Here is a 56689-nt window from a genome sequence, read left to right on the forward strand (position 1 = left end):
TGTTCGAGGAAGGCGGCGAAAGCCGCTTCATGCGTTTGGTCAGGCACGAGCTCGCGCAAGGCCAGCGAAACCGCTTCGGGGCGTACTTCCAGCACCACCCGCATCTGCTGTTCGGGCCGATAGAGACCCAAGGCCTCGCTGGTGATCTGGAGGACGAGCCTGTCGCCGACACCCGTCCTGATCGCCGCTATCGCCGCCCGGTAGGCCTCGGCATCGAGCAGGTGGCGTCCGTCGCGGTCGCGGACATGGACATGGATCATGGCGGCGCCCGCATCGAGCGAGGCGGCCGCCACATGCGCCAACTCGTCCGGGCTGATCGGCAGGGCAGGATGGTCGGCCTTCGTGCGTCGTCCGCCGTTCGGCGCCACGGCGATCGCGACCCGATTTTGATCCGGCATCGATTGCTCCATTTGTTGCAAAGATTCAATATATGCCACATATATTGCATGATCCTGCATGTGCGTCTATGGTTGCGGCATGATCCGCGCGCCGCTCACCGATGCCATTGTCGAGGTCTTCGAAAGCTTGCCCTCGCAGTTGCAGGGCGCTGCCCGCTATCTTCTCGACAATCCCGAGGACGTCGCGCTGTTGTCGATGCGCGAGCAGGCGCGCCGCGCCGGCCTGCAGCCCTGGACGATGGTGCGCCTGGCCAAGCGGCTGGGCTTCGACGGCTACGAGCCGCTGCGCTCGCTTTACGCCAATGCCATGCGGCAGGGCGAGCTTGGCTTCGCCGGCAAGGCGGGCACACAGCTCGCGCACCAGCAGGAAGTTGGCGACCGGGCGTTGGCCGGCGAGATGGTGCGGTCGCTGGCGGAGCAGATCGCAAGGCTTGGCGAACCCGAACAACTCGACACGCTTGCGGCGGCGGCAGAGCGGCTCCACGCGGCGCGTCGGATATTCTGCCTCGGGCTGCGCTCCAGCCACCCGGTCGTCGCGCATTTTTCCTACGTCATGTCCTTCCTCGGCGAGAAGGCGGTGATGCTGGACGGTGCATCGGGAGCCGGCACCGACGCCATTCGCCTCGCGACCGCCGAAGACGTCCTGTTCGTTGTCAGCGTCGCACCCTACACCAGGCTGACCGTCGATCTTGCCCGCCGCGCGGCGGCTGGTGGTGTGCCGGTGATCGCGCTGACCGACAGCGCCGTGTCACCGCTCGTCGGCTTGGCTGCCCTGTCGGTACTCGTGCCCACGGAAAGCCCGTCCTTCTTCCATGCCATGGCGCCGGCCTTTGTCGTCGGCGAGATCCTGGCGGCGCTGATCGCCGGCAAGGGCGGGGACAAGGCGCTTGCCGCCATTCGCCGCACCGAGGATCAGCTCTCCCAACTCGACATCCACATCTTGCCGCCGCGCGGCCGGAGGAAATCATGACCCATATCCTGCATCGCCAGATTAACGCCGTGCTCCCCGTCGCCAGCGGCGGCAAGGGCATCGAGCTCTTCGACGGCAATGGGCGCGCCTATATCGACGCCTCCGGCGGCGCCGCCGTTTCCTGCCTCGGCCACGGCCATCCCGATGTCATCGCCGCCATGCACCGGCAGGCCGACACGCTGGCCTACGCCCATACCAGCTTCTTCACCAGCGACGTCGCCGAAGCCTTGGCCGACCGGCTCGTCGCCGACGCACCGGCCGGCATCAGCCATGCCTATTTCGTTTCCGGCGGCTCGGAGGCGGTCGAGGCGGCGCTCAAGATGGCGCGGCAGTGTTTCGTCGAGGTCGGCCAGCCGCAGCGTCGCAACGTCATCGCGCGCAAGCAGAGCTATCACGGCAACACGCTCGGCGCGCTCGCGACCGGCGGCAACGAATGGCGCCGCGCCCAGTTCCGGCCGCTGCTCATCGAAACCCATCACGTCGACCCATGTTTCGCCTATCGCTTCCAGGAAGCCGGGGAGACCGATGAAGATTATGCGGCTCGCGCGGCGCAGGCGCTGGAAGACAAGATCATTGAGCTCGGACCGGAGACGGTCATGGCCTTTGTCGCCGAGACGGTGGTCGGCGCGACGGCGGGCGCCGTGCCGCCGGTGGCGGATTACTTGCGCCGCATCCGCGACATCTGCGATCGTTACGGCGTGCTCCTGATCCTCGACGAGGTGATGTGCGGCATGGGCCGCACCGGAACGCTGCATGCCTGCGAGCAGGATGGCGTCGCTCCCGACCTGATGACGATCGCCAAGGGCCTGGGCGGCGGCTATCAGCCGATCGGCGCGGTGCTGCTCAGCCGGAAAATCTTCGACGCCTTCGCCAATGGCTCAGGCCTCTTCCAGCACGGCCACACCTATATCTGCCATCCGATGGCCTGCGCTGCGGCGCTCGCCGTTCAGGAAGTCATTGCCCGCGACAGGCTGCTCGACAATGTGAGAGCCATGGGCGCGCATCTGGCGCGCCGGCTTGGCGAGCGCTTCGGCAACCATCCCCATATCGGCGACATTCGCGGCCGCGGCCTGTTCATGGGCGTCGAATTGGTCGAGGACCGTTCGACGAAGCAGCCTTTCGATCCGAAACGGAAGCTGCATGCGCGCATCAAGAAGGCCGCCATGGCGAACGGTCTTCTCGTCTATCCCATGGGCGGCACGATCGACGGAGCCAACGGCGATCACGTGCTGCTCGCGCCGCCCTTCATCTGCGACGTCGCGGCCATCGACGCGATCGTCGAACGCCTCGACGACGCCGTCAGCGAGGCTTTGCGCAGCTAAAGTATCAGCGTGGCCAGGCAATCAGAGGGCAGGGCGCTTGGCTATGGCGAGACCAATGCCAAGCGCGATCAACGCGCCGCCTGACGCCTCCCGCAGGCGGCGGATCGCGCCTGAGCGCCCGGTCGCGCTTTCCCGGATTCGGCTCGCCGCAAAAGCGACCACGACATCGGCCAGCGTGTTGAGCGTCACCGATATGAAGCCGAGAACCATGAACTGCAGGGCAACGTGGCCGGCGCCGAGATTCACGAACTGCGGAATGAAGGCCAGGAAGAAGGCGGCCGTCTTGGGGTTCAGTGCCTCGACCAGCACGCCTTCGCGAAACGCGCGTCGCGCACCGACGGCGGGCGTCGGCGTCCCGCCTTCCAGCATCGTCTTCGCCTCGCGGCGCGCGGCCTGGAACGTGCGAAAGCCCAGCCAGACGAGGTAGACGGCGCCGATCAGCTTCAGCGCCGTGAACAGCTCCGCGCTGGCAAGCACGATTGCCGAAACGCCCAGGCTGCCGGCCAGCACATGGACCATGCCGCCCAGGCCGGTCCCGAAACTCGAGGCAATGCCTTCGGCGCGACCTCCGGCCAGCGTGCGTGCCGCGACATAAAAGATGCCCGGGCCGGGCGTGATCGCGAGCAGGAATGCCGCGGCGAAGTACAAGGCGAACTGGCTAAAATCCGGCATGACGAACTCGTCAGGGAATAGGGTTTCACAACGGAATGAGCGGCGCGACCTCGCGGTCCGACGGACGGTCGCTCGATGACAGGCCGGACACGACACCGGCGCGATCGGCCTCGTTGCGGTTCTGGCTCATCTTGCGCTTGCCTTCGAGCCGCGTGATCGGCATGCGCAGGCCGACAATGCCCTTCAGCTGCGACTGGATGAAATCCGCCGGCGCATCCGACACGGCCCAGGGCGCGGCGCGCTCGCCTTCATGCAGGTTGGTCAGGCGCGTGACGACCTCGAGCAGCCTGTCGGCATCGTCGAAGAACTCGATCGGCCCGTGGGCATGGACGGCGACATAGTTCCAGGTCGGGACGACCTTCCCGGTCTCCTGCTTGGTCTGGTACCAGGCTGGCGTCACATAGGCATCCGGCCCCATGAACATCGCAAGGGCCTCGCCCACCGGGGGCACCCGCCAATGCGGGTTCGCCTTGGCGACATGGCCGTAGATCACGCCATGCTCGCCCTCGTTCTCATCCAGCAAAAGCGGCAAATTCGTCGCCAGCGGCCCTTCCGCCGTGGCCGTAACCAGAATTGCCAGCCGTGCCGCGCGGATTGTGGCCCTGAGACTCCGGTGATCGTCGTCGCGAAAGGCGGGCGGTGTGTACATTGGCGAAACTCCTTGCGTTGCAGGAAAAGATGCCGGATGTCTGGCTTGCTTGGAATATCCAGTTTTGAAGGTTTTGTGTGGTCCAGTTGGAGCAGGATGGCGTCGCGCGGCGGATCATCGCGGCGATCAAGGAGCAAATCCACAGCGGCACCTATCGGCCCGGCGATCGGCTGCCGTCGACACGGGCCTTTGCCGCCGAATGGGGCGCCTCGCGCACCACGGTCACGGCCGCCTACAATCAGCTCGACGCCGAAGGCTATCTGATCATCCGGCATGGCCAGCGCGCCGTCGTTGCCCCGGGGCTGGAGCGGAAGTCTGGAAAGGCGCCCGTCGCGACCATTTCGCCGCGCAACCTCTCGGCCTTCGCACAACGGTTGCTGACCCTGCCTCCAACGGCGTTGGCGCAGCCGGCCAGGATTGCGGATTTCCGCTACGGCGACTTGTCCGGGGCGGACTTCCCGGTGCTGGCCTGGCGGCGGGCGTCGAGCAAGGCCATCCTGCGGCGCCCCGCGCGGCTGCGCTATGGCGATCCTCAGGGGTCTTCCGTTCTGCGCAACGCGCTCCAGGCCTATCTCTGGCGGGCGCGCGGCATCAATTGCACGACCGACCAGATCGTCATCGTCAACGGCTCGCAGCAGGGGCTGGACCTCTGCGCGCGACTGCTGCTCGATCCCGGCGACCCCTTCGTGATCGAGAACCCGGGTTATCTGCTGGCACGCCACGCCTTTGTGGCGGCGGGAGGCATTGCCGTCCCCGTTCCTGTCGACGCGGATGGGCTAAGGACGGACGCGCTGCCGCCGGCCCGTCTCGCCTATGTGACGCCTTCGCATCAGTTTCCGCTCGGCGGCGTGCTTTCGGCAACGCGGCGGCGGGCGCTGCTGGCCTGGGCAGCCGGCGCGGGGGCCTATGTGGTGGAGGACGACTATGACGGCGAATACCGTCACGACATCAGTCCCATCCCGCCGCTGCAGGCGCTCGACGCGGATAGCGTCATCTATGTCGGTACGCTGTCCAAGACGCTCTCGCCGACCTTGAGGCTCGGCTATCTCGTCGTCCCCGCCAGCCTGCGCCGGGCGTTCGCCGAGGCCAAGCGCCTGACCGACCGGCACGCGCCGATGCTGGAACAGGACGTGCTGGCCGAGTTGCTGGCGAGCGGCGCCTACGAGCGCCACGTGCGCAGCATCCGCAGGAAGAACGCCGAGCGCAGACAGGTCTTGCTGCAGGCTTTGACTGAACATCTGGGGCCAGGGGTCACTGTCGCGGGAGCCGATACCGGCCTGCATGTCGTCGCCTGGATGAACGGTATCGATGCCGGACGTGAACCGGCTATCATCGCCGCGGCGCGCGCGGCGGGGATAGGCCTCTATCCCGTGTCGCCGCTTTACGATCCGAGCGGGCCGCGACCGGAAACGGCCGGCTTCATTCTTGGCTATGCCGGGCTGGACTCGGATGCGTTGCGCCGCGGCGTTGCAGTGCTGGCCGCCATATTGGCCGAGCACCGCTGACGAAACCGACAGGTTCAGAAAATCTCGTTGGTGAGCCGCTTCACCGGACCGAGCAGAATCGAGCCGGTTGGCACGCCATTGTCGATCGGGATCGCCTTGCGCTCCGGCATGTCCTCTTCCGGCGCGCCGACATTGGCTGTCACGATGACCGGCGTCTTGGTCGGCACGCGGTCGTAGAGGTCGATGATGTCCTGGTTGATCAGGCGCACGCAGCCCGAGGAGACCGACTTGCCGATCGACCACCATTCGGGCGAACCGTGCAGGCGGTAGAGCGTGTCCTGGTTGCCCTGGAAGAGATAGAGCGCGCGGGCGCCGAGCGGGTTCTTCAGGCCGCCTGGCATGCCGCCATTCTTGGCGCTGTATTGCGTCAGTTCCGGTTGGCGCGCCACCATCTCGTCCGGCGGTGTCCATTTCGGCCACTTCTGCTTCCACTGCACGACCGCGTCGCCCGACCATTCGAAGCCGGCGCGGCCGAGGCCGACGCCGTAGCGGATCGCCTGGCCGCCCTCGCGCACCAGATAGAGGAAATGGCCGGTGGTATCGACGACGATGGTGCCTGGACGCTGTCCGGTCGGATCGGGGACGATCTGACGCAAGAATTTGTGATCGATCTTGTTCACCGGGATGGCCGGCAGGTCGAAGCCATTGTCCGACATCGCGCCATACATCGTCTCGTAGTCGCCGAGCGGCGGCTCGACATAGGCGGGCGGTGGCGGCTGGACGGGGGCTGGGGCGGGACCGGTGGTGGCGCACGCGGATACGGCGGCCGAAGCAGCACCGAGGGCTGTGAAATTGAGGAAGCCACGGCGGCTGATGCGGAAGGAAGCGTCTGACATGGTTGCCTTTTCTAGGTCTTAATTCGCAAGAAAGCATGAATCCGAAGGCTCATCGCCGGCGGCATCCATAACAGTCGGCGGCGATAGGCGGTTCCAATTCTGGCCTGAGGGTGGACAGAAAAAGGCGAAGCTGTGACCGCGCCACAGCTGTTGCGCTGCAGCAACAGCAGGCTCAGACGCCCGCCAGGAGACCTTCGAGCGAAGGCAGGATCAGCCCCGGCTGGAGGTCGCGGTATTCATCCGGCTGGTTGGTCCGGTTGATCCAGACCGTACGGAAACCGAACTTTGTGGCGCCGGCGATGTCCCAGCGGTTCGACGACTGGAACGACACCGCGCCCGGATAGAGCCGCCAGCCGGTGACCACCATGTCGTAGACCGACGGGTCGGTCTTGAAGCGTTTGACCTGGTCGACCGAGAACACGTCGTCGAGGATCTGGTCGAGCGCCGCGGACTTGACCGCCGCATCGAGCATTTCAGGCGAGCCGTTGGATAAGATAGCGAGCTTCGCGCCCGAGGCCTTGAGCGCCTTCAGCACGGCGGGCACCTCGGGGTAGCAGTCGAGCCGCCAATAGGCTTCGAGCAGTTTCGTTCGCAGCGCCGGATCGGCCGATGGAACCTTGCGCAACGCAAAATCGAGCGCCTGCTCGGTCAATTGCCAGAAATCGGCGTAAGCACCCCCCATCAGCGTCCGCACCCAGGAATATTCGAGCTGCTTGGCGCGCCAGATCTCGGAGAGAAGCTGGCCGTCCGGGCCGATCTCGCCGGCGTGGCGGCGCACGGCGGCGTGCACGTCGAACAACGTGCCGTAGGCGTCGAAGACATAGGCCGCATGATGCATATCTCAAGTTTTGCGGCGACAAGGCGCGCCGTGCAAGCGCTGATTGTGCCTAAGTATCGCTGGCCTCAACGATTTTCTGGCCATGTCGGTTGACGCCAACCGTCAAAGCGTCGTCCTATGGCAGTCCGAAATCACTCATTTGGACGGCGAACATGACACTGGCGGCGGCGGCGCAAACCGCGACTTGGACCTATGTGGACGGCGACTGGTACGAGGGCAACGTCGCTATTCTCGGGCCGCGCAGCCACGCCATGTGGCTGGGCACCAGCGTCTTCGACGGTGGCCGTTGGTTCGAAGGCGTGGCGCCCGACCTCGATCTTCACTCCGCCCGCGTCAACGCCTCGGCGACGGCGCTTGGCCTGAAGCCCTCCATGACCGCCGAGGAGATCGTCGGCCTGACCCGGGACGGCCTGAAGAAATTCGACGGCAAGACGGCGGTCTATATCAGGCCGATGTATTGGGCCGAGCATGGCGGCTATATGGGCGTGCCGGCCGATCCCGCCTCGACGCGCTTCTGCCTCTGCCTCTATGAATCGCCAATGATCCCGCCATCCGGCTTTTCGGTCGGCGTTTCGCCGTTCCGGCGCCCGACCATCGAGACCATGCCGACCAACGCCAAGGCCGGCTGCCTCTATCCCAACAACGGCCGCGCCATCCTGGAGGCCAAGAACCGCGGCTTCGACAATGCGCTGGTGCTCGACATGCTGGGCAATGTCGCCGAGACCGGAACCTCCAACATCTTCCTGGTCAAGGACGGCCATGTGATGACGCCGGCCCCGAACGGAACGTTCCTCTCCGGCATCACCCGCTCGCGCACCATCAACCTGCTCGGCGACTACGGTTTCAGGACCACCGAAAAGACCCTGTCGATTCGCGATTTCCTCGAAGCCGACGAGATCTTCTCGACCGGCAACCACTCGAAGGTGGTTCCCATCACCCGCATCGAAAACCGCGACCTGCAGCCCGGACCGGTGGCCAAGAAGGCGCGCGAGCTCTATTGGGAATGGGCGCATTCGACGTCCGCCGCCTGATCCATTCGAGCGTTTCACCATTTCACGCAAACGGTGAACGGCTCCGCCTCGTTATTTTTGCGCAATTTTGGGCGGAAAACCGTTTCGCACTTTTCCCGGAATTGCTCTAAAAAGTCGCTCGGCGCTCCGTTGTGGAGTTGCCCTGACCCATTCCAGACCTATCTTAGCTCGGTAATATCACCGGACTTTTTCCTCGAGGGAGTACCATCCATGGCTTTTGAGTTGCCCGCCTTGCCTTATGACTACGAGGCCCTGCAGCCTTACATGTCTAAGGAGACGCTGGAGTATCACCACGACAAGCACCACAAGGCCTATGTCGACAACGGAAACAAGCTGGCGGCCGAGGCCGGAATGGGCGACCTGTCGGTCGAAGAGGTCGTGAAGCAGTCCTTCGGCAAGAATGCCGGGCTCTTCAACAACGCGGCCCAGCATTACAACCACATCCATTTCTGGAAGTGGATGAAGAAGGGCGGCGGCGGCAACAAGCTGCCGGGTGCGCTGCAGAAGGCGGTCGACAGCGATCTCGGCGGCTACGACAAGTTCAAGGCGGATTTCATCGCCGCCGGCACCACCCAGTTCGGCTCAGGCTGGGCCTGGGTCTCGGTCAAGAACGGCAAGCTGGAAATCTCCAAGACGCCGAACGGCGAGAACCCGCTGGTCCACGGCGGCTCGCCGATCCTCGGCGTCGACGTCTGGGAGCACTCCTATTACATCGACTACCGCAATGCGCGGCCGAAATATCTCGAAGCCTTCGTCGACAGCCTGATCAACTGGGACCACGTCCTGGAAATGTATGAAAAGGCCAAAGCCTAAGCGATTTTGATGAAAAGCCCCGGCACGCCGGGGCTTTTCTTTTTCGGGCGGGAGAAACCACAAGGCAGCCAGCATAATCGTCACGGCGAAAGGGAATAATCCCGCTGCCGCGCCCGTTAACGTTCAGTCGCGTACTCTCTTCCTTCACCATGGAGCCAATTGAATGAGAAAGCTTGTCCTCGCCATCTCTATCCTCGCTCTTGCCGGTTCGGCCGCCTTCGCCGATCCGATCCAGGATCGCCAGGCCCTGATGAAGGAGCGCGGCAAGCTGGCCGGCCAGTTGTCGAAGGTCGTCAAAGGCGAGGAGGATTTCGACGCGGCCGCCGTGCTGACGACGCTGAAGGCCCTGCAGGCCAATGCCGAGAAGTTCGATACCGAAAAGCTTTTCCCGGCCGGCTCGGACCAGGGCGACACGACGGCCGCGCCGAAGATCTGGGAAGATATGGCCGGCTTCAAGGCTGCTGAGGACAAGTTCCTGACCAACGCCAAGGAAGCGGTAGCCTCCCCGCCGGGCGATGTCGATGGTCTGAAGGCGCAGCTCAACACCCTTGGCGGCGATTGCGGCGCCTGCCATCAAAGCTACAGGGTCAAGAAGGGCTGATCGCCCGAGATGGCCTGGCTGAAGAAGCTCGTCGGCGCCGTCATCGTGCTTGGCGGCGCCGCGGCGACGGCCGGCTGGGTCCTGTCGGCGCCGGCCAGGCTTGACGCTGCGGCCGTCGCCCAGCTCGGCCCCGGCGACGCCGCCAAAGGCAAGCGCATCTTCTACGCCGGGGGCTGCACCTCCTGCCATGCCAAGCCGGGCGCCCAGGGCGACGCCCGCCTTGAACTCGTCGGCGGCCTGGAGCTCAAGACGCCGTTCGGCACCTTCGTGCCGCCCAACATCTCGCAGGACCGGAAGGACGGCATCGGCGCCTGGAGCGAGGAGGACTTCGCCAACGCCATGCTGAAAGGCGTTTCGCCTTCCGGCGAGCATTTCTATCCGGCCTTCCCGTACGCGTCCTACGCGCGCATGAAGCCGACCGACATCGCCGACCTCTACGCCTTCATGAAGACGCTGCCGGCGGTTGCCGGCAAGGCGCCGGATCACAGGCTTTCCTTTCCCTTCACCATCCGCCGCGGGATCGGCCTGTGGAAGCGTCTCTATCTCAGCCCCGAGCCGGTGATAGCGCTGCCCGACGGCACGCCGGACAAGCTGCTGGCCGGGCGTTATCTGGTCGAGGGGCCCGGCCATTGCGGCGAATGCCACACGCCGCGCGATTTCGCCGGCGGTATCAAGAAGGGCGAGTGGCTGGCGGGCGCCGTGGCCGCCGAAGGCTCGGGCGTCGTGCCCAACGTCACCCCGGACGGGAAGAGCATCAAGGACTGGTCCGAGGCCGACATCGCCAACTATCTCGAGACCGGCTTCACGCCCGAGTTCGATTCCGTCGGCGGCGCCATGGTCGATGTGCAGAAAAACATGGCGCAGCTGACGGCCGACGACCGCGCCGCGATCGCCGCCTATCTCAAGGCCGTCCCGCCGCATCCGAATGGCTACCCGGCGCGCAAGCCGGCGAGTTGACCTCGCTTACGCTGCCGCTACCCCATTTTTACAGGTGGCGGTCGCCCAGGAAATCGAAGCCGTCTTCGAAGAAGTGGTTGTAGTTGCAGGTCAGTTCCTCGCCTGGCGCGATGTCGCGCAGCGCGTAGGTCTCCTCGGGCGAGGAGACGTCGCAGTTCGGATCGTCGTCGTGGTTCATGTAGCGCGCGTCGTCGGCCTCGAAGACGATGAAGCTCGGATCGTGCCGGTCCGGGTAGGAATAGCGGTCGAGATAGGATTTCACCGGGCCGATCTGGGCCTCGTAGGTGTCGACCGGGATCCGGCGGTCGAACCTTGGGTCGAGCTTCCAGACCAGCGTGCCCTTGGCGATGTGGCCCCTGGCGAAGACGCCGATGCCCTGGATGGCGGATTTGTCGAGATACGTGTCGACGAGCAGCATGAGGATCCTTGCGAGTGAATGGTCGCGGCCGGGAGAAGCCATGTCGAAAAAGGGCGGCATTGGGTAGCGCGCGCCCTTGCCGATTGCGAGTGGAAAATCAGGCCTTGCCGGTCACTTTCAAGGCATAGGCGTAAATGTAGGCGATCTCCTCCAGCCGCGAGAAGCGGCCCGACGCGCCGGCATGGCCGGACTCCATGTTGATCTTGAACAGCACCGGATTGCCGCCTGCCTTGCGTTCACGCAGCCGCGCCACCCATTTCGCCGGCTCCCAATAGGTGACGCGCGGATCGGTCAGGCCCGCCAGCGCCAGGATGGGCGGGTAGACGTGCCCCGCGACATTGTCATAGGGCGAATAGGCCGCGATCGTCTCGTAGTCGGCGGCTGACGCGATAGGGTTGCCCCATTCCGGCCATTCCGGCGGCGTCAGCGGCAGGCTGGCGTCGAGCATGGTGGTGAGCACGTCGACGAACGGCACCTCCGCGACGATGGCGCCGAAATGTTCCGGCGCCATGTTGGCGACCGCTCCCATCAGCATGCCGCCGGCGGAGCCGCCCTGCGCCACGATGCGGTCGTGTTTTGTGTAGCGCTCGGCGACGAGATGGCGGGCGCAGGCGATGAAATCGGTGAAGGTGTTCATCTTTTTCGCCCGCTTGCCGTCGTCGTACCAGCCATAGCCCTTGTCCTTGCCGCCGCGCACATGCGCGATGGCATAGACGAAGCCGCGGTCGACCAGCGACAGGCAGTTGGTGTTGAAGGCGGAAGGAACGGTGATGCCGTAGGAGCCGTAGCCGTAAAGAAGGCAGGGCGCCGAACCGTCCAGCGGCGTGTCGCGATGATAGAGCAGCGAGATCGGCACCAGCTCGCCATCGGCGGCGGGCGCCATCAGCCGGCGCGTGACATAGTGCTCGGGATCGTGGCCGGAGGGCACTTCCTGCGTCTTCAGGAGCACGCGCTCGCGGCTGCGCATGTTGTAGTCGAACACCTGCGCCGGGGTCGTCATCGACGAATAGGTGAAGCGCATCACGTCGGTGTCGTATTCGTAGGAGCCGGAAAGGCCGAGCGAGAAAGCCTCCTCGTCGAAGGAGATGAAATGCTCCTCGCCGCTGGCGCGCTCGCGCACGACGATGCGCGGCAGGCCGTCCTTGCGCTCGAGCCGCACCATATGATGCTTGAAGCCGAGCACCGAGAGGATCAGCCGTCCCGGCTCGTGCGGCACCAGTTCCTGCCAGTTGGCGCGCACCGGGTTGCCGACCGGCGCGGTCATGATCTTGAAGTCCTTGGCGCCGTCGGCATTGGTCAGGATGAAGAAGATGTCGCCGCCTTCTTCCAGGTCGTATTGCAGGCCGGTCTCGCGCACCGCCACCAGCTTCGGCTCGGCCGATGGATCATTGGCGGGCAGCAGGCGGTATTCCGACGTCTCATGGTCGTTGATGCCGATCATGATCCAGTCGTTGGCGCGCGTGCCGCCGACATCCATGAAGAAGCCCGGATCGGTCTCCTCGTAGATCAGGCGGTCGTTCTCGGGTCTGTCGCCGAGCGCGTGGAAGAACACTTTCGACGGGCGATGGTTGTTGTCGAGACGGGTATAGAAGAAGCCGCCATCGCCGGCGTCCCATACCCCGCCGCCGCCCGTATCCGGGATCTGGTCGGCAAGTTCCGTGGCGCTGGCAAGATCGCGCACGCGCAGCGTAAAGAACTCCGAACCCTTGTCGTCGAAGGCCCACAGCAGCTTCCTGTGGTCGGCCGAATGGTCGACGCCGCCGAGCCTGAAATAGGCTTTGCCCTCGGCTTCCGCGTCGCCGTCGAGCAGGATCTCCTCGGCGCCGCCGTCGCGCGGCGTGCGGAAATAGCGCGGCTGCTCGCCGCCGAGCTTGAATGACGAGCCATAGGCATAGGGGCCATCCTTCATGGGCACCGTCGAGTCATCCTCCTTGATGCGCCCCTTCATCTCGGCAAACAGCTTGCCGCGCAGGTCCGCGGTGCCGGCCATCAGCGCGGCCTGATAGGCGTTCTCGGCCTCGAGATGGGCGCGGATGCGGCCGTCGAGCAGGGAAGGGTCCCGGAACACGGCCTGCCAGTTGTCGGCCCGCATCCAGGCATAGTCGTCGCTGCGGGTGATGCCGTGATGCGTGTCGGAAACCGGGTGTTTCTCAGGGGTCGGTGGGTTGGCGGCCGGGAAGGCGGAAGTCAAGGCGGAAGCTCTGGTCATTACGTCTCGCTGCGGAATTTGCTTGAATGACGAATGAACACGCCGCTCGGCGGCGGTTCAAGGGGCGCGGTTCAAGGTGGTCTACAGAAGCTAAGTTGAAGGGGGAAAGATGAAATCCTGTGTTTCTACCGCAATGTCTGTTGCCGTCGTCGCGGCAGGTCTGGCTTTTTCCAGCCAGTCTCATGCAACCGTCTTTGCCGCCTGGCAAGTGGCGGGCGTGCCGTTCGGCGATACGCTCACTGCGCGAAAGTATCCGTCCAACGCATCGCAGAAACAGGCGGCGTATCCGAAAGGCACCGTGCTGCAGATGACCGGTCGCTGCACCGGCGGCGTAAACCTGCTCGATATCGCCCGCCAGCCGCAATGGAAGCAGCGCCAGGCGATCCGCTATCGCTGGTGCGAGATCTGGCACGACCCGGCGCAGAATGGCCATTTCGCCACTGGCTGGGTCTACGGCAAATATATCGCGCCTTACTGAGAGACCGGTAGCGCCGCCTTGTCGGGGCCTGGCCGGCAAGGCTGCGTCCTTGGGCGCTGTGGCGCACAGGATTCATCGTGCCGGCGCAACAGGCATCCAAGCATTGGCCAAGCATTGAGTGCCGTGTCGAGTGGCCATCGGATGTCTAACATATGGATGACCCAACGTCACGCTATGCTGGTCCGGTCAGAAAAATCTCGCGAAGTTACACGGTGCACGAATTTTTGAAGCTGAATCAGCAATATTTGATGAATATCGGCGAATATAAGTCAACATTCGAATTGACTTACTTGCAATGCGGCGTCATTAAGATAAGGCGATGCGAATCGCAGGCTTTCCTGCATGAAATTCGCGCGATGCCCGATCCCAGAAAAAAAGGGCGCAGTTTTAGAAACAACTCTCGTTGGGGCCTTAGCACTATGGAAATCGTCGAAACACCTTCGAAAAACGGTGATGCACTGATCGAGCTGACCGCCGATGTCGTCGCCGCCTATGTCAGCAACAACCCGGTGCCGGTTGGGGAACTGCCGAACCTCATCGCCGACGTCCATGCAGCGTTGGGCCGCGTCGGCGGCTCGCCGGAGCAGCCGTCGGCCGAGAAGCAGAAGCCGGCCGTCAATCCGAAGCGCTCCGTCCATGACGACTACATCGTCTGCCTTGAGGACGGCAAGAAGTTCAAGTCGCTGAAGCGGCACCTGATGACCCACTACAATCTCACGCCGGAAGAGTACCGCGAGAAGTGGGGCCTGGACGCCAACTATCCGATGGTCGCCCCCAATTACGCGGCCGCCCGCTCACAGCTCGCCAAGAAAATGGGCTTGGGGCGCAAGCGCAAGGGCCGTTGACAGGTCTCAGCTCGTCAAGCAGTTCGACGGCGCCCTCGCGGCGCCGTTTTGCTTTTTGGTGGGAGCGATATCGGCCGGATCAGGCCGTCTGCTTCAACGCCGCTTCGGCGTCGCGCTTGATGCGCTTGACCATCGAGCGCAGGCCGTTGGCGCGCTGTGGCGACAGATGCTCGTCGAGGCCGAGTTCCTTCAGCGTCGCTTCGGCGTCGGTGTTCTGGATTTCGCTTGCATGCCTGCCGGAAAACAGCGCCAGCATGATGGCGACGAGGCCGCGCACGATATGGGCATCCGAATCGCCCTGGAAGCTGATCACCGGGTCGGCGCCCGCTCCCTGCTCGGTGGTGAGCCACACCTGGCTCACGCAGCCAGGCACCTTGTTCGCGGCCGTGCGCTCCTCCTCCGGGAAAGGCGGCAAGCCCTCGCCGAGCTCGATCACATAGCGATAGCGGTCCTCCCACTCGTCGAGCAGGGAAAAGTCGTCGCGGATGGTCTGCATCGGGGTGGTCATTGCCCCGCATATAGTGACCCGGCCCGGCCGCGTCACGGAAAAAGAAAGACGCCGCGGGCGTCGAGAGGTCGGACGGGCCCGCGGCGTTAGAGCAATTCCAGGAAAAGTGCGTAGCGGTTTTCCGTTCGGAATTGCGTCGAAACCAAACACGGCAATTCCAGGAAAAGTGCGTAAGCGGTTTTCCGCCCGGAATTGCGCCAAAACGAAAAGAGAGCAATTCCAGGAAAAGTGCGTAGCGGTTTTCCGTCGTTGGGAATTGCGCCAAAACTGAACAGTCGAGCGAACGGCTGAAGAAGGTCTCAGTTCTTGGCGGTCAACATCACCGGAATGTTGACCTTGGCGGGCAGCACGATGTCCTCGGCGACGCTGCCGGTGGTCGTGACGGAGCCATCCGCGACCTTCGCCTCGGCCGCGCCTGCCTGCCCGGACTGCTGGTCGTCGATCATGGCCGCGGCGATCTTGGCCGTTTCCTTGGCGCGAACGGTAATGGTGTACATGGCCGATTTGCCGGTTTCGCAGACATCGGGCTTGCGCTCGCAGAGCCCCGCAATGTCGCCGACTGCCTCGCGCGCCGCAAACAGCGCCTGGATCGGTCCGACGCTCTGCTGGCCGTCCTCGCCCGGGCCGACGCCGAGCGGCAGCGCCAGGAGCACCAGCGAGAACCAGAAAGCCATCCTGATCAGAAAGCCCATCTTACTTACCTCTCATCCGGGATGGATGATGCATCCATCCGTGACGGATCATGCATCCATCGGCATGACCTCTTTTATGAGCACGATAATGGCACGGCCACACAAAGGACGGCTTGCATCGAAGCCGCGAATTTTCCTCAAATTTTAGGCAAGTTCGAAAGGAATTGGTTTTGAAACGGACTTGTCTCGAATCTCATCGACTTCATTAACTTTACGATAACCATATATCTCATTGTTATTAAACGGTTTTATTCATGGTAGATGTTAGCCGGATCGGATTTCGGTCCGTTTTGGCACAGGCCTCACAGCTAACCCGCCGTTTACCATGGCGCCAACTCGGCATGCTTTGCCGGCCCGGCGTCACAATATTTGCCCTGAGGCGGTCGCCGGCTTCGCCAGCCTTATCCATTCCTTAAACGCTGGATGCGAGTTTCAAGCCAATTGATGAGTCACCTGCCAGGCAGGGCGTTTTTTACCACCGGGTACGCGTGCGTTGAGTTCTATTTCAGCCAGATACGTTCAATTGCCTGGCGCGGTTGCCGCCGGCTGCGAGCGCATGGTTCACCCGACCGTGACGGGTGAGGCCGAACGCCTGCGCCAGCGTCGCTTCATCGGCGTCATGCTCGCCGCGCCCTTTCTTGCCGCGGGTGCCGCGGTCACGCTCGTCACCGCGAGTCTTGGCGCCGCCGTCACGGTAGCGGCGATCTTTGCCGCTTTCGGCCTGTGCTGGTTCGCAGCGCTCCTGGTGGCGGCCACCGGCCACATGGCGCTCGCCGGCCGCATGGCGGTCGCGCTCGGCGGCCTCGCCCTTGCCGGTGCCATCGCGGCGGCGGGCGGATTGGCCTCGCCGGTCACGCTGCTTGCCGTCGCATTGCCGGTCGAAGCCTGGTGGGTCTCGGGGTCGCGGCGCGGCGCGCTGTCGGGAGCAGTGGCGGCGCTTGCCGCCATCGTGCTGCAGCCTTTTGCCGGGCAGTTCCTGCCGCTTGGCGAAATCGCCGCGTGGCATTGGCTGCTGCCGTTGGCCTGGGCGCTGATGCTGGTGCCGCGGGCCGCCGCCTTCGCCAACCCGGCCGGCTTGCGGCTGGCGGAGCCTGCCGGCGATCGTCTCGAGGACGTCATCGACGCTGTCGTGCTGCGCGCCGGCCACCAGGGCGAAGTGCTCGACGCGTCCGCCAGGGCGCGGGCGACCCTCAAATTGGCGCCGGAGCTGCTGCTCGGCACCGGCCTTTTCGATCGCGTCCACCTTTCCGACCGCGTCGCCTATCTCACTGCTTTGGCCGATATGCGCGAGGGCGCGCCGAAGCGCCGGCTTGATCTGCGCATCCGCTTGCCGCGCGAGGGGTCTGGCGCGGCCGACAATTTCCGCCCGTTCAGCCTCGATCTGCTGCGCGGCGAGGTCGATCGCGACGTCTTCACCCTGGTCCTGCGCGAAAACGACGATGTCGCGGCGCTGCGCGAGGAGCTTGCGGAAGCGCGGGACGCGGCCGCGGCCGCCGAAGTGGCCAAGGGCCGCTTCCTGGCGGTGGTTAGCCACGAGCTGCGCACGCCGCTCAACGCCATCATCGGCTTCTCCGACATGCTGCTGCATGAGATGTTCGGCGCCTTCAGGGATCCGCGCCAGAAGGAATATGTCGGCCTGGTGAGGGAATCCGGCCAGCATCTCCTGTCCGTCGTCACCTCGATCCTCGATGTCTCGCGCATCGAGGCTGGAGCCTACGCGACCGAGCTGGAGCCGTTCCGCTTCGTCGAGGCCGTCGACATGTGCCGTTCGATGATGCGGCCGCTGGCCGACGCCAAGAGCATAGTTCTTGCCACGCAGATCGCCCCGGATGCGGGCGAGATCAATGCCGACCGCCGCGCCATACAGCAAATCCTGATCAATCTCGCCTCGAACGCGGTGAAGTTCACGCCGGATGGCGGCTCAGTGGTGATCGGCGCCAAGCGCGTCGGCTCGCGCCTGCATTTCTGGGTGAGCGACACCGGCATCGGCATCGCCGAGGAGGACATGGCCAATCTCGGCAAGCCGTTCATGCAGATCCAGAACGACTACACGCGCCGTTTCGAGGGAACCGGGCTCGGCTTGTCGCTGGTCAAGGGTCTCGTGGCGCTGCACGAAGGCACGATGTCGATCGAGAGCGCGCCGGGTGAGGGCACCACGGTGACGATCGGCCTGCCGGTGAACGGGCCGAAGCGGCGTTCCGGCGCGCCATCCGGCGTGCTGGCCATGCCGGCGGCCAAGCCGAAGGGGGATGCAGATGGGGAGAGGAATGGCTCGCTCCGCAAAACGGCCTAAGGTGGTCGAACCCGAGCGCGGGGTCCTTGCCGAGGGCGCGGTGGCCGTCGGTCAGCTGATCGCGAGCAATCCGGTTCTGGTCGGCGGTTCGACCGCCTTCCTGGTGACGCTGTTCTATGTCTCGGCCAACGCGCTCTGGTATCAGCCTTTTCCGCACACCAGCGCTTTCTTCGCCACCCGAAGCATCGTGAATTTCCCGCATACCGTCTCCGACGAACCGGAAACCACCATCAACATCGTGCGTCAGGCGCCTGTGCAGCCTGCGCCCAAGCCGGATCCGGTCGTCCAGCAGGTGCAGGGCATTCTGAAGGATCTCAGCTTCTACGACGGCACGGTCGATGGTCTCACCGGGCCGGCCACGCGCAAGGCCATCCAGGCCTATCAGTTGAAAGTCGGGCTGCCGGGCTCGGGCGAGATCGACACGGCGCTGCTCGACCAGCTTGGCGCCCGCCAGACCACGGCTGCCATCCCGCACCCGGCGCCGCGCCCGACCGACACGGCGGCCGCAACGCCGTCGGCCAAGCCATCGGTCATTCCGGTCTCGGCGCCGGCCGGCGACCCCACATTGTCTCCCGACGCCCGCATCGTCAGGATCCAGGCCGGCCTGAAGGCTTTCGGCAACAATGACATGCAGCTCGACGGCAAGGTCGGCGCCCGCACCAAGTCCGCGATCAAGGAATTCCAGGCTCTCTTCGGTCTTCCCGAAACCGGCGAGCCGGACGAGGCCGTCTATGTCAAGATGCGCGAGATCGGCCTGACGAACTGAGCGTCGGCGTCTGAAAACTGGGTTACTCGAGCCAATGCTCGGGATCTCGCATCCCATGAACAATTGCTACTGCTAAGAGGCCGTAGTCCATGGGCTCGTAGATAACGACGTATCGACCCTCTAAGAGGACACGTGCAGTGGCGCTCAACTCTGGCCGGGCAACACCCATCTTTGGATGATTGCAGGCGAGTTCCAGCTTGTCGAAAATTCGCCCGATGAGGCTGTCCGCCGCCCGTTCGTTGTCGGTCGCAATACGGCGCCAGATGTTCTTGAGGTCTTGTTCCGCGCGAGGTGTAAGTCGGTAGCTAGCCACGTTCCGTGCGCTCGGCTTTCAGAGCGCGGAGGAAGGCGCGGCGATCGACTTCCTGGCCTTCGCCACTCGCCATTCCTTCGTCGTAGGCCTGCTTCATTTGTGCGAGTTCTAGCACGCGAAGCTCCTCGCGGTGCTCCCACAGCCTGAGGGCCTCTCTGACGATTTCGCTGTTCGAGGCATAGTCGCCACTCTCGACCGCATTCTGCAAACGGGCGGCCTGCTTCGGCGTTAGCGATATCGTGAGCGTGCGCATTGCTTGGCTTTTCATCACTCATTTATAGCGTTTCTCACAAATCCTAACAAGATTTGTTAAAAAAGCCTTCTCTCGCACCAAGCGCTCGCGTGCATAGCTGAATCTCGCTAGACAACCTGAATGCCATCCGGAACCTTGCCATGCGCGTGACCACCGATCTCTGGGTCTCGGCCCTTGTCCGCCGCGTCTTCGGCGCCGGCGGCTTTGCCGCTATCGTCAAGCGCGGCGCGACCGAAGCGGGCGCCGTCTTCGTGCTGTCGCGCGGGCGTCTGGGGGAGGTGACCTTCTACGGGCCAGCACCGCAGACCAGCTACGATTCGGCCAAGCCCGACGATCGCTTCTTCGCCGTGCTCGGTACGAGCGATGACAGCTCGGCCTTCGATGCGCGGCTGGAGCGGGAGAAGAAATTCGATCCCGACATCTGGGTGGTCGAGATCGAGTGCGGGACCGTTCCCGCCGAGGAGCTGCTTTCCGTGAAGGCGGAGTAACCGCGTCAGGACGCCTTGAGGCCGGCGCTCGCCCCGTCGCCGTTCGAGGCTTCGCGGCTCTCCATGTCCACCGCATCGGCAGCATTGCCGCGGATCGCCCGTGAAAGCGCCTCGGCCTTCCAGGCGCGCACCTTGTCGAGCGCCGCCTCACGATGCAGCAGCCGATAGCGGTCGAGGAACAGGCGGATCGCCTGCGGATGCGGGAACTCGCCGGGATAGACCGCGACCGCGATCAGGAATGCCCTGTCTTCGCTGAGGTCGAGGGCCCGCAACGCCGCAAGCAATGCGGCATAGCTCGACTGCGCGGTCACCGAGCGGGCCGTCGCGAAGTCGATCTCCAGAGCGTCGGCCAACGCGGTCTGGAAGAAGGCCGCGTTCCCTGTCAGCGCCGTCTCACGCAACTTCACATAGGCCGGCTGGCCGAGGAAGGTGTTGATGTCTGCGGTGTCACCGGTCGGGCGCATCATCGAACGCAGGCGGCGCCGCGCGTTCTCCGTAGCTTCGCCGGGCGCTGGGCGGTCGGCGTCCGCCTTGGCTATGGGCTCCGGTTTCGGCGCAAGCCTGGTGACCGTCTCCGGCGGCCGCGTCTTGACCAGCGTCGGTCTTTCCAGCGCGCGGATCAGGTCGGCGATCGTCGGGTTGAGCTCCTTGCGGCGCGCAATGGCGCGTGCGTGCGGCAGCCCATGCCGGCCGATCAGCGCGATCAGATCGATGTCGCTCAGCGCGTCGGAGCGGGCGAGCAGGGGCGCTGCGATCTCGACCGGCTCTTCAGCCAGCCGCCGCACCAGGGCTGTCGGCGCGTAGTCGCATTCGGAAAGGGCGGCGGCGACATAGCGGCGCGACTCGACCGAGACCTCGTCGAACAGCGGCAGCGTCAGGTCCTCGAGCTGGGCGATCTCGCGGCGCGAAGGGCGCGTCAGCGAGCAGAAGGCGGACACGGCGGCGCGGAACAGCCTTTCGGCCTTTCCCGCTTCGGTCCGGATAGCGATTTGCCTGAAATCCGAAGATGACACGGAGGATACGCCCGATACTCGACACCATCCCGAACCCACGCAATCCGGCCCGGCCGGTTTCGCAACTCCAGGAAAAACAAACATCAAATTAGCCGCGATCCGTTAGCGCTCCGTTAACCCTCTAGCCCCCTTAATCAACTTTGGAGGCGTTGCGTTGTTGCTCCGGTCAAACCGAGAGGGAATGCGCGAACCATGGGCATGGTCCTGTCTTTTGTGCCGCGAGCGGCACCTGTAAATCGAGCAAGTCACGACACCAATACGGCGGCGGCGGTCATCATTTTCCCCGGCGTCCGTTATGAGTTGCATCCGCAGGCCGATGAGGCGCGGCGCGGTGAGGGCGGTTCCGACAGGCCGGGCTCTCCGCCACCTGCCAAGCCACATCACTGATTGGCTCGCCTTCCTCAGTAGTCCTGTAATTCGCAGGCGCTCTGCTCGAGGAAGCGTGACACGATTGGCTTCCAGCTCTCGTCCGGCACGAAGGCGCGGACGACGAAGATGCCTTCCTCGATCGGCGCCTCGACGAAGATCGCGCCCTGCAGATCCTCCGGAAGGTCGCGCCGCACGTCGATCATCTGCGCCGGCGTCAGCACCACGGCATCGAGCTTCTCGCCATTGGCGTTGTGATCGTTGAAGGAATAGATGTTGTGGCCGTTGCGGTCATAGACCGAGGCCGACCAGAACGGCACGTCGCCAGGCGCCCTGATCCGGACCAGCCCGTCCGTGAGATCGAATCGGCAGGCGGCGGCATAAAACAGGGGGTCGACCGATTTCACCACCGGCGCGCCGCCGGCCTCGGCGTCGAGCCGCGTCATCTTGTAGAGGTCCGAAGCCATCGCCAGCCGCGACCAGGCATCGCGTTCGGAAAATTCCGGCACCAGGAACAGCACGACGATGTGCACGATGCCGGCGCCGAGCAGGCCAAGGATCAGGGCGTGCAGCAGGCTACGCATTGCAGCCCGCCTTCAGGATGCGCGGCAGCGTGACGTCCGAGAGGCCGGTGCTCGAGGCGATCGGCGTGTCATAGAAGGTCAGCACGAAATACATCTTGCCGGAGCCGCCGGTCAGCAGCCAATTGCCGGGAGCCGGGCGATTGCCGACGGAGATGACGACGGAATTGTCGGGCCGGCGCAGCACTTCGTAGGATTGCAGCGCCGACCGCCTCGCCTTGCCCGTGTCGATCACGCCAAGCGACTGGTCGGCGGCATACAGCGTCCAGAAGCGGGCGGTGGGATAACCGCCTTCGATCGTGTAGGCGCATTCGCGCTTCAGCGGCTCGCCGGCATCGTCGCGCTCGGCGACGAAGGCAAGCCCCTCGGCCTGGCCGAGCGCCAGCACGCCCTCGCGTGCCACGCGCGCCTTGGAGTAGGGGTCGGCGGCTAAAGTCCCGACTTCGGGGAAAGCGGTCCATTGGCCGATGCGGATCGCGCCGACGCCGTCCTGCGCGTTGAGCGCATACCAGACGCTGTAGCCGCCGAGCCCGATGGCCATGGCAAGCGAAAGCAGCGTCAGGATGGCGTTCTTGAGCATGAGAGCCGCAAACAGAGGAGGTTGCCCGGGATATCGCGACGCGGGGTGCCGTGGCAAGCCGGCTTCACGACACGGCGGTCTTAAAGCGCCGAAAGCGTCTCCGGCAGAGCGGGCGCATTGAGCACCGGCGCGGCCTGGAAAGTCTTGGTCATGTCGCGCAGCGTCTGGCTGGTGCGGCTGGAAAGCACTGGCGGGCGTTCGGCTTCGGCCTGCGCCGCCGCCGCGTCGGCTTCCTTCTTGGCCGCTTCCTCGGCCTTGGCCGCGACCTCCGGATCGATGAATGGATGATCGAGGCCGGGGATCGGCTTCAGGTCGATATTCTGGTGCGCGTAGACCATCAGCCGCTGCCAGACCATCGCCGGCAGCGAACCGCCGGTCATCTTGTTGGTCGCGGTGAAGTCGTCATTGCCCAGCCAGACAGCGGCCGTGTAATTGCCGGTGAAGCCGACGAACCAGGCGTCACGATAGGATTGCGTCGTGCCGGTCTTGCCGGCAACGACGATGTTGGGCAACTGCGCGCGCCGCGCCGTGCCGATCACCGGCACCGCCGCCAGCATCGTATTCATGTATTTCAGCGCCTTTTCCGACAGCACGCGGTGCGGCGGCGGCGCGTCCTTGGCCCAGTCATAGACCACCTCGCCGGTGCGGGTGACAAGCTGGGTGATGCCGTGGCGTGAGCCTACGAAGCCGTTCTGGGCAAAGACGCTGTAGCCCGTCGCCTGGTCCATCACCGTCATGCCCGATGTGCCGAGCACCATGGTCTTATGCGCTTCCAATGGTGATTCCACGCCCATCGATTCCGCCATCGCCTTGATCGGACCGATGCCCAGGTAATCCTTGGCGAGCCGCACCGGCACGGTGTTGATCGACTTGGCGATCGCCGTGAGCAGCGTGACATTGCCGGCTGACCCGCCGCTGTAATTGTGCGGCGACCAATTGCCCCAGCTGACCGCGCCGCCCGAGACCACCGAATCCGGGGTGAAGCCGTGCTCCATGGCGGTGGCGTAGACATAGGGCTTGAACGACGACCCGGTCTGGCGCAGCGCCTTGGTGGCGCGGTTGAACTGGCTGGCGCCGTAATCGCGGCCGCCGACAATGGCCCGCACCGCGCCGTTGGTCTCGATCACCACCACCGCGCCTTCGGTGACGTTGTATTCCTTGCCGAACTGGCGAAGATGGAACTCGACCGACTCTTCCGCCGCCTTCTGGATGTTGGCGTCGAAAGTGGTGTGGGCGACCAGCGAGTGCTGGCCTGGCTTGGCGATCTTCTTGACCTCGTCGAAGGCCCAGTCGAGGAAATAATCCGGGCTCTTCAGCTCGCCGCGGTCGACGACGTCGGCCGGATGCAGCCGCGCCTGCAGCACCTGGCCCTCGGTCATGAAACCGGCGTCGACAAGGTTGGACAGCACGACATTGGCGCGGGCGCGGGCCGCCGGCAGGTTGATATGCGGGGCGTATTTGGTCGGCGCCTTGAACAGGCCGGCCAGCATCGCCGCCTCGGCAAGGCTCAGGTCCTTGACGCTCTTGCCGAAATAGAAATCCGCCGCCGCCTCGATGCCGAAGGTACCGCCGCCCATATAGGCGCGGTCGAGATAGAGCTGCAGGATCTCTTTCTTGGAAAGGTTCGCTTCCAGCCATAGCGACAGGAAAGCTTCCTTGATCTTGCGCTCGAAGGTGCGCTCGTTGGACAGGAACAGGTTCTTGGCAAGCTGCTGCGTGATGCTGGAGCCGCCCTGGACCACGGAATTGGCGCGCACATTCTCGAAGATCGCGCGCGACAGGCCAAGCACATCGATGCCGTAATGCTCGAAGAAGCGCCGGTCCTCGGTCGCCAGCACCGCCTTGATGACGATGTCCGGCATCTCGTCGACCGGCACGGAATCGCGCTGGATGATGCCGCGCTGGCCGATTTCGTTGCCGTAGCGGTCGAGGAAGGTCACGGCGAAGTCGCCCTGGCTGCGCCAGTCGCCGGCGGTGATATCGAAGGCGGGCATGGCGAGCGCGAGCAGCACCACGAAGCCGCCGGCGCCCATGGTGAAGCCTTCGCTCAGCACCTCGATGATGGCGCGGCGCCAGCCATGCACGCGGAAACGACGGGAAAAGATGGTCGCCGCTTCCCAGAATTCGCGCGCCTTGAAACCGATCTCGTACAGCGAGGAATCGAGCCAGGCGTCCACGGCGAGCAGCGCCGACGCGATCCGGCCTCTTCTCTTGCTTGGTTTCGAAGGACTCGCCATTCCAGACTTCCGCCCCAATGCACTTTCGCCCGGAAACTGCATGGGCAGTTCCGAGCGCCACCCCTGCAAGACTAATCGACCATTTTAGCACTGCTCACAAGGGCAGCGAAGCAACAGCACAAGCTTTGTTGATTGGTGGCGCCCTCGCCGCCGCGAACGGCCGACTATATCACCGCGCCGCGATGAAGCGCATGAAATGCGCCACATCCGCCTCGCTCGGCTCCTGGCCGGTGAAGGAGCGCAGATAGGCGGCAAGATGGCTGACGCGCGCCTCGACCGGTTCCTTGAGGTCGAGCACGTAGTAGCCGATCTGCATGTAATAGAGGACGCGGGCGCGGATGAAGGCATCCTCGCCGTCATAGCCGTGCCGGCGGTACATATCGCGGATGGCGCTGAGGCGCTCGTCGTCGGCCCGGTCGATCATGCGCCGCACGTCGTCCGAGCGCCTTGCCCATTCGCGTACGGCGAAATCGAGCCGCGGGTCGAACAGGCGCTCGTCGGCCCAGCATTCGAAGACGTTCATCACGCCCATGATGATGGTATCGGCCGGGCGGCGGGCACGCTCGACGATCGCGGTGGTGTTGGTTTCGTGCCAACGCGCAAGCAACTGGTCGAGCAGGTCCTGCCGGCTTTCGAAATACCAGTAGAAGCTCGAACGCGAGACGCCGAGCTTCTGTCCCAGCGTCAGCACGCGCACGCTCTCGATGCCGTCGGAAATCAGCGTCTGCAGCGCGAGATTGATCCAGTCGGCTCGGGTCACCTTGATATTGCCGGACGCCGGCTCGTCCCGGGGAACGGTCATGGTCATGACCGAACAAGTGGCACGGCGCGGAGCGGTGCGCAAGCTCTGGACAGAAGTGTCTAGACACATGTGTACGGGGCATGTATCTTGAGAGCCTCCAACGAGAGGGAGAGGCTCGTGAAATCGCATTACCGGGCAGTCGTCATCGGGGGAGGCGTGGTCGGCGCCTCAGTGCTCTACCATCTCACGCGGTTCGGCTGGAGCGATGTGGCGCTGATCGAGCGCGCCGAGCTGACGGCGGGCTCGACCTGGCATGCGGCGGCCGGGTTCCACGCGCTCAATGCCGATCCCAATGTCGCGGCGTTGCAGGACTACACGATCAAGCTCTACCGCGAGATCGAGGCCGAGTCCGGCCAGAATGCCGGGCTGCACATGACCGGCGGCGTCAACATGGCGAGCGACCCGCAGCGTTGGGAATGGCTGAAATCGGCCTGGGCGGTGTTCCAGTCGGTCGGCATCGAGACGGCCAGGCTGGTGACGCCCGAGGAGATCAAGGAGATCTGCCCGATCGTCGATGTCAGCGACGTGCTGGGCGGCCTCTATGATTCCAACGAGGGCCATCTCGACCCTTACGGCACCACGCACGCCTATGCCGGTGCTGCGAAGAAGCGCGGTGCCGAAATCATCCTGCGCAACCGCGTCGTCGAGCTGAAGCAACGCGCCGATGGCGCCTGGGACGTGGTAACCGAGAAGGGCACGATCGTCGCCGAGCATGTCGTCAATGCCGGCGGCCTCTGGGCCAAGCAGGTCGGGCTGATGGCCGGCGTCGACCTGCCGGTGACGCCGATGGAGCACCACTATTTCGTCACCGAGGAGATTCCCGAAGTCGCCGCCCTCGACAAGGAGCTCGGCCTCGCCGTCGATCTCGACGGCTTCTCCTATCTGCGGCAGGAGCGAAAGGGTGTGCTGCTCGGTGTCTACGAGCAGAACCCGAAACACTGGAACATGGACGGCGCGCCCTGGGATTACGGCATCGAGCTGATCCCCGAGGACATCGACCGCATCAGCCCGGAGCTTTCCAGGGCCTATCAGCGCTTCCCCTGCCTGGCGAAGGCCGGCATCCGCAAATGGGTCAACGGCGCCTTCACCTTCACGCCGGACGGCAATCCGCTGGTCGGCCCGGTGCGCGGCTTGAAGAACTACTGGGTCGCCTGCGGCGTCATGGCCGGCTTCAGCCAGGGCGGCGGCGTCGGCAAGTCGCTGGCCGAGTGGATGATTTACGGCGAGCCGCAAGCCGACATCTTCGGCATGGACATCGCCCGCTACGGCGCCTTCGCCGCCAACCGCGAGTATCTCAGGCAAACCACGGGCCAGTTCTATGCCCGCCGCTTCGTCATGACCTTCCCCAACGAACGACTGCCTGCCGGCCGGCCGCTGAAGCGTCCGGGCGCCTATGACGGCATGAGCGCCGCCGGCGCCGAATGGACAGCGTCCTGGGGCCTGGAGATCCCGGCCTATTTCGCGCCGATGGGGTTCCGCGAGGAAACGACGCTGAAGCGCTCCAACGCTTTCGAGATCGTCGGCGACGAGGTGCTGCAGGTTCGCCGCGCCGCCGGCCTCGTCGATACCACGGCCTTCTCGCGCTATGCCGTGTCAGGCTCCGGCGCCGAGGCCTGGCTCGACCGACTGCTTGCCTGCCGGCTGCCGAAGCCCGGCCGCGCGAAGCTGGCGCCGATGCTCGGCTCCGACGGCCGGCTGAAGGGCGATCTCACCGTGCTCAACTGGGGCGGCGGCGAATACTGGATCATGGGCTCCTACTATTTGCGCGAATTCCACATGCGCTGGTTCGAGGCGCACAGGGAGGAAGGCGTCTCCATCACCGACATCTCGGATGCCATGTCCGGCTTCCTCGTCACTGGTCCGAACGCTCGCCAGATCGTGGAACGCACCACACACCAGGACGTCTCGGCGGCCGCCTTGCCGTTCATGGCTTGCGACGCGTTCGACATCGGCATGGTGCGCGCCCGGGTGGCCAGGCTCTCCATCGCCGGCGAGCTCGGCTTCGAGATCAACTGCCCGGCCACACTGCATTCGACCCTGCGTGAGACGCTGCTTGCCGCCGGCGAAGACCTCGGCCTGGCCGAGATCGGCTACTACGCGCTGAATTCGCTCAGGCTGGAAAAGAGTTTCGGCATCTGGTCGCGCGAATTCACGCAAGGTTACACGCCCGGCCAGACCGGACTCGACCGCTTCATCGCTTTCGACAAGGGCGATTTCATTGGCCGCCAGGCCGCGATCAAGGAGCGCGAGGCCGGCGTCTCGCGACGGATCGTGACGCTTGAGGTCGACGCGGTCGACGCCGATGCCAGCGGCTTCGAGCCGGTCTGGTCCAAGGGCCGGCGCGTCGGCTTCGTCACCTCCGGCGGCTACGGCCACACGCTCGGCAAGAGCGTCGCCCTGGCGTTGGTCGATGACGATTTCGCCGGGGAGGGGACGGAACTTTCCGTACACATTGTCGGGGTCGAACGGCCGGCGCGCGTCATCGCCGCCTCGCCTTACGACGCCGAAGGCAAGGCAATGCGGCAATGAGGAGGAACGGTCATGGTTGAGCAGGCCGCACGCGATCTCAGGCGCGAACGCCGCCGCGGACGCACCGGCGAGGCCGGCAGTGAGTCGAGCCGTCGCCCGAATTATCATTCGCTGAAGAACTCGTTCGCGCCGCAGCCGGTCTTTTCCGCCGACCAGGTCGCCGCGATCCACGATACGGCGCTGCGCGTGCTGGAGGAACTCGGCATCAAGGTGCTGCTGCCCGAAGCGCGCGCCATCTTTGCCCGGTCTGGCGCGCTGGTCGACGAGGACAGCCAGATGGTCAGGATCGGCCGCGATATCGTGACGGCAGCGCTTGCCTCGGCGCCGCGATCGATCCCGGCGCGGGCCGGCGACCGTTCCCGCGATCTCGACCTCGAGCTCGGCACGATGACGTTCCTCGCCGGCTGCGGCGCCCCCAATGTCACCGATCTCGAGCGCGGCCGGCGGCCGGGCACGCTTCAGGCCTTCGAGGATTTCATCCGGCTGGTGCAGCATTTCGACGTGCTGCATATGCTCGGCCCCTGCGTCGAGCCGCAGGACGTCGACACGCGTTTTCGCCACTATGCCACCGGCCGTGCGCAACTGACGCTGTCAGACAAGGTACCCTTCGTCTTTGCTCGCGGTACGCCGCAGGTCGAGGACAGTTTCGAGATGATCCGGCTGGCGCGCGGCCTGTCAGAAGATGAGTTTGCCAGCGGCGCCCATAGCTACACCGTCATCAACACCAACTCGCCGCGCCAGCTCGACATCCCGATGGCGCAGGGCATCATCGACTTCGCCCGCGCCGGCCAGATATCGATCATCACGCCCTTCTGCCTGGCGGGCGCCATGGCGCCGATCACGGTCGCCGGCGCGCTGACGCTGCAGCACGCCGAAGCGCTGGCCGGCCTGACGCTCGCCCAGATCGCGCGCCCCGGCGCGCCGGTGGTCTATGGTTCCTTCTCCTCCAATGTCGATATGAAGTCGGGCGCGCCGGCCTTCGGCACGCCGGAGCATGTCAAGGCCACGCTCGGCGCAGGCCAGCTTGCGCGTTTCACCGGCCTGCCATGGCGCTCCGGCGGCGGCAGCGCCGCCAATATCTCCGACGCGCAGGCAGCACATGAGACGCAGTTCGCGCTGTGGGGCTCGGTGCTGGCCGGCGCGACCGTCTGCATCCATGCCGCCGGCTGGCTGGAAGGCGGCTTGAGCGTTTCCTTCGAGAAGCTGATCACCGACATCGAGGCCTTGCAGACGGTCGCCGAGCTTTGCGCGAAGACCCCGGGCGACGAGGATGCGATCGGCTTCGAGGCCATCGCCGAGGTGCAGCCCGGCGGCCATTTCTTCTCGGCGGCCCACACCATGGCGCGCTACCGCACCGCCTTCTATGAGCCGCTGGTGGCCGACTGGTCGAATTTCGGCAATTGGACGCAAGCCGGCGGCAAGACCGCCACGGAGCGCGCCACCGGCATCTGGAAGCGGATCCTTTCCGATTTCCAGCCGCCGGCCTCCGCTGCCGCCACCGCCACCGCGGGCGTGCTCGATGAGTTCATCGCGAAGCGCACCGAAGAAGGTGGCGCGGCCCCGGTGTCGTAATTTGACGAAAACGTAATAAATTCGAGACCTTCGCCCTTCACGCTATAGTCAAACCGATTCGTGGTCTGGCATCGGATTGCGAGCGCGGCTACGTTGCCGAAGATTGGCAGCAACGCGGAGACATGTGTTAGCGATGGGAGAAAAATGACTGCGCCTGGCGATTTGATGCAGGCCTTGTTCCTGAGGCTGAAGACCGATGCGTCGTTATCGGCGCTGCTCGGTGGCGCCGGCTTGCTCGAGCAGGCGAGCGACAAGGCGGCCTTTCCACACGTGACCTACGGCCGCACCAGTGCCTTCAACCTCGACACCGGCGCCGACAATGATGGCGATCAATTGATCACCTTGCATGTCTGGTCGAAAGCTCAAGGCGAGGCCGAGACACGCCTCATCATGGACAGCATCAAGGCGCGCCTCGATGGCGCAGCACTTTCCATCGGCCCGCGCGGCCAGACGCGGCTGTCGCTGGAATTCGCCGAGGCGCGTTATGACGAGGACCTTGCGGTCCATCATGGACTGCTGCGCTTCCGCGCCTTGACGCAGGAAGCCGCCTGATCTGAGCATGATCCCGAACCGAAGGTCAGCGCAGCAAAAGTGGGAACCGGTTTTCGGAAAAAGATCATGCGCCAACAAAGAATCAAAGCTGTGCCTGGATGGCGGCCTTGTCGATGACCGACCAGACCTCGCGAATCCGCCGGTCGTGGAATTCGTAGAAGACGTTCTCGGCGAAGCTGATCCGTTTGCCGTGGACCGGCAGGCCGAACAGCACACCCTTGGGCCGGCAGTCGAAATGCAGCCGCGCCGCCACGCGCGGCGGCTCCGAAATCAGAAACTCGATGTTGAAACGCAGGTCGGGAATGGCCTCGAAATCGCCTTCCAGCATGCGGCGATAACCTGAGAGCCCGATCGTCTCGCCGTTATACTGCACCTCCTCGCCAACGAAGCGGTCGAGATTGTCCCAATCCTGGTCGTTCAGGCAGGCGATGTAGCCCCGGTAGAGATCGGCAATTTCCTCGCGCGTCATCGCGTGCTCCCATGGTCGTCCGTCGTCCCTGCACTAGCTAGGGCTGGATGGAGAATCCGCACCCGAAAAGCGTAGCGGGCCGATTGATTTTCCGGCTATGAATTTGCACCCGGGGCCCGAGGGGCCTGGGCGCCCAAACTGGCGCCCACAGGGGTGTATTCATTTGTCTCGCGCAGGGGGAATGGCGGGCATGGATTTTCGACTGTTCACCGTTCATTTCACGTTCAGCCCGTATGCGTTAGAACCGTGATCATGAAAAACCTTGGCTCACATCTCCGCAAAGCAGTGCTGGCGCTTGCCGCGGCCGGCCTCTTTGCCTCGCAGGCGACCGCCCTGCCGGTCGTCGAGCCGTCGGCCGATCAGCCGGTCGTGCTCGCCGCCGGCGATTGCTACGCCATCGGCCAGCAGGTCGCCGCGCAGAATGGCGGCACGCTCGCCAAGGCCTCGCAGGCGACGCGGGGCGGCCAGCAGGTCTGCGTCATTGTCGTGCTGGTCCCCGGTAAGGACGGCCAGCGTCCGCGCCGCTCGGAAATCGTCGTCCCGATGGGCTGACTTCACTCGTTTCCCCGGCCGGCGGAATCGGCCTATACGTCTATCCAGCAACAGGTTTCAACCCATGCGCGTGCTCGTCGTCGAGGATGACAAGGATCTCAACCGGCAGCTGGCCGACGCGCTGGTCGACGCCGGCTATGTGGTCGACCGCGCGTATGACGGCGAGGAGGGGCACTTCCTCGGCGACACCGAGCCTTACGATGCCGTGGTGCTCGATATCGGCTTGCCGCAGATGGACGGCATCAGCGTCGTCGAGCGCTGGCGCCGCGGCGACCGCAAGATGCCGGTGCTGATCCTGACCGCGCGCGACCGCTGGAGCGACAAGGTGGCCGGCATCGACGCCGGCGCCGACGACTATGTGACCAAACCCTTCCACATCGAGGAGGTGCTGGCGCGGGTGCGGGCGCTGATCCGCCGCGCGGCGGGTCATGCGTCGTCCGAGCTCACCTGCGGGCCGCTGCGGCTTGACACCAAGGCGTCCAAGGCCGACGTCAACGGCGTGCCGCTCAAACTCACCTCGCACGAGTTCCGGCTGCTCGCCTATCTGATGCACCATATGGGCGAGGTGGTGTCGCGCACCGAGCTGGTCGAGCATCTCTACGACCAGGATTTCGACCGCGATTCCAACACGATCGAAGTGTTTGTCGGCCGGCTTCGCAAGAAGATGGGCATCGACATGATCGAAACCGTGCGTGGCATGGGCTATCGCATGCGTGAGCCGGAGGCGTGACGCGGAACCGCTGAGGCCAACGATGGGAACGTGGCTTTCAAGGCTGCGGCTTTGGCCGCGCTCGCTGACTTTCCGCGTCATCGCCTTGTCCACCATCTGGGCGATCCTGACGCTGGTCGTCATCTTCACCCTCATCACCACGCTTTATCGCCAGGCCAGCGAACGCGGCTTCGACAGCCTGCTTTCGGCGCATCTGTTCAACCTGATCGGCTCCGTCGGCATTTCCGACAATGGCGCGCTGACCGGCTCGCCCGACCTCGGCGACCTCCGCTTTTCCGAGCCGAATTCCGGCTGGTACTGGTCGGTGGAGCCCGCCTCCGAAGGCGTGCATGGCGAAATCCATTCCTCCTCGATGACGACTTCACTCCTGTCGCCGAGCGTCGCGGAAGTGCCCTTCAACTCGAACTTCCAGCGCAGCTATTCGATGGAAGGCATCAAGGGCGAGCAGCTCGAAGTGTTCGAGAGCGAGTTCGTGCTGGACGCCAAGAACCGCGCCGCCCGCTTCCGCGTCATGGGCAATCACAGCGAGCTCGAGCAGGAGATCGCCAGCTTCCAGCGCCGCCTGCTCACCTATCTGTCGCTGTTCGGCGTCGGCATGATCGCCATCAACGCGATTGCCATCCTCCTGGGTCTCCAGCCTTTGCGCCGGGTCCGCAATGCGCTGGCCATGGTGCGCGAAGGCACCGCGCAGCGGCTCGACGGCAGCTTCCCGGCGGAGATCGAGCCGCTCGCCAACGAGACCAATGCGCTGATCGAGAACAACCGGCGCATCGTCGAGCGCTCGCGCACCCAGGTCGGCAACCTTGCCCATTCGCTAAAGACGCCTTTGGCCGTGCTGATCAATGAGGGCCGGGCGCTTGGCGGCGCCAAGGGCCAGTTGATCGCCGAGCAGGCCGCCTCGATGCAGAAGCAGGTCGACCACTATCTGCAGCGCGCCCGCGTCGCCGCGCAGCGCGACAGCGTCGTCTTCCGCACGCCGGTCTCGCCGCTGGTCGAGCGCATGGTGCGCGTGCTGCAGAAACTCAACCCGCAAACCAGGCTGACGCTGTCGCCGCCGCCAGCGGAGATCGTCTTTGCCGGCGAGCGCGAGGACCTCGAGGAACTGCTCGGCAATCTGCTCGACAATGCGATGAAATGGGCTAAAGGCGCCGTCGCCGTGACGATCGCCACTATTTCGGGAAGCGGCAACCTGTTTGAAATCGTTATAGAGGATGACGGCCCGGGTATTCCCGAGGACAGCGCGCGAGAGGTGTTGAAGCGTGGCAAGAGACTGGATGAAACGAAGCCGGGAACCGGGCTCGGGCTCGCCATTGTCGCCGACCTCGTCAACGAGTATGGAGGCTCGCTGGCGCTGGAACGGTCCGGCATGGGCGGCTTGAGGGCGGTGGTGAGATTGCGGAGCCTTCAATGATGTTTTTTGTCGATTTGCGAGCAGGGGCTGGCGGCCAAATTTCCGACAAATATCAACACTATGGGCTCGATATCTCCCCGATGACGCAGCCCCCAGCTCATCCCGCTCAAGAGAACCGGTTGTTGGCATGAAGATTCGCGTCGCGCTCGTTTCCGCCCTGCTCGCCGTTTCCGGCTGCACGACACTGAGCAGGGGCGGTCCAACCTCTCCTGTGACGCCAGTTTCCACACCGCCAACCGCCGGCAAGGTCTCGACCGGCATCGTTTCGGCCATGAATGGCGGACTTATCGGTGGATCGATCGGCTCGGGCCTCAGCGACGCCGAAAAGCGCAAGGGCCTGGAAGCGGAGTACAAGGCGCTGGAATACAACACCAGCGGCCAGAAGGTGACGTGGAAGAGCGACAATTCCTCGCATTATGGCGAGGTCGTCGCCGCCCAGCCCTACCGGGTCGGCTCGCAGGATTGCCGCCAGTACACCCACACCGTCTATACCAGCGGCGCGGGCGTCACCGCGCGCGGCACCGCCTGCCGCAACGCCGATGGCAGCTGGACGCCGCTGACCTGATTTAGGCAACAGCCGGCCCGTTTGATATAGATCAAGGTAGACCGGGCCGACTGCCGTCAAAGCGTCGCAGCAAGCCTGTGTTGGCAGGGCAGGGCTCTGCCTTTATTGGAAGAACCATGCTGTTCTGGGTCATAGCCGCAATCCTCACGCTGGGCGCCAGCCTGGCGGTGCTGTTGCCGCTTACCGGCGGCATGAAGGGCGCGTCGCCTGCCGGCGACCACGACCTCGAAGTCTATCGCGACCAGCTTTCCGAGCTCGACCGCGACATGGCGCGCGGCCTGATCCAGCCGGGCGAGGCCGAGGAGGCGCGCGCCGAGATCGGCCGCCGCATCCTGCGTCTCAGCGCGGCTATGCAGCCCGGCGCGGCAACGCCCAGGCCCGCGCAGGGCGCCAGATGGGTCGCCAGCGTGGCCGTGCTTGCGGTTCCCCTGCTGAGCTGGGGGCTTTACGGCATGCTCGGCTCTCCCGATCTGCCTTCACAGCCGCTGGCCGAACGTCTGGCCAAGAACCCGGCCGATTCCTCGGTCGACGAACTGGTCGCCCGCGCCGAGGCCCATCTCGCCGCCAACCCGTCGGACGGCAAGGGCTGGGACGTGCTGGCGCCGATCTATCTTCGCCTGCAGCGCTTTCCCGATGCGGTGACCGCCTATCGCAACGCCATCCGCCTCGATGGCGATAGCGCGGTGCGCCAGGCAGGCTTGGGCGAGGCGATCGCCAGTGCTGCCGGCGGTATTGTGTCGGCCGACGCGCAAAACGCGTTCGAGGCGGCCCTGAAACTCGATCCGGCCAACGCCAAGGCGAATTTCTACTTGGGCGTCGGCCTCGCCCAAGAAGGCAAGAAGGCAGAGGCCGTCACCGCGTGGCAAAAGATGCTCGGCCAACTCGCGCCGGATTCGCCCTGGCGCAGCGCGGTCCAGCAGGCGCTTGCCGAGGCGGGCGCGCCGGCAGTCGCCAGGGCCGCGCCGGCAAACGGGCCGGACGCACAACAGGTAGAAGCCGCGCAGCAGATGTCGCCCCAGGACCGGCAAGCGATGATCGAGACCATGGTTGCCGGCCTCGACGACAAATTGAAGCAGAATCCCCGCGACGAGGAAGGATGGATGCGCCTCATCCGTTCCTATGTCGTGCTTGGCAAGACCGACCAGGCGCGCGCCGCGCTCGGCCGCGCTGTCGCCGCCTTTGGAGCGGACAGTGAACAGGCCAGGAAATTCACCGCCTTCGCCGCTTCGCTCGGCGTAACGGCGACGGAGTAGGGCAATGACGCGCAAGCAGAAGCGATTGTCGGTGATCGTGGCGGGGCTGGCCTTCCTCGCCGCCGCCGCCGGACTCACCTTCTACGCGCTCGGCCAGAAGGCCTCCTATTTCTACATGCCGGCCGAGCTGGCCACGGCAAGCGTCCAGCCTGGACAGCGCATCCGACTTGGCGGTCTCGTCGAGAGCGGCACCGTCGTGCGCGGCAATGGCGCAACCGTGGCCTTCTCGGTTACCGACACGCAGAAATCGGTCAAGGTGACCTATACCGGCATCCTGCCCGATCTCTTCCGCGAGGGGCAGGGCGTCATAACCGAGGGCGCATTCGGTCCGGATGGGGTTTTTGTCGCCGACAGCGTGCTCGCCAAGCATGACGAGCGCTATATGCCGAAGGAAGTCGCCGACGGCCTGAAGGCCAAGGGCGTCTGGGTGGAAAGCAAGAGCCAATGAGCAGGTTCCGCAAAAGTGCAACGCGGTTTTGCGACCAGAAACCTGCGGGAAACAGGTGACCCTTGGTTGAGACCGGACATTTCGCCCTCGTGCTGGCCTTCGCGCTGTCGCTGGTTCAAATGCTGGTGCCGCTCGTGGGCGCCCGCACCGGCAACCAGCGGCTGATGGCGGTCGGAGGTCCGGTGACCGTCACCGGCTTTGCGCTGACCGCGCTGTCCTTCGCGGCCCTTGCGAGCGCCTATGCCGGCTCGGACTTCTCGGTGGCGAACGTGTGGGAGAATTCCCATTCGCTGCAGCCGATGATCTACAAGATCACCGGCACCTGGGGAAACCACGAAGGCTCGATGCTGCTGTGGGTGCTGATCCTGACCTTCTTCGGCGCGCTCGTCGCTGTCTTCGGCAACAATCTGCCGGCAACGCTCAAGGCCAATGTGCTGGCCGTGCAGGGCATGATCGGCGCGGCGTTCTTCCTGTTCATCCTGACGACGTCCAACCCGTTCATCCGCCTCAATCCGGCGCCGGTCGAGGGGCGCGACCTCAACCCGGTCCTACAGGACCTCGGCCTCGCCATCCATCCGCCGCTGCTCTACCTCGGCTATGTCGGCTTCTCGGTCTGCTTTTCCTTCTCGGTCGCGGCTCTGATCGAAGGCCGCATCGATGCCTCCTGGGCGCGCTGGGTGCGGCCATGGACGCTGGTCGCCTGGATGTTCCTCACCGGCGGGATCGCCATGGGGTCCTACTGGGCCTATTACGAGCTTGGCTGGGGCGGCTTCTGGTTCTGGGATCCGGTCGAGAACGCTTCCTTCATGCCCTGGCTTGCCGGCACCGCGCTGCTCCATTCGGCCATCGTCATGGAGAAGCGCTCGGCGCTGAAGATCTGGACGCTGCTGCTTGCCATCCTCACTTTCTCGCTGTCGCTGCTCGGCACTTTCCTGGTGCGTTCGGGTGTGCTGACTTCCGTGCACGCCTTCGCCACCGACCCGGCGCGCGGCGTCTTCATCTTGTGCATCCTGACGCTGTTCATCGGTGGCTCGCTGGCGCTGTTTGCGCTGCGTGCGTCGCGGCTGACGGCCGGCGGCCTGTTCCATCCGATCTCGCGTGAGGGCGCGCTGGTCCTCAACAACCTCTTTCTCACCACCGCCACCGCGACGGTGCTGGTCGGTACGCTCTACCCGTTGGCGCTCGAAGCGCTCACCGGCGGCAAGATCTCGGTCGGCGCGCCCTTCTTCGACCTGACCTTCGGTCCGCTGATGCTGCCGCTGCTGGCGATCGTGCCGTTCGGCCCACTGCTGGCCTGGAAGCGCGGCGACGTCATCGCCGCCTCGCAGCGACTGATGGCGGCCTTTGCGCTGGCGATCGCCGCGATGCTGGTCACCGGCCTTTTCATCGACGGCGCCTCTGTTTTCGCCTCGCTTGGTGTCGGCCTCGCTGTCTGGCTGGTCGCCGGCGCGCTGACCGACCTTGCCGTCAAATCCGGTGCCGGCTCGGTGGCGCCGGCTATCATGCTTCGCCGCTTCGCCGGCCTGCCGCGGTCGGTCTTCGGCACGGCGCTTGCCCATCTCGGCCTCGGGCTGACCTTGCTCGGCATCGTCGGCACGCTCTGCTTCGGCACGGAGAAGATCCTCTCCATGCATCCCGGCGAGACGGTGGAACTCTCCGGCCACACGCTGCGCTTCGAAGGGCTCTTCCCGCAGAAAGGTCCGAACTTCACCGAGGATCGTGGCCGTTTCCTCTTGATAGACGCCGACGGCAACGCCGATGGCGCGATCACCTCGGCAAAACGCTTCTATCCGGTGCGCCAGATGGTGACGACCGAGTCCGGCATCAGGACGCTCGGCTTCAGCCAGCTTTATCTGTCGCTGGGCGACGAGAACAAGGACGGCTCCGTCGTCGTGCGCCTCTGGTGGAAGCCGCTGGTGACGCTGATCTGGGGCGGCGGACTGGTGATGATGGCGGGCGCGGCCATGTCGCTGGCCGACCGCCGCCTGCGTGTCGGCGCGCCGGCAAAGCGGCGAAAGCTGGCCGCGACCCTGGCGACCCCGACATGAAAGCGAGATTTTCGCTCGCCCCGCTGGTCCTGCTGCTGGCTCTGGTCTTCGCAGGCGCGGCGCAGGCGGTGAAGCCCGACGAGGTGTTGCAGGATCCGGCCTTGGAGGCGAGGGCCCGCGCGCTGTCGGAAGGCCTGCGCTGCATGGTCTGCCAGAACCAGTCGATCGACGAATCCGACGCCGACCTCGCCCGCGACCTGCGCATCCTCGTGCGCCAGCGCCTCGTCGCCGGCGACACCGACCAGCAGGTCATGGACTATATCGTCTCGCGCTATGGCGAATTCGTGCTGCTCAAGCCTCGCTTCAGCCTGCGCAACGCGCTTCTGTGGGGCACGCCGGTGCTCCTGCTGCTGGTCGGCGGCTTGTTCATCGTGGTGAGCGCCCGCTCGCGCCGCCCGGCATCGACCACGCTTTCGGCCGAGGAGCAGGCGGCACTGGATAAGATGCTTAGCGACTAGCTCCATCGCCGGCGTCGACAATTGGCTGCGACCGCTCGCGATTCGTCATTCCAGGGCGGAGCAAGGAGCGAAGCGACGCGCGCAGACCTGGAATGACGACGTCGCGGAGGTTTCAGCCAATTTCCAAAGGCGGCATGCCCTCACACTTTGCGTGTCCGCTCGGCCTCCACCCAAACATTACAAAAATTTCATGTACCGGAAATGGCGCCGTAATGTGCGGCTCTCTAATCCTCTTGCCCGAGGATGCTTCGCCTGAGCGCATCCGCGTCGATAGAGGATAAGAAACCCCATGAATAATGCCCCCAATTCATTTTCGAGCACCCGCAAGCGCCTGCTGGCCGCCGTCGCTTCCCTGGCCGTTGTCGGCACGGCTGGCGCTGGCATGCTCGCAACCGGCACCGCCCCCGTGCTGGCCGATGCCGTGCGCGTCGAAGCCCCGCAGATGCCGAGCTTCGCCGATGTCGTCGAGCACGTCTCGCCGGCGGTCGTGAGCGTCAAGGTCAAGGCCAAGATCCAGCCGACGGCCGATGACGGCTCCGACGACCAGAACGGCTTCGACAACCTGCCCGACAATCCGCAGCTGCGCCGCTTCTTCAAGGAATTCCGCGGTTTCGGCGACCAGGGTCAGGGCGGCCAGTTCGGCATGCGCCGCTTCAACCACCGCGACCACGGCAATGGTGAGCCGCGTCCGGTCGCTCAGGGCTCGGGCTTCTTCATCTCGGAAGACGGCTATCTCGTCACCAACAACCATGTCGTCTCGGAAGGCTCGGATTTCAGCGTCGTCACCAATGACGGCAAGGAACTCGACGCCAAGCTGATCGGCACCGATCCGCGCACCGATCTTGCCGTGCTCAAGGTCGATGGCGGCGGCAACAAGTTCACCTATGTCGACTTTGCCGATGACTCCAAGGTTCGCATCGGTGACTGGGTGGTTGCCGTCGGCAATCCCTTCGGCCTCGGCGGCACCGTCACCGCGGGCATCGTCTCGGCTCGCGGCCGTGACATCGGCGCCGGCCCCTATGACGACTTCATCCAGATCGACGCCTCGGTCAACCGCGGCAATTCGGGCGGTCCGACCTTCAACCTCAACGGCCAGGTGATCGGCATCAACACCGCCATCTTCTCGCCGTCGGGCGGCAGCGTCGGCATTGCCTTCGACATCCCGGCCTCGACCGCCAAGCAGGTCGTCCAGGACCTGATGAAGAGCGGCTCCGTGCAGCGCGGCTGGCTCGGCGTCGAGATCCAGCCGGTCACCTCCGACATCGCCGAGTCGCTCGGCCTGAAGTCGGACAAGGGCGCGCTGGTCTCAAGCGCCCAGGATGCCGGTCCGGGCAAGAAGGCCGGCATCGCCGCCGGCGACGTCATCACCCAGGTCGACGGCAAGGATATCGACTCGCCGAAGGAACTCGCCCGCACGATCGGCGCCTATTCGCCGGGCAAGTCGGTCGACGTCACCGTCTGGCGCGACGGCAAGTCCCAGACGGTCAAGGTCGATCTCGGCACGCTGCCCGCGAGCGACAAGCAAGCCTCGAACGACGACAACAACAAGCAGCCGGCGCCCGCCGCCAAACCCGACACGCTTGCCGATCTCGGCCTGACCGTCACCAAGGCGGAAAACGGCAAGGGCCTCGTGGTGACCGACGTCGATCCCGACAGCAATGCGGCCGACCGCGGTATCCAGCCCGGCGACGTCATCACCTCGATCAACTCGAACGAGGTGAACACCACCGACGACGTCTCCAAGGCGATGGCCGATGCCACCAAGGCCGGCCGCAAGGCCGTGCTGATGCAGATCACCCGCGACGACTCGAACCGCTTCGTCGCGCTGCCGGTCGGCAAGGGCTGAGATATCAGCGTTCGGATTTTCCCTGCGGCGGTATCAACACCCCCGAGCCGCCGCCGGGAAAACATGGGGCCGAGCACGTAAGTCAGTCACCGTGTTTCGCGCCTGGCGGCAGCGGGTTTCCCATCACCCGCTGCCGCTTATCGCATGTCGCCCATAAGTGGGCACCGGTTTTGGGATCACGACATGCGGAACGGAATGTATGTCGCCCAAAAGTGGGCACCGGTTTTGGGATCACGACATGCGGAACGGAATGTATGTCGCCCAAAAGTGGTTGCCGGTTTTGGGAAGAAGACATGCGACTAATGAATGCAAGGCATGAACAATGGCTGCCTCTCAAACTTCAGGTGAAATCGCGTATAACGGCTCCATGAAGATTCTCGTCATGGAAGACGATCGCGAGGCAGCGGACTACTTGCAGAAAGCCTTTGCCGAAGCGGGCCACACCGCCCATGTCGCTGGCGACGGCGAGACCGGCTTCGCGCTCGCCGATGCCGGCGACTATGACGTGATGGTCGTCGACCGCCTGATGCCGCGCCGCGACGGCCTGTCCGTGATTGCCGCCCTTCGCTCGCGCGGCAACACCACGCCGGTGCTGATCCTGTCGGCGCTGGGCGAGGTCGATGACCGCGTCACGGGGTTGCGCGCCGGCGGCGACGATTACCTCACCAAGCCTTACGCCTTTTCCGAATTGCTTGCCCGCGTCGAAGTGCTGAACCGTCGCGCCAGCGCCCGCGAGTCCGAGACAGTCTACCGCGTCGGCGATCTGGAGCTCGACCGGCTATCGCATTCGGTCAAGCGCGCCGGCCGCGAGATCACGCTGCAGCCGCGCGAGTTCCGCCTGCTTGAATATCTGATGCGCCATGCCGGCCAGGTGGTGACGCGCACCATGCTTCTGGAAAATGTCTGGGACTATCATTTCGATCCGCAGACCAACGTCATCGACGTCCACGTCTCGCGCCTGCGCGGCAAGATCGAAAAAGGCTTCGACAAGCCGATCCTGCACACGATCCGCGGCGCCGGCTACATGCTGAAGGGCGGGTAGAGCATGATCCCGAACCGAAGGTCAGCGAACGCAAAAAGTGGGACCCGGTTTTCGGAAAAGATCATGCGTCAACAAAGGTTTAGATCAGGATGGACGATTCAACAAATCGTCATCCTGATCTAAGAGCCGACCATGGCTCTTTCCCTGCCGGCCATCATGAAGACGACGGCGGCCAGGCTTTCGGCGCTTTATCTTCTGCTTTTCGCGCTCTGCGCGGTGCTGCTCGTCCTGTACATGACGTCGCTGTCGGCGCGCATGCTGACCGCGCAGACGCAGGAGACCATCAATGACGAGGTGCTGGGCCTTGCCCGCGCCTATCAGCGCGGCGGCCTGCCGGTGCTGGTGCGCGTCGTCGAGGCTCGCTCGCGCCAGCCCGGCGCCAATCTCTATCTGATCGCCGACGCCAACGGCCAGATCCTGACCGGCAATGTGCAGAGCCTGGAGCCGGGGGTCATCGAGACCGAGGGCTGGACGACGGAACCGTTTTCCTATCAGCGCTTCGGCGAGGGCGAGCTCGATCGGCTGCGCAGCGGCGGTTCGGACCAGTCCGCGCCTCCGGCCAGCGAGGGCAACAATCCCCAGTCCACGGGGGAAAAGGGCCACAACGCCATCGCGCTGGTGCTGAGGCTGCCCAACCAGATGATCATGCTGGTCGGCCGCGATCTCGGCGAGCCGGAACGCTTCCGCGCCGTCATCAGCCGCGCGCTGACCCTGGCGCTCGGTATGATGGGCCTTGGCGGCATCCTGATCTGGTTCTTTGTCGGGCGCGCCGCGCTGAAGCGCATCGACAGCGTCTCGGACGCCAGCCGCCGCATCATGGGCGGCGATCTCAGTGGACGGCTGCCGGTCACCGGCGCCGGCGACGAATTCGACCGCCTGTCGGAAAACTTCAATTCGATGCTGGCCAGGATCGCCAAGTTGAACGAGGGGCTGAAGCAGGTCTCCGACAACATCGCCCATGATCTGAAGACGCCGCTGACGAGGCTGCGCAACCGCGCCGAGGCGACGCTCGCCGGCAGGCACAAGACGGAAGATTACCGCCAGGCGCTGGAAGGCACGATCGCGGAGTCCGACCAGCTCATCAAGACGTTCAACGCCATCCTGATGATCTCGCGCCTGGAGGCTGGCTATTCCTCGGAACAAACCGGTCCCGTCGACCTCGCCGCCACCGTGAGCGACGTCGTCGAGCTCTACGAGCCGGTGGCGGAAGAAGCGGGCGTCGCACTGGAAACGACCGTGCCCGAGGCCTTCACGATCAACGGCAACCGCGAGCTGATCGGCCAGGCGCTGTCCAACATCGTCGACAATGCCATCAAATACTCGACCGACGCCGCCGAGGCGCCGAAAGTACGAGTGGCGCTGGAGCGCCTCGGCAACGAGATCAAGCTTGCCGTCTCCGACAACGGCCACGGCATTCCGGACGACGCCGATCGCGCCCGGGCCACCGAACGCTTCGTTCGCCTGGAAAAGAGCCGCTCGCAGCCGGGTTCCGGCTTGGGTCTCAGCCTCGCCAAGGCGATTATGACTTTCCACAACGGCAGGCTTGATCTTTTACCCGCCAATCCCGGATTGTCCGTGGTCATGAGTTTCCCGTTGCGGGAGACGCATTGAAGCAGGTCGCGTGAAAAAGGATTCACGCGCCCTGCTTTAAGGTTTTGATTTTAAGCATGTCTTTGTCCCGAAACCGGGCCCACTTTCGGGAGACATGCTTTGATGGCGCGGACAAATGGCGAAGAAGAAAATCGAATCCGAATTCCGGCTTAGCCCGACACTGGCGCTCCGCCCCCTGGGCGCGAAGCACGCCCGGCGCGAATTGTCGGAAATCGCCGATGCCGCCGAGGAAGAAGGATTTTCCCGCCTCGCTGCATTCCTGGCGGGCGAGGGGCCGCTGCAAGATTTACTGGCGGCCGTCTTCGACCTCTCGCCCTTCCTGCGCGATGTCGCCCGTCGCCGGCCGGCGATCCTCGACACGCTGTTCGATCAAACGATCGAAGCGCGGCTCGATGCCATCGGCGTGGCGATCGGCGGCGCGGCCAAGGCGGAAGACGCTCCGGAAGGGAGCCTGATGATGGCGCTCAGGCAATGGAAGACCGAAGCGCATTTCCTGATCGCGCTGGCCGATCTGTCGGGCGAGGCGGAGGCTTCCGCGACGGTGCGCCGGCTCAGCGATCTTGCCGACGCCTGCACATGCGCCGCCGTCGATTTCCTGCTGCTCGACGCGAACCGGCAAGGCAAGCTCAAGCTGCCGCGTCCGGCGGAACCGGCAAGAGATTCTGGCTGGATCCTGCTCGGCATGGGCAAGCTCGGCGCGCATGAGCTGAATTTTTCCTCCGATATCGACCTCGTCGTCTTCTTCGATCCGGAGGCGCCGGCCGTGATCGATCCGCTCGACGCGACCGAGCTGTTCTCCAGGCTCACCCGCCGTCTCGTGCGCATCCTGCAGGACCGCACCGAGCACGGCTATGTCTTTCGCACCGATCTGAGGCTTCGCCCCGATCCGGGCTCGACGCCGCTGGCGATCCCCGTTGAGGCAGCGCTTCGCTATTACGAGGCGCGCGGCCAGAACTGGGAGCGCGCGGCCATGATAAAGGCGCGGCCGGTTGCCGGCGACCTTGCCGCGGGCGCCGCCTTCCTCAAGGAATTGCAGCCCTATGTCTGGCGCAAATACATGGACTATGCGGCGATCGCCGACGTGCATTCGATCAAGCGCCAGATCCATGCTCATAAGGGCCATGGCGAGATCGCGGTGAAGGGCCACAACGTCAAGCTCGGCCGCGGCGGCATCCGCGAGATCGAATTCTTCGTCCAGACCCAGCAGCTCATCGCCGGCGGCCGCTTCCCGGAGCTGCGCGGCCGCGAGACAGTGCCGATGCTCGCAGCGCTCGCGGCCCGCGGCTGGATCACCGCCGATGCGCGCGATGCGCTTACGCGGCAATACTGGTTTCTGCGCCGTGTCGAGCACGCCATCCAGATGGTGGCCGACGAGCAGACGCACATCCTGCCGGACAGCGACGAGGAGCTCAAACGCATCGCGCTGATGCTGGGATTTGCCGGCGAGGCGGAATTCACGGCGGCGTTCCGCGCTTCGCTGCAGCAGGTCGAGCGCCACTATGCGGCGCTGTTTGAAACCGCTCCCGAACTCTCGGCCGGCGTCGGCAATCTGGTCTTCACCGGCGATGTCGACGATCCCGATACGCTGCAGACATTGCATAGCCTGGGCTTCCAGCGGCCGAGTGACATCTGCCGCGTCATTCGCGGCTGGCATTTTGGCCGCTATCGCGTCACCCAGTCGGCGGAGGCGCGCGAGAGGCTCACCGAGCTGACTCCGGCGCTGTTGAAGGCCTTCGGCCAGACGCGGCGCGCCGACGAGGCATTGGTGCGCTTCGACGAGTTCCTCGCCGGGCTGCCGGCCGGCATCCAGCTTTTCTCGCTGCTGCAATCGAATCCGGCGCTGCTCAAGCTGATGGCGACCATCATGGGCGCGGCGCCACGGCTGGCGGCCATCATCACCCGACGCCCGCACGTCTTCGACGGCCTGCTCGACCCTGCGCTGCTCACCGAACTGCCGGACCGCGCCTATCTTTCGGCGCGGCTTGCCGCTTTCATCGAGGGCGACCGCGCCTATGAGGATGTGCTCGACCGCCTGCGCATCTTTGCCTCCGAGCAGAAATTTCTGATCGGCGTGCGCCTGCTTGCCGGCTCGATTGATCCCGCGCGCGCCGGCCGCGCCTTCTCCGATCTCGCCGATCTCACCATCGAGGCGGCGCTTAACGCGGTGATCGCCGAATTCGCGCTGCGCCATGGCAGGATCGGGGGCGGCAGGGTGGCCCTGCTCGGCATGGGCAAGCTCGGCAGCCGCGAGCTCACCGCGGGTTCCGACGTCGATCTCATCCTGCTCTACGATCATGACGGCGATGCCGAGGACTCCGACGGCGACAAACCGCTGGCGCCTTCGCACTACTACACCCGCATGACGCAGCGCCTGATCGCCGCCGTCTCGGCGCCGACCGCCGAAGGCGTGCTCTATGAGCTGGACCTGCGCCTACGTCCTTCCGGCAACAAGGGGCCGGTCGCCACCCATATCGACGCGTTCAAGAAATATCAGCGCCAGGACGCCTGGACCTGGGAGCACATGGCGCTGGCACGCGCCCGCGCCATCGGCGGCGACGTCGAGCTTTGCGCCGAACTCGAGACCGAAGTGGCGGCGGTTCTGGCGCAGCCGCGCGATGCCGCCAAGGTGAAAGCCGAGGCCTCGGACATGCGCGCGCTGATCGAGAAGGAAAAACCGCCGCGCGACCTCTGGGACATCAAGCTGATACCGGGCGGGCTCATCGATCTCGAATTCATCGCCCAGGTCGCGGTCATCACCGGCAATGTCGAGCCCGGTCGCCGGGTGACGGCGACGGCGGATATTCTGGCGCGACTAGTCTCCGGTTTCGCGGGGGGCGATATCCGCGAAGAGCTTGGCGAAGCTTACAGGCTCTATCTGGCGCTGACCCAGATGATCAGGCTTTGCCTCACCGGCGAGTTCCAGCGCGACGATGTCCCGCCGGGGCTTTCGGACCTGCTTCTGGCGGTCACCGACCTGCCGGACTTCGCTGTGCTGGAAGCGCATCTCAAGGAGACGTCGCGGAAGGTCAGGAGAGATTTCGACCGTCTGCTTCGTGCGGGAGCGTCGACACCAACCGCATCGTCGCCATGAGATTCCCCGGGTGGCACATTAGCCACAGTTAATATTAATCGGCGATCCGGTCTTGCGCCATTGGCAGAGGTGTCCCGTAATGGGTCAATGGGTCTGGCACCGCAATTGCACGGTCAGCAATGCCGGGGTCAATCATCACCCCGACGAAGGGGGGCCTCGCCGCTTCGCAAATGGAGCGGCGGGTTCTTTTAACGGCTGACTTGAAAGCCCCCCAAATGGCCAAAACCTGGGGGCGCTGGGCAACTATGGATCTTCGGAAATTCTTGGTAGGCATGTTCGCAGCGTCATTCATGGTGGCGATCTGGGCTGACATGGAAACTGGTTCCGTCTGGACGGCGCTCGGGTGGGCAATGCTGGCCATGGTCATTCTGCAGGTCGGATATTTCGGTCTCGTCGTCGGCTTGGTCTATAGACGGCCATCGAAAGGCGCCGAGGCAAGCCCGGCGTCGGCAGCCGTAAACGATCTAAACCCCACTGGCTCAGTTTAGCGGCCCGACAGTTCGTTGGGGTGAGTTCGGTCGACCGCCGAGCCTGACCGGCGCGGCGGCAAGCCGGCTGAGTCAATCGTAATATTAGCAAATTTGCGATAAAACCCGGGAGCGGACGTTTTCTCGTGTTTTGGGCGGCACGGCGGGCGCTGGCCCGCCGGTGAACCGCTCTAACCTAATGCATGTCGCCCAAAAGTGCGCAGCGGTTTTGGGACAACGACATGCGTAAAAACAACAACCTAAAGCGCGCCGCATGAGGCCGTTCCGACGCGACGCGCTTTAGGCCGCCGCCTTCACCGTAGGCGGTGCTTTCTTCAGCGGAATGCGCACCGATACGATGGTGCCGACGCCTTCGGTCGAGCGGATCTTCAGCGCGCCGCCCTGCAACTCGGCCAGCGAGCGCGAGATGGCGAGCCCGAGGCCCGAACCGGTGTGGTTCTTGGAGAACTGGTTCTGCACCTGCTCGAACGGCCGGCCGAGCTTGCTCAGCGCCTGCTTGGGAATGCCGCAGCCATTGTCCTCGATGGTGAGCAGCAGGGCGCCCGACGTGTTGCGCGCCCTGACCGTGATCTTGCCGCCCTGTCCGGTGAACTTCACCGCGTTGGAGAGCAGGTTGATGGCGATCTGCTTGATCGCGCGGCGGTCGGCGTAGAGCCGCATCGTATCGGCGATCCGCGTCTCGACATTGATCGACTTTTCCGCCGCCTGCAGCGAGATCACCCGCACCGTCTCCTTGATGAGCGGGCAGAGGTCGATCTCCTCGCGGTCGAGCGAGAACTGACCGGCTTCGATCTTCGACATGTCGAGTATGTCGTTGATGACGCCGAGCAAATATTTGCCGCTGCCGTTGATGTCGGTTGCGTATTCCTCGTAGCGCTCCGAGCCGAGCGGTCCGAACAGGCCCTGCTGCATCAGCTCGGAGAAGCCGATGATAGCGTTGAGCGGCGTGCGCAACTCATGCGACATGTTGGCGAGGAATTCCGACTTGGCGCGATTGGCCGCCTCGGCGCGCTCGGTTTCCTTCATGTATTTGCGGTTGAGCTCGACCAGTTCGCTGGCGCGTTCCTCTTCGGCGCGCCGGGCAAGGCTGAGATCGTGGATCGTCGCCATCAGCCGGCGCTCGCTGTCGACCAGCTTTTCCTGATGCAGCTTGATCTGGGTGATGTCGGAGCCGACCGAGACGATGCCGCCGTCGCGGGTCCTAAGCTCGTTCACCTGCAGCCAGCGGCCGTCGGCAAGCTGGCGCTCGAGGGTAATGCCGCCATGTGGCCCGTTGGCATTGGCGAGCCTGCGCTCCGAAGCGAAGGCCAGCATCCGCTCCTCCACCGCGTCGCGAACGATGCCCGGCACGACGTCGCGGTCCGACAGCCCGTTGTCCTTCTGGAACTTCGAATTGCACATGATCAGCCGCTCGGCGGCGTCCCACAGCACGAAGGATTCGTTGATGTTCTCGATCGCGGTCCTGAGCCGCATGTCGGCCGCTTCCGAGCGCAGCGCCAGGTGCCGCTGCTCGGTGACGTCGACGGCGATGCCGATCAGCTGGATCTCCGGCGCCTCCGGGTCGATCACCTGGGCGCGGGCGCGCATCCACACCCACTGCCCATCGGCATGGCGCATGCGAAAGACCTGGTCGATATGGTCTATCTCGCGTTCGACGATGCGGTTGGCGAGCTCGAACAGGTCGCCGTCTTCCGGGTGGATGATCTCGTCGACCTCGCCGAAGGAGAGCATCGTATCGCAGGGCTCGTAGCCCAGCATGTCGTACATCGAGCGCGACCAGTACATCTTGCCGCGCACCATGTCCCAGTCCCACAGCCCGCAGCGGCCGCGCACCAGCGCCATGTCGATGCGCTGATGCGCCTCGAGATAGATGCGGTCCGCCGCCTGGGCGCGCGCGGCCTGGCCGAAATAGGCGTAGAGGATGACGATCAGAACGCCCGCCGTCAGCACGAACAGCGTGACGTTGAGCGACATCGACTTGCGCCAGCTGTCGAACACCGCTTCCTGCGGCACCAGCACGGCGGCTGCATGTTTGCGGTCGCCGCTGAGGCTGACGGCCGCGAACCAGTCCTGTCCTGAGATGCTGACATCCATCACGCCGGCGCGGTCGCCGAACATGAACAGCGGCTGGCCGCCGAGCACCAGACTGTCGAGCGTGCGGCCCTGCCAGCCCGTCGACAGCGGCGAGACGGCGATGACCTTGAAGTTGGCGTCGGTGATGGCGAGCACATGGGCGCGGCTCATGGCGCCCTGGCGGCTGGTGTTTTCCAGGAGGCTTACGGCATTGGCGCCGGCAGAGCTTGGGTCCGCGGTGATCGCCTGCGCCATCTGGCCGGTGGCCAGCGCCAGCACCGCCTTGGCGTCGCGCTCTATCTCGTCATGCTCGTTCATCAGCGACAGGAAGCGCAATGCCGCGATGACGATCAGGAAAATGACGATCAGCGCCGGGATCGAACGGCGCAGAAAAGGCTCGGCGGCCAGGAGCCGCTGATAAGTGGGTTCGGCGATGAGGCGCGTATTGCCGGCAAGTCCATCGCTCCTTGCCTTGCGCCGCGCAAAAGCCTTCCCACCGGGCGCGCCCCACGCGTCCGCCTTGGCCATAAATGGCACTCCCCGATCTGCCGTATACTGGATGATCCGGATACGCCGCACGCCCGAATCGCCATTAAAGAATCAAAGCTGATTCGCCTTGTCCAGTGGCGCGGTCGAAAAAGATTAAAAGTTGATTGAAATCTGCTCTTTTTCCCTTCTCCCCTTGTGGGAGAAGGTGGATCGGCGCGCAGCGCCGAGACGGATGAGGGGTGTTCCAGCGGAGTGAGACGCTGGCTTTCCCTGGAGCACCCCTCATCCGTCGCCTGCGGCGACACCTTCTCCCACAAGGGGGGAAGGAAGAGCGCCCTAGGCCAGCGTCCGTTCCACTATGTCGCGCAGATCCGCCGACAGGTTTTCGGCCTTGGCCATATCGAGCAGCGCCTGCCTGGCTTTGGCTTGCCGCCCGGGCTCCAGCGAGCGCCAGGACCGCAGCGCCGTCGCCAGCCGTGCCGCCACTTGCGGGTTGCGCTTCTCGACCTCCAGCACCGTCTCGGCGAACAGGCGGTAGCCTTCGCCATCGGGGCGGTGGAAGCCGGTCTGATTGGCGCTGGAGAAGGTGCCGATCAGCGAACGCACCCGGTTCGGGTTGGCGATCGAGAAAGCCGGATGCCGCATGAGCTCGCGCACCTTCACGACGGTCTTCGCGCCGGGCACGCCGGCCTGGATCTGGAACCATTTGTCGAGCACCAGCGCGTCGCCGCGATAGCGGGCCTCGAAGGCGGCCAGCGCCTCTTCGGCCTCGGCCGTGCCAGAATGGCGATGCGCCAGCACGGCAAGCGCCGCGGCGCGGTCGGTCATGTTGGTGGCGGTATTGAAATGCCGCGCGGCGAGGGTGGCACCGCCCGGCAGCAGCGAAAGATAGTCGAGCAAGGTGTTGCGCAACGCCCTGCGTCCGGCGCTCGCCGCGTCCGGGCTGAACGAACCCCTGTCGGCAAGCCTCTCATAGAGCGTGGCGAAGGTCTCGCGGTTTGCCTCGGCGATCGTCCGCGCCAACGCTTCGCGCGCGGCGAATATGGCGTCGGGGTCGATGCCCCTGCCGATGTCGCGGGCAATGTCGGCTTCGCCCGGCAGCGCCAGCGCCAGCGCCCGGTAGGCCGGCTCGAGCGCCTCGTCGCCGGCGATCCTGCCGGCAAGCTCGCCGAGCCGTGCTGCGAAGACCGGCTCCTTGCCGCCGAGGATCTGGCGGAAGGCGGCGATCAGCGCGTCGGTCAAGAGCGTGTTGAACGCCTGCCAGCGCGAGAAGGCGTCGCTGTCATGCGCCGCGAGGAAGAACTGGTCGTCTGCTTTCTGCTGCACGGAAAGCGTGATCGGCGCCGAGAAGCCGCGATTGAGCGACACCGAAGGCCGTTGCGAAACGCCGGAGAAGCGCACCGTGTGCCGGCGCTTGCGGATATGGATGACGCCGTCATCCACTGCCGCGCCCTCGACCGAGTCCCAAGCGACAGGCTTGCCGTCGGCGCCGACAAGTCCGAACGCAAGGGGAATATGCATCAGCCGCTTGCGGCTTTCCGACGGCGTCGGCGGCACCGACTGCTCGATCTCCAGCGTGAACTCCTTGGCCGCCGCATTGTGCGCGGAGCTCACCGTCAGGTTCGGCGTGCCGGCCTGATGGTACCAGAGCGCGAATTGCGCCAGGTCGCGTCCCGAGACATCCTCGAACACTTTGAGGAAATCCTCAATCGTCGCTGCCTCGCCGTCATGCCGCTCAAAATAGAGGTCCATGCCAGCGCGGAAGGTCTCCGGCCCGACGATGGTGCGGATCATGCGCACCACTTCCGAACCCTTCTCGTAGACGGTCGCCGTGTAGAAGTTGTTGATCTCGCGGTAGCGCCGCGGCCTGACCGGATGCGCCAGCGGCCCCTGGTCTTCCGGGAACTGGTGCGCGCGCAGCGTGCGCACCTCGGCGATGCGCTTGACCGCCCGCGAGCGCTGGTCGGCGGAGAATTCATGATCGCGGTAAACCGTCAGCCCTTCCTTCAGGCAGAGCTGGAACCAGTCGCGGCAAGTGATTCTGTTGCCAGTCCAATTGTGGAAATACTCATGCGCGATGATCGCCTCGATATTGGCGAAGTCGGCATCCGTCGCGGTCTCCTCGTCGGCCAGCACATATTTGTCGTTGAAGACATTTAGGCCTTTGTTCTCCATGGCGCCCATGTTGAAGTCCGACACGGCGACGATGTTGAAGACGTCAAGATCGTATTCGCGGCCGAAGGCCTCCTCGTCCCATTTCATCGAGCGCTTCAGCGCATCCATCGCATAGCCGGCGAGCCGCTCCTTGCCTGGCTCCACATAGATGCCGAGCTCGACCTCGCGGCCGGACATGGTGGTGAAGCTGCCAGCCACCTTGCCCAGCGCCCCCCCAACCAGCGCAAAGAGATAGGAGGGTTTGGGGAAAGGGTCGTGCCAGATCGCATAGTGCCGGCCATTGGCGAGCGCGCCGCGTTCGACGGGATTGCCGTTTGAAAGCAGCAACGGAGCCTCGTTGTGCGTTGCCTCGACGCGCACGGTGTAGACCGACAGGATATCCGGACGGTCGAGGAAATAGGTGATGCGGCGAAAGCCCTCGGCCTCGCATTGGGTGCAATAGACATTGTTGGAACGGTAGAGTCCCATCAGCGCCTCATTGCGCGAAGGTGCGATCTCCGTCTCCAGGCGAAGCTCGAAGCGCGCCGCCGCCGGGGGCTTCAGGATCGTCAACTTGTCCGGTGTCACCTCGTAGTCGCCAGCCGCGAGCGCTCGCCCATCTATCGCCACGCCGAGCAGCGTCAGCCCGTCGCCGTCGAGCACCAGCGGCGCCGAGGCGGCGACGCCCTCGCGCCGTTCGATGGTAAGCAGCGCTGTGACATGGGTCGCGTCCGGCGACAGCCGGAAGTCCAGGCTGGTCGTGGGGATGAGATAGTCGCTGGGGCGGTAGTCTTCGAGCTTGAAGACATGGCCGGTATCGGTGCGCATTCCTTGGACTTTTCCTGTCGATTGAGGGCGGACAGCCAGTCTGGCTGGTCCAAGAATTTTGAGGTGCGCGCTCTTTACACGAAACGGCCACTCGACAAAACTGCGCAGAGGCCTCATTTGCGGCTTCGTTTTCCGACCATCAACACGAGGCAAGATGACCGTCGATCACGCCGTCGGCCACGACACGCTGCGCGGCATCGCGCTGAAGATCGTCTCGGTGACGGTCTTCGTTGGCATGCAGACCTGCATCAAGGTGGCCGGCGACGTGCCCGCGGGGCAGATCGTCTTCTTCCGCTCCTTCTTCGCCATCTTCCCGATCATCGCCTTCCTGGCCTTCAAGAGAGAGCTCGCCACCGCATTCACCACGAAGCGGCCGTTCAACCACATCGCGCGCGGCGTGGTCGGCGTCGGCGCCATGGGGCTCGGCTTCTTCGCGCTGACCAGGTTGCCGCTGCCGGAGGCGATCACGCTGAACTACGCCCAGCCGCTGCTGGTCGTGGTGTTCTCCTCGATCTTCCTCGGCGAGACGATCCGCATCTATCGCTGGAGCGCGGTCGCGGTCGGCCTTGCCGGCGTGCTGATCATCTCCTGGCCCGAGCTGACTCTGCTCAACTCCGGCGAGGGCCTCGACGACCAGGAGGTGCTGGGCGTCATGGCCGCGCTCATCGCCGCGGCCATCTCGGCCGTCGCCATGCTTCTGGTGCGCAATCTCGTGCAGACGGAGAAGACGGCGACCATCGTGCTGTGGTTCTCCTCGACGGCGTCCGTGCTGTCGCTCTTCACGCTGCCCTTCGGCTGGCAGGCGCTGACGCCGATGCAGTCCGCGCTGCTTGTCTTCGCCGGCTTCTGCGGCGGGCTCGGCCAGATCCTGATGACGGCGGCCTATCGCCACGCCGAAGCCTCGGTCGTGGCGCCCTTCGAATACACCTCGATGATCCTCGGCGTCGTCGTCGGCTATCTGGTGTTCGGCGACGTGACGTCGCCCAACACGCTCGTCGGCGGCATGATCGTGGTCGCCGCCGGCATCTTCATCATCTGGCGCGAGCGGCAACTGGGCCTGGAGCGCACGCGCACCAGGACGGCCGCGCCGCCGCAGGGGTGATCTGTTTCCAAAAGAAAACCTCGAAGGCCGAGTTCCGGCACACCCCCCTCTGGCCTGCCGGCCATCTCCCCCGCAAGGGGGGAGATCGGATGTCGCCACTGCTTTCGCCAAACACCAACGGTGCAAGATGTGCGAGGCGCGGAAGCTGCCAATCTCCCCCCTTGCGGGGGAGATGTCCGGTAGGACAGAGAGGGGTGCTGTCCCGCCGAGGCTACTGGTTAGCGCCCCGCTCTTTCGCCAGCTGCACCAGCACTGCCCTTGTCTGCTCGTCGGCCGGGAAAAAGGATTCGATCGCCAGCTCAGACAGTGTGACGTCCAGCGGCGTGCCAAACACGGTGATGGTGCTGATGAAGGACAGCACCTGATCGCCATGCGCGAGCTTGAGCGGATGCACGATGCCGCTCGGTTCGACCGGCGCGGGCCGGCTGTTCTTCAGCCCGGACGGGTAGGTGCGCAGCTCGCGCTCCAGCTCGATCAGCACCGGGTCGCCGGTGGCGTCGTTCTGGTGCTTCAGCCGCTCCAGCAGATGTGCGCGCCACTCCGCCAGGTTGACGATGCGCGGCGCAACGCCGCCCGGATGGAGGCTGAGCCTGAGCACGTTGACAGGCGGCGCGAGCAGCGACGCTTCGGAGATGTCGGCGAGCAACGGCGCAATCGCGGTGTTCGCAGAAACGAGGTTCCAGTGCCGGTCCACCGCCAGCGCCGGAAAGGGTTCGTGGCCCTTGAGCACGGTCTCGACCGCGGCGAGCGCCGGCGCCAGCGTTGCATCGGTGAGCGGCTTCTCGCTGTAGCTCGGCGCGAAGCCCGCTGCGAGCAGGAGCTGGTTGCGCTGGCGGAGCGGAATCGCCAGTTGCTCGGCCAGATGCAGCACCATGTCGCGCGACGGCTGGGCGCGGCCGCTTTCGACGAAGGAGAGATGCCGCTGCGAGATGTCGGCCTCCATGGCGAGGTCGAGCTGGCTCATGCGGCGCCGCGTACGCCATTCGCGGATCAGGCCGCCGGCGGAAATGTCGGATGCGGTCATGGGGGATGAGTAGGGCGGCGAGGGGAGTAATTCAATTACCTGGGAGGTTATAGCTCCACCTTCTCCCGCAACAGGAGAAGGGAAGAGCGCTCACGCCAACCCCCTCAGCTTCGCCTTCACCTCGAGAAAATCCCGCCACGCCAGTTTCTTGTGCGCCGGCGTCCTCAAGAGATAGGCCGGGTGCAGTGTCGGCATCGCCGGAATGGCGATCCCCGAAGCGGTCGTGTGCACCCGCCAATTGCCGCGCAGGCGCAGGATCCCCTCGGTCGTGTTGAGCAGCGTCTTGGCCGACGGGCCGCCGAGATTGACCAGCACTTTTGGATTGACCAGCTCGATCTGCCTTTCGATGAAGGGCCGGCAGATTTCGGTCTCGTGCGGCGTCGGCGTGCGGTTGCCCGGCGGCCGCCACGGAATGACATTGGCGATATAGGCCGAGTTGCGGTCGAGGCCGATCGCCGCCAGCATGCGGTCGAGCAGTCGGCCGGAGCGGCCGACAAAGGGCAGGCCTTCGAGGTCCTCGTCGCGGCCCGGCGCTTCGCCGACCAGCATCAGGTCGGCGTTCGGATTGCCGTCGGCAAAGACCAGGTTCTTCGCGGTGAATTTGAGGTTGCAGCCGTCGAAGGCGGCCATGTGCTGGCGCAACTCATCGAGCGTCGTCGCGCGGGCCGCAAGCTGCCGCGCCGCGGCCGCCTGTGCCTCGTCGGGGACGGCGGCGGCCGGCACGCGTGCCGGTGCGTCTGGAATATTGCTCGCGTCGAGGCCGGATAAGGGCGCCGGCGGGTTGGGTGTCTTAGCTGGTTCCGGAGCCCGCTCGGGTGTCGTTGGGCTCTCGGGCCTGGCTTCACGGCGCGGCGCGGCTGGCGCCCGCTCGGCCGGCCTGCGTTCGGCCGACTTCGCCACCGCTTCGGCAAACCGGTTGATCGGCGCGTCCTCAAGCGCCTCGTCGACGCCGGCGCTGGCATAGAAGGCAAGCAGTTCGGCGATCTCGGCTGGTGTGCGGGGCGAGGCGGCAGTCATGGCGCCACCATCGTCCGCGCGGCGTCGATTTGCAACCGCGATCAGATCATCCCGTCGGTATGCGCGGGTCCTGCACGATGTAAAACGTCCAGCGCGGCGTGTAGTCGGTGATCAGGAAATCGAACGTCGCCGTCTTCAACGGGTCGACCTTGCCGTTCCTGAACAGAAGCTGGTCGTAAGGTTCGAACTTGCGTTCGAAATCGGCGAAGTTGCTCGACCAGATGTTGTCCGGCGTCTTGTTGCGCTGATCGAAGGACAGGCCATCGCCGAACACGCTTGGCTGGTCGAGGATTTCCTGCAGCTCGAACTGGAACTCCACCCAAGGCAGGGCGCTGTTGTTGAGCACGTCGATGCGCATGTACATCACGCCGTTGGCGACCTCGCCTGCCTTGCCGAACGGCTCGATCGGCTTGGTCGCGCGGATCGTCAGCGTCACCGGGGTCGCTGTGTTCAGTTCCTCCTTGATGATCAGCGGGTCTTCCTTGGTGCCGATGCCGGAAGCGCCTGTGATGCGGAAGCCGCCCAGCTCGTCGGAGAAGGAATAGGCGCCGGTGGTCCAGACCTTCACCGGATCCGCCTGCGCCTGCGCGGTCAAAAAGAGGAGCGGAAGAACCGCGCGCCAGGCCAAGCCTGGCGTGAAGAGTAAGCGCTTCGATGGAAAGCCGGACGGCTCTGGACTGCGCATGGCTTGAAGTATTGCCGATAACCAAGCCGCCGAACAATTAAAAACATGCCGTTACCGCCTGGCCTTCCAACCAAATGGCGCTGGCCTATGCTTGGCCATGGCCTGCGCGGCAGCCTTTTCGTAGGGAAAACCGCGACTTTTTGTCGAAATCGGCGTTGTCACGTCCACGCCGGTTTCGCGTCGCGAATTGATGCGCTATGCAGCGCATGAGCCAGCACAATGCGAGAATGCGGCAAGCTATAGAGGGGTCGATGAGCGAAATCGAACGCGAGAGCATGGAATTCGACGTGGTGATCGTCGGCGCAGGTCCCGCCGGCCTTGCCGCGGCTATCCGTCTGAAGCAGCTCAACGCCGATCTTTCCGTGGTCGTCCTGGAGAAGGGCGGCGAGGTCGGCGCGCATATCCTGTCCGGCGCGGTTGTCGATCCGATCGGCATCGACCGACTGCTGCCAGGCTGGCGCGAGGAGGGCGATCACCCGTTCAAGACCCCGGTCACCGACGATCATTTCCTGGTGCTTGGCCCCGCCGGCTCTTTCCGCCTGCCGAACTTCCTGATGCCGCCGCTGATGAACAATCACGGCAACTACATCGTCTCGCTCGGCAATGTCTGCCGCTGGCTGGCGACCAAGGCCGAGGCGCTGGGCGTCGAGATCTATCCGGGTTTCGCGGCGGCAAGCCTCGTCTACAACGAGGCCGGCGCCGTCACCGGCGTCATCACCGGCGACATGGGCGTCGAGAAGGACGGCACGCATGGCGCGGCCTACGCTCCGGGCATGGCGCTGATGGGCAAATATGTGCTGATCGGCGAGGGCGCACGCGGCTCTTTAGCCAAGCAGCTCATCGCCAAATACAAACTCTCCGAAGGCCGCGAACCCGGCAAATATGGCATCGGCCTCAAGGAACTTTGGCAGGTCAAGCCCGAGAACCACAAGCCGGGCCTCGTGCAGCATTCCTTCGGCTGGCCGCTCGACATGAAGACCGGCGGCGGCTCCTTCCTCTACCATCTGGAAGACAACCAGGTGGCGGTCGGCTTCGTCGTCCACCTCAACTACAAGAACCCCTATCTGTCGCCCTTCGAGGAGTTCCAGCGCTTCAAGACCCATCCGGCGATCGCCGGCACCTTCCAGGGTGCCAAGCGCATCGGCTATGGCGCGCGCGCCATCACCGAGGGTGGCTGGCAGTCGGTGCCGAAGCTGTCCTTCCCGGGCGGCGTGCTGA

At 64.7% G+C, this 56689-nt stretch carries 51 protein-coding genes (2 of these 51 running past the window's edge); 29 read left to right on the forward strand and 22 right to left on the reverse strand.

Annotated features, from left to right (window positions below; genetic code table 11):
* Positions 1-398, reverse strand: partial view of a 3-keto-5-aminohexanoate cleavage protein gene (locus WDX12_RS20490; protein ID WP_434721789.1) — the beginning only. The gene continues 430 nt to the left of window position 1, outside the view; only the first 398 of its 828 coding nucleotides appear in the window; it begins with the start codon at positions 396-398; its stop codon lies beyond the left edge, outside the window.
* A 79-nt stretch (positions 399-477) separates the two neighbouring features.
* On the opposite strand from WDX12_RS20490, the gene WDX12_RS20495 reads away from it, so the two are divergent.
* Both WDX12_RS20495 and WDX12_RS20500 read left to right on the forward strand, forming a co-directional pair.
* Positions 478-1368 (forward strand): MurR/RpiR family transcriptional regulator, encoded by an 891-nt coding sequence (locus WDX12_RS20495; RefSeq protein ID WP_320294887.1) that lies wholly within the window; start codon positions 478-480, stop codon positions 1366-1368.
* Positions 1365-2690: an aspartate aminotransferase family protein gene (locus tag WDX12_RS20500; protein WP_434721790.1), complete on the forward strand. Its 1326-nt coding sequence runs from the start codon at positions 1365-1367 to the stop codon at positions 2688-2690. The genes WDX12_RS20495 and WDX12_RS20500 overlap by 4 nt, the downstream gene beginning before the upstream one ends.
* Before the next feature lie 21 nt (positions 2691-2711).
* Here WDX12_RS20500 and WDX12_RS20505 read toward each other — a convergent pair whose 3' ends face one another.
* Both WDX12_RS20505 and WDX12_RS20510 read right to left on the reverse strand, forming a co-directional pair.
* A complete protein-coding gene (locus WDX12_RS20505; RefSeq protein ID WP_434721791.1) occupies positions 2712-3362 on the reverse strand; it encodes a LysE family translocator in 651 nt (216 codons plus the stop codon).
* A gap of 25 nt (positions 3363-3387) precedes the next feature.
* Positions 3388-4011 (reverse strand): FMN-binding negative transcriptional regulator, encoded by a 624-nt coding sequence (locus WDX12_RS20510; RefSeq protein WP_434721792.1) that lies wholly within the window; start codon positions 4009-4011, stop codon positions 3388-3390.
* Positions 4012-4088: 77 nt separating this feature from the next.
* Between WDX12_RS20510 and WDX12_RS20515 the strand changes: the two genes are divergently transcribed.
* Positions 4089-5516 (forward strand): PLP-dependent aminotransferase family protein, encoded by a 1428-nt coding sequence (locus tag WDX12_RS20515; protein ID WP_434721793.1) that lies wholly within the window; start codon positions 4089-4091, stop codon positions 5514-5516.
* Between the two features lie 14 nt (positions 5517-5530).
* Here WDX12_RS20515 and WDX12_RS20520 read toward each other — a convergent pair whose 3' ends face one another.
* Together WDX12_RS20520 and WDX12_RS20525 are read right to left on the reverse strand one after the other, a co-directional pair.
* The gene (locus WDX12_RS20520; protein WP_434721794.1) at positions 5531-6352 is read right to left on the reverse strand and encodes a L,D-transpeptidase; all 822 of its coding nucleotides are present in this window, start codon (positions 6350-6352) and stop codon (positions 5531-5533) included.
* A gap of 172 nt (positions 6353-6524) precedes the next feature.
* Positions 6525-7190 (reverse strand): haloacid dehalogenase type II, encoded by a 666-nt coding sequence (locus WDX12_RS20525; protein WP_320294893.1) that lies wholly within the window; start codon positions 7188-7190, stop codon positions 6525-6527.
* 152 nt (positions 7191-7342) lie between these two features.
* Here WDX12_RS20525 and WDX12_RS20530 point away from each other — a divergent pair, with 152 nt between their 5' ends.
* The 4 genes from WDX12_RS20530 (at position 7343) to WDX12_RS20545 (ending at position 10592) form a co-directional block, all read left to right on the forward strand.
* Positions 7343-8221: a branched-chain amino acid aminotransferase gene (locus tag WDX12_RS20530; RefSeq protein WP_434721795.1), complete on the forward strand. Its 879-nt coding sequence runs from the start codon at positions 7343-7345 to the stop codon at positions 8219-8221.
* 210 nt (positions 8222-8431) lie between these two features.
* Positions 8432-9034 carry a superoxide dismutase gene (locus WDX12_RS20535; protein WP_434721796.1) on the forward strand — a complete coding sequence of 201 codons (603 nt, stop codon included), beginning with the start codon at positions 8432-8434 and terminating at the stop codon, positions 9032-9034.
* A gap of 163 nt (positions 9035-9197) precedes the next feature.
* Positions 9198-9635 (forward strand): c-type cytochrome, encoded by a 438-nt coding sequence (locus WDX12_RS20540; RefSeq protein WP_434721797.1) that lies wholly within the window; start codon positions 9198-9200, stop codon positions 9633-9635.
* A 9-nt stretch (positions 9636-9644) separates the two neighbouring features.
* On the forward strand, positions 9645-10592 hold the full coding sequence (locus WDX12_RS20545) for a c-type cytochrome (RefSeq protein ID WP_434721798.1): 948 nt from the start codon (positions 9645-9647) through the stop codon (positions 10590-10592).
* Between the two features lie 28 nt (positions 10593-10620).
* Here the strand turns inward: WDX12_RS20545 and WDX12_RS20550 are convergent, their stop codons facing one another.
* Both WDX12_RS20550 and WDX12_RS20555 read right to left on the reverse strand, forming a co-directional pair.
* Positions 10621-11010, reverse strand: coding sequence for an SET domain-containing protein (locus WDX12_RS20550; RefSeq protein WP_434721799.1), 390 nt, complete (start codon positions 11008-11010; stop codon positions 10621-10623).
* Between the two features lie 97 nt (positions 11011-11107).
* Entirely contained in the window at positions 11108-13219 is a 2112-nt protein-coding gene (locus WDX12_RS20555; RefSeq protein WP_434721800.1) for a S9 family peptidase, read from the reverse strand.
* Positions 13220-13352: 133 nt separating this feature from the next.
* On the opposite strand from WDX12_RS20555, the gene WDX12_RS20560 reads away from it, so the two are divergent.
* The gene (locus WDX12_RS20560) at positions 13353-13697 is read left to right on the forward strand and encodes an SH3 domain-containing protein (RefSeq protein WP_320294900.1); all 345 of its coding nucleotides are present in this window, start codon (positions 13353-13355) and stop codon (positions 13695-13697) included.
* A 419-nt stretch (positions 13698-14116) separates the two neighbouring features.
* Positions 14117-14542, forward strand: coding sequence for a MucR family transcriptional regulator (locus tag WDX12_RS20565; RefSeq protein ID WP_027164827.1), 426 nt, complete (start codon positions 14117-14119; stop codon positions 14540-14542).
* Positions 14543-14621: 79 nt separating this feature from the next.
* On the opposite strand, the gene WDX12_RS20570 is transcribed toward WDX12_RS20565, so the two are convergent.
* Entirely contained in the window at positions 14622-15050 is a 429-nt protein-coding gene (locus tag WDX12_RS20570; RefSeq protein WP_320294902.1) for a SufE family protein, read from the reverse strand.
* Positions 15051-15349: 299 nt separating this feature from the next.
* Complete coding sequence (locus WDX12_RS20575; RefSeq protein WP_434721801.1) at positions 15350-15742, reverse strand: DUF5330 domain-containing protein; 393 nt, start codon at positions 15740-15742, stop codon at positions 15350-15352.
* A gap of 556 nt (positions 15743-16298) precedes the next feature.
* Between WDX12_RS20575 and WDX12_RS20580 the strand changes: the two genes are divergently transcribed.
* Positions 16299-18035: a sensor histidine kinase gene (locus WDX12_RS20580; protein WP_434725683.1), complete on the forward strand. Its 1737-nt coding sequence runs from the start codon at positions 16299-16301 to the stop codon at positions 18033-18035.
* Entirely contained in the window at positions 18010-18801 is a 792-nt protein-coding gene (locus tag WDX12_RS20585; RefSeq protein WP_320294904.1) for a peptidoglycan-binding domain-containing protein, read from the forward strand. The genes WDX12_RS20580 and WDX12_RS20585 overlap by 26 nt, the downstream gene beginning before the upstream one ends.
* A 22-nt stretch (positions 18802-18823) precedes the next feature.
* On the opposite strand, the gene WDX12_RS20590 is transcribed toward WDX12_RS20585, so the two are convergent.
* On the reverse strand, positions 18824-19114 hold the full coding sequence (locus WDX12_RS20590) for a type II toxin-antitoxin system RelE/ParE family toxin (protein WP_320294905.1): 291 nt from the start codon (positions 19112-19114) through the stop codon (positions 18824-18826).
* Positions 19107-19367: a type II toxin-antitoxin system ParD family antitoxin gene (locus WDX12_RS20595; RefSeq protein ID WP_320294906.1), complete on the reverse strand. Its 261-nt coding sequence runs from the start codon at positions 19365-19367 to the stop codon at positions 19107-19109. The genes WDX12_RS20590 and WDX12_RS20595 overlap by 8 nt, the downstream gene beginning before the upstream one ends.
* Positions 19368-19507: 140 nt before the next feature.
* On the opposite strand from WDX12_RS20595, the gene WDX12_RS20600 reads away from it, so the two are divergent.
* A complete protein-coding gene (locus tag WDX12_RS20600) occupies positions 19508-19855 on the forward strand; it encodes a DUF1491 family protein (protein ID WP_320294907.1) in 348 nt (115 codons plus the stop codon).
* Positions 19856-19860: 5 nt separating this feature from the next.
* Here the strand turns inward: WDX12_RS20600 and WDX12_RS20605 are convergent, their stop codons facing one another.
* The 5 genes from WDX12_RS20605 to WDX12_RS20625 all read right to left on the reverse strand — a co-directional run bounded on the left by WDX12_RS20605 (position 19861) and on the right by WDX12_RS20625 (position 25440).
* Positions 19861-20868: a DUF2336 domain-containing protein gene (locus tag WDX12_RS20605; RefSeq protein ID WP_434721802.1), complete on the reverse strand. Its 1008-nt coding sequence runs from the start codon at positions 20866-20868 to the stop codon at positions 19861-19863.
* Positions 20869-21269: 401 nt separating this feature from the next.
* Positions 21270-21818 (reverse strand): DUF1254 domain-containing protein, encoded by a 549-nt coding sequence (locus WDX12_RS20610; RefSeq protein ID WP_434721803.1) that lies wholly within the window; start codon positions 21816-21818, stop codon positions 21270-21272.
* Positions 21811-22395, reverse strand: a complete 585-nt coding sequence (locus WDX12_RS20615) for a DUF1214 domain-containing protein (RefSeq protein ID WP_434721804.1) — start codon at positions 22393-22395, stop codon at positions 21811-21813. The genes WDX12_RS20610 and WDX12_RS20615 overlap by 8 nt, the downstream gene beginning before the upstream one ends.
* Before the next feature lie 80 nt (positions 22396-22475).
* Entirely contained in the window at positions 22476-24632 is a 2157-nt protein-coding gene (locus tag WDX12_RS20620) for a transglycosylase domain-containing protein (protein ID WP_320294911.1), read from the reverse strand.
* A 169-nt stretch (positions 24633-24801) separates the two neighbouring features.
* Positions 24802-25440, reverse strand: coding sequence for a TetR/AcrR family transcriptional regulator (locus WDX12_RS20625; RefSeq protein WP_434721805.1), 639 nt, complete (start codon positions 25438-25440; stop codon positions 24802-24804).
* A gap of 111 nt (positions 25441-25551) precedes the next feature.
* Between WDX12_RS20625 and WDX12_RS20630 the strand changes: the two genes are divergently transcribed.
* The 3 genes from WDX12_RS20630 to WDX12_RS20640 all read left to right on the forward strand — a co-directional run bounded on the left by WDX12_RS20630 (position 25552) and on the right by WDX12_RS20640 (position 30087).
* On the forward strand, positions 25552-27963 hold the full coding sequence (locus WDX12_RS20630) for a GcvT family protein (RefSeq protein ID WP_434721806.1): 2412 nt from the start codon (positions 25552-25554) through the stop codon (positions 27961-27963).
* 12 nt (positions 27964-27975) lie between these two features.
* Complete coding sequence (locus WDX12_RS20635) at positions 27976-29535, forward strand: trimethylamine methyltransferase family protein (protein WP_434721807.1); 1560 nt, start codon at positions 27976-27978, stop codon at positions 29533-29535.
* Between the two features lie 144 nt (positions 29536-29679).
* Complete coding sequence (locus WDX12_RS20640) at positions 29680-30087, forward strand: DUF3168 domain-containing protein (RefSeq protein WP_434721808.1); 408 nt, start codon at positions 29680-29682, stop codon at positions 30085-30087.
* 82 nt (positions 30088-30169) lie between these two features.
* Here WDX12_RS20640 and WDX12_RS20645 read toward each other — a convergent pair whose 3' ends face one another.
* Positions 30170-30556 carry an ester cyclase gene (locus WDX12_RS20645; protein WP_434721809.1) on the reverse strand — a complete coding sequence of 129 codons (387 nt, stop codon included), beginning with the start codon at positions 30554-30556 and terminating at the stop codon, positions 30170-30172.
* Positions 30557-30808: 252 nt separating this feature from the next.
* Here WDX12_RS20645 and WDX12_RS20650 point away from each other — a divergent pair, with 252 nt between their 5' ends.
* From WDX12_RS20650 to WDX12_RS20705, 12 genes are all read left to right on the forward strand, one after another.
* Positions 30809-31108 carry a hypothetical protein gene (locus tag WDX12_RS20650; RefSeq protein WP_434721810.1) on the forward strand — a complete coding sequence of 100 codons (300 nt, stop codon included), beginning with the start codon at positions 30809-30811 and terminating at the stop codon, positions 31106-31108.
* 64 nt (positions 31109-31172) lie between these two features.
* Positions 31173-31838, forward strand: a complete 666-nt coding sequence (locus WDX12_RS20655; protein WP_027164846.1) for a response regulator transcription factor — start codon at positions 31173-31175, stop codon at positions 31836-31838.
* Between the two features lie 22 nt (positions 31839-31860).
* Positions 31861-33249 (forward strand): ATP-binding protein, encoded by a 1389-nt coding sequence (locus WDX12_RS20660; RefSeq protein ID WP_434721811.1) that lies wholly within the window; start codon positions 31861-31863, stop codon positions 33247-33249.
* A 127-nt stretch (positions 33250-33376) separates the two neighbouring features.
* A complete protein-coding gene (locus WDX12_RS20665) occupies positions 33377-33814 on the forward strand; it encodes a hypothetical protein (protein ID WP_434721812.1) in 438 nt (145 codons plus the stop codon).
* A gap of 116 nt (positions 33815-33930) precedes the next feature.
* On the forward strand, positions 33931-35067 hold the full coding sequence (ccmI, locus tag WDX12_RS20670) for a c-type cytochrome biogenesis protein CcmI (RefSeq protein WP_434721813.1): 1137 nt from the start codon (positions 33931-33933) through the stop codon (positions 35065-35067).
* 4 nt (positions 35068-35071) lie between these two features.
* Positions 35072-35515 carry a cytochrome c maturation protein CcmE gene (gene ccmE / locus WDX12_RS20675; protein ID WP_434721814.1) on the forward strand — a complete coding sequence of 148 codons (444 nt, stop codon included), beginning with the start codon at positions 35072-35074 and terminating at the stop codon, positions 35513-35515.
* A 62-nt stretch (positions 35516-35577) separates the two neighbouring features.
* The gene (locus tag WDX12_RS20680) at positions 35578-37563 is read left to right on the forward strand and encodes a heme lyase CcmF/NrfE family subunit (RefSeq protein ID WP_434721815.1); all 1986 of its coding nucleotides are present in this window, start codon (positions 35578-35580) and stop codon (positions 37561-37563) included.
* Positions 37560-38021: a cytochrome c-type biogenesis protein gene (locus WDX12_RS20685; protein WP_434721816.1), complete on the forward strand. Its 462-nt coding sequence runs from the start codon at positions 37560-37562 to the stop codon at positions 38019-38021. Before WDX12_RS20680 ends, WDX12_RS20685 begins: the two co-directional genes overlap by 4 nt.
* 289 nt (positions 38022-38310) lie before the next feature.
* A complete protein-coding gene (locus WDX12_RS20690; protein ID WP_434721817.1) occupies positions 38311-39867 on the forward strand; it encodes a Do family serine endopeptidase in 1557 nt (518 codons plus the stop codon).
* 367 nt (positions 39868-40234) lie between these two features.
* On the forward strand, positions 40235-40909 hold the full coding sequence (locus tag WDX12_RS20695; protein ID WP_040991372.1) for a response regulator transcription factor: 675 nt from the start codon (positions 40235-40237) through the stop codon (positions 40907-40909).
* Positions 40910-41041: 132 nt separating this feature from the next.
* Positions 41042-42520 (forward strand): ATP-binding protein, encoded by a 1479-nt coding sequence (locus WDX12_RS20700; protein ID WP_434721818.1) that lies wholly within the window; start codon positions 41042-41044, stop codon positions 42518-42520.
* A gap of 115 nt (positions 42521-42635) precedes the next feature.
* The gene (locus WDX12_RS20705; protein WP_434721819.1) at positions 42636-45611 is read left to right on the forward strand and encodes a bifunctional [glutamine synthetase] adenylyltransferase/[glutamine synthetase]-adenylyl-L-tyrosine phosphorylase; all 2976 of its coding nucleotides are present in this window, start codon (positions 42636-42638) and stop codon (positions 45609-45611) included.
* A gap of 767 nt (positions 45612-46378) precedes the next feature.
* Here the strand turns inward: WDX12_RS20705 and WDX12_RS20710 are convergent.
* Positions 46379-48700: a PAS domain-containing sensor histidine kinase gene (locus tag WDX12_RS20710; protein WP_434721820.1), complete on the reverse strand. Its 2322-nt coding sequence runs from the start codon at positions 48698-48700 to the stop codon at positions 46379-46381.
* A 297-nt stretch (positions 48701-48997) separates the two neighbouring features.
* Positions 48998-51643 carry an aminopeptidase N gene (gene pepN / locus WDX12_RS20715; RefSeq protein WP_434721821.1) on the reverse strand — a complete coding sequence of 882 codons (2646 nt, stop codon included), beginning with the start codon at positions 51641-51643 and terminating at the stop codon, positions 48998-49000.
* A 154-nt stretch (positions 51644-51797) separates the two neighbouring features.
* Between pepN and WDX12_RS20720 the strand changes: the two genes are divergently transcribed.
* Positions 51798-52745, forward strand: coding sequence for a DMT family transporter (locus WDX12_RS20720; protein WP_434721822.1), 948 nt, complete (start codon positions 51798-51800; stop codon positions 52743-52745).
* A gap of 211 nt (positions 52746-52956) precedes the next feature.
* On the opposite strand, the gene WDX12_RS20725 is transcribed toward WDX12_RS20720, so the two are convergent.
* From WDX12_RS20725 to WDX12_RS20735, 3 genes are all read right to left on the reverse strand, one after another.
* Positions 52957-53769: a helix-turn-helix domain-containing protein gene (locus WDX12_RS20725; RefSeq protein ID WP_434721823.1), complete on the reverse strand. Its 813-nt coding sequence runs from the start codon at positions 53767-53769 to the stop codon at positions 52957-52959.
* A gap of 90 nt (positions 53770-53859) precedes the next feature.
* Positions 53860-54786 carry a uracil-DNA glycosylase gene (locus tag WDX12_RS20730; protein WP_434721824.1) on the reverse strand — a complete coding sequence of 309 codons (927 nt, stop codon included), beginning with the start codon at positions 54784-54786 and terminating at the stop codon, positions 53860-53862.
* A 46-nt stretch (positions 54787-54832) separates the two neighbouring features.
* Positions 54833-55471: a hypothetical protein gene (locus WDX12_RS20735; RefSeq protein ID WP_320294932.1), complete on the reverse strand. Its 639-nt coding sequence runs from the start codon at positions 55469-55471 to the stop codon at positions 54833-54835.
* A gap of 251 nt (positions 55472-55722) precedes the next feature.
* Here WDX12_RS20735 and WDX12_RS20740 point away from each other — a divergent pair, with 251 nt between their 5' ends.
* On the forward strand, positions 55723-56689 hold the 5' portion of the coding sequence (locus WDX12_RS20740; protein ID WP_434721825.1) for an electron transfer flavoprotein-ubiquinone oxidoreductase. Its footprint extends 713 nt past the window's final position; the window shows 967 of its 1680 coding nt (coding positions 1-967); its start codon is at positions 55723-55725; its stop codon lies off the right edge, out of view.

Source organism: Mesorhizobium sp. RIZ17, from assembly GCF_051127865.1.
GTDB lineage: Bacteria > Pseudomonadota > Alphaproteobacteria > Rhizobiales > Rhizobiaceae > Mesorhizobium > Mesorhizobium humile.

Coding starts and splice junctions, on each gene's coding strand:
- WDX12_RS20710 (WP_434721820.1), bottom strand. CDS start 48,700: ATGGCCAAGGCGGACGCGTGGGGCGCGCCCGGTGGGAAGGCTTTTGCG.
- WDX12_RS20730 (WP_434721824.1), bottom strand. CDS start 54,786: ATGACTGCCGCCTCGCCCCGCACACCAGCCGAGATCGCCGAACTGCTT.
- WDX12_RS20510 (WP_434721792.1), bottom strand. CDS start 4,011: ATGTACACACCGCCCGCCTTTCGCGACGACGATCACCGGAGTCTCAGG.
- WDX12_RS20495 (WP_320294887.1), top strand. CDS start 478: ATGATCCGCGCGCCGCTCACCGATGCCATTGTCGAGGTCTTCGAAAGC.
- WDX12_RS20610 (WP_434721803.1), bottom strand. CDS start 21,818: ATGCGTAGCCTGCTGCACGCCCTGATCCTTGGCCTGCTCGGCGCCGGC.
- WDX12_RS20720 (WP_434721822.1), top strand. CDS start 51,798: ATGACCGTCGATCACGCCGTCGGCCACGACACGCTGCGCGGCATCGCG.
- WDX12_RS20520 (WP_434721794.1), bottom strand. CDS start 6,352: ATGTCAGACGCTTCCTTCCGCATCAGCCGCCGTGGCTTCCTCAATTTC.
- WDX12_RS20595 (WP_320294906.1), bottom strand. CDS start 19,367: ATGCGCACGCTCACGATATCGCTAACGCCGAAGCAGGCCGCCCGTTTG.
- WDX12_RS20505 (WP_434721791.1), bottom strand. CDS start 3,362: ATGCCGGATTTTAGCCAGTTCGCCTTGTACTTCGCCGCGGCATTCCTG.
- WDX12_RS20625 (WP_434721805.1), bottom strand. CDS start 25,440: ATGACCATGACCGTTCCCCGGGACGAGCCGGCGTCCGGCAATATCAAG.
- WDX12_RS20575 (WP_434721801.1), bottom strand. CDS start 15,742: ATGGGCTTTCTGATCAGGATGGCTTTCTGGTTCTCGCTGGTGCTCCTG.
- WDX12_RS20685 (WP_434721816.1), top strand. CDS start 37,560: ATGAAAGCGAGATTTTCGCTCGCCCCGCTGGTCCTGCTGCTGGCTCTG.
- WDX12_RS20500 (WP_434721790.1), top strand. CDS start 1,365: ATGACCCATATCCTGCATCGCCAGATTAACGCCGTGCTCCCCGTCGCC.
- WDX12_RS20690 (WP_434721817.1), top strand. CDS start 38,311: ATGAATAATGCCCCCAATTCATTTTCGAGCACCCGCAAGCGCCTGCTG.
- WDX12_RS20615 (WP_434721804.1), bottom strand. CDS start 22,395: ATGCTCAAGAACGCCATCCTGACGCTGCTTTCGCTTGCCATGGCCATC.
- WDX12_RS20665 (WP_434721812.1), top strand. CDS start 33,377: ATGAAGATTCGCGTCGCGCTCGTTTCCGCCCTGCTCGCCGTTTCCGGC.
- WDX12_RS20560 (WP_320294900.1), top strand. CDS start 13,353: ATGTCTGTTGCCGTCGTCGCGGCAGGTCTGGCTTTTTCCAGCCAGTCT.
- WDX12_RS20655 (WP_027164846.1), top strand. CDS start 31,173: ATGCGCGTGCTCGTCGTCGAGGATGACAAGGATCTCAACCGGCAGCTG.
- WDX12_RS20700 (WP_434721818.1), top strand. CDS start 41,042: ATGGCTCTTTCCCTGCCGGCCATCATGAAGACGACGGCGGCCAGGCTT.
- WDX12_RS20545 (WP_434721798.1), top strand. CDS start 9,645: ATGGCCTGGCTGAAGAAGCTCGTCGGCGCCGTCATCGTGCTTGGCGGC.
- WDX12_RS20640 (WP_434721808.1), top strand. CDS start 29,680: ATGACTGCGCCTGGCGATTTGATGCAGGCCTTGTTCCTGAGGCTGAAG.
- WDX12_RS20705 (WP_434721819.1), top strand. CDS start 42,636: ATGGCGAAGAAGAAAATCGAATCCGAATTCCGGCTTAGCCCGACACTG.
- pepN (WP_434721821.1), bottom strand. CDS start 51,643: ATGCGCACCGATACCGGCCATGTCTTCAAGCTCGAAGACTACCGCCCC.
- WDX12_RS20565 (WP_027164827.1), top strand. CDS start 14,117: ATGGAAATCGTCGAAACACCTTCGAAAAACGGTGATGCACTGATCGAG.
- WDX12_RS20540 (WP_434721797.1), top strand. CDS start 9,198: ATGAGAAAGCTTGTCCTCGCCATCTCTATCCTCGCTCTTGCCGGTTCG.
- WDX12_RS20570 (WP_320294902.1), bottom strand. CDS start 15,050: ATGACCACCCCGATGCAGACCATCCGCGACGACTTTTCCCTGCTCGAC.
- WDX12_RS20585 (WP_320294904.1), top strand. CDS start 18,010: ATGGCTCGCTCCGCAAAACGGCCTAAGGTGGTCGAACCCGAGCGCGGG.
- WDX12_RS20525 (WP_320294893.1), bottom strand. CDS start 7,190: ATGCATCATGCGGCCTATGTCTTCGACGCCTACGGCACGTTGTTCGAC.
- WDX12_RS20535 (WP_434721796.1), top strand. CDS start 8,432: ATGGCTTTTGAGTTGCCCGCCTTGCCTTATGACTACGAGGCCCTGCAG.
- ccmE (WP_434721814.1), top strand. CDS start 35,072: ATGACGCGCAAGCAGAAGCGATTGTCGGTGATCGTGGCGGGGCTGGCC.
- WDX12_RS20600 (WP_320294907.1), top strand. CDS start 19,508: ATGCGCGTGACCACCGATCTCTGGGTCTCGGCCCTTGTCCGCCGCGTC.
- WDX12_RS20530 (WP_434721795.1), top strand. CDS start 7,343: ATGACACTGGCGGCGGCGGCGCAAACCGCGACTTGGACCTATGTGGAC.
- WDX12_RS20650 (WP_434721810.1), top strand. CDS start 30,809: ATGAAAAACCTTGGCTCACATCTCCGCAAAGCAGTGCTGGCGCTTGCC.
- WDX12_RS20555 (WP_434721800.1), bottom strand. CDS start 13,219: ATGACCAGAGCTTCCGCCTTGACTTCCGCCTTCCCGGCCGCCAACCCA.
- WDX12_RS20695 (WP_040991372.1), top strand. CDS start 40,235: ATGAAGATTCTCGTCATGGAAGACGATCGCGAGGCAGCGGACTACTTG.
- WDX12_RS20725 (WP_434721823.1), bottom strand. CDS start 53,769: ATGACCGCATCCGACATTTCCGCCGGCGGCCTGATCCGCGAATGGCGT.
- WDX12_RS20635 (WP_434721807.1), top strand. CDS start 27,976: ATGGTTGAGCAGGCCGCACGCGATCTCAGGCGCGAACGCCGCCGCGGA.
- WDX12_RS20580 (WP_434725683.1), top strand. CDS start 16,299: ATGGTTCACCCGACCGTGACGGGTGAGGCCGAACGCCTGCGCCAGCGT.
- WDX12_RS20620 (WP_320294911.1), bottom strand. CDS start 24,632: ATGGCGAGTCCTTCGAAACCAAGCAAGAGAAGAGGCCGGATCGCGTCG.
- WDX12_RS20660 (WP_434721811.1), top strand. CDS start 31,861: ATGGGAACGTGGCTTTCAAGGCTGCGGCTTTGGCCGCGCTCGCTGACT.
- WDX12_RS20735 (WP_320294932.1), bottom strand. CDS start 55,471: ATGCGCAGTCCAGAGCCGTCCGGCTTTCCATCGAAGCGCTTACTCTTC.
- ccmI (WP_434721813.1), top strand. CDS start 33,931: ATGCTGTTCTGGGTCATAGCCGCAATCCTCACGCTGGGCGCCAGCCTG.
- WDX12_RS20645 (WP_434721809.1), bottom strand. CDS start 30,556: ATGACGCGCGAGGAAATTGCCGATCTCTACCGGGGCTACATCGCCTGC.
- WDX12_RS20550 (WP_434721799.1), bottom strand. CDS start 11,010: ATGCTGCTCGTCGACACGTATCTCGACAAATCCGCCATCCAGGGCATC.